The 57,671-nt window shown below is 53.6% G+C and carries 56 protein-coding genes, 1 tRNA gene and 1 pseudogene (1 of these 58 running past the window's edge); 27 read left to right on the top strand and 31 right to left on the bottom strand.

What is annotated here, in order from left to right; all coding sequences use genetic code 11:
* Positions 1-220, bottom strand: partial view of an MBL fold metallo-hydrolase gene (locus tag ACS603_RS18070; RefSeq protein WP_474944673.1) — the 5' portion only. Its footprint begins 884 nt before the window's first position; only the first 220 of its 1,104 coding nucleotides appear in the window; it begins with the start codon at positions 218-220; its stop codon lies beyond the left edge, outside the window.
* 189 nt (positions 221-409) lie between these two features.
* Here ACS603_RS18070 and ACS603_RS18065 point away from each other — a divergent pair, with 189 nt between their 5' ends.
* From ACS603_RS18065 to nfsB, 3 genes are all read left to right on the top strand, one after another.
* On the top strand, positions 410-1,000 hold the full coding sequence (locus tag ACS603_RS18065) for a TetR/AcrR family transcriptional regulator (protein ID WP_446492355.1): 591 nt from the start codon (positions 410-412) through the stop codon (positions 998-1,000).
* Entirely contained in the window at positions 990-1,358 is a 369-nt protein-coding gene (locus ACS603_RS18060) for an MmcQ/YjbR family DNA-binding protein (RefSeq protein WP_182059932.1), read from the top strand. Before ACS603_RS18065 ends, ACS603_RS18060 begins: the two co-directional genes overlap by 11 nt.
* A gap of 120 nt (positions 1,359-1,478) precedes the next feature.
* Positions 1,479-2,132, top strand: a complete 654-nt coding sequence (gene nfsB / locus ACS603_RS18055; protein WP_315688066.1) for an oxygen-insensitive NAD(P)H nitroreductase — start codon at positions 1,479-1,481, stop codon at positions 2,130-2,132.
* Positions 2,133-2,168: 36 nt separating this feature from the next.
* Here the strand turns inward: nfsB and ACS603_RS18050 are convergent, their stop codons facing one another.
* From ACS603_RS18050 to ACS603_RS18035, 4 genes are all read right to left on the bottom strand, one after another.
* A complete protein-coding gene (locus ACS603_RS18050; protein ID WP_041162197.1) occupies positions 2,169-2,444 on the bottom strand; it encodes a helix-turn-helix domain-containing protein in 276 nt (91 codons plus the stop codon).
* A complete protein-coding gene (locus tag ACS603_RS18045; protein ID WP_014069224.1) occupies positions 2,437-2,766 on the bottom strand; it encodes a type II toxin-antitoxin system RelE/ParE family toxin in 330 nt (109 codons plus the stop codon). The genes ACS603_RS18050 and ACS603_RS18045 overlap by 8 nt, the downstream gene beginning before the upstream one ends.
* Positions 2,767-2,903: 137 nt before the next feature.
* Complete coding sequence (locus ACS603_RS18040; protein WP_315688065.1) at positions 2,904-3,938, bottom strand: DUF2157 domain-containing protein; 1,035 nt, start codon at positions 3,936-3,938, stop codon at positions 2,904-2,906.
* A gap of 24 nt (positions 3,939-3,962) precedes the next feature.
* Positions 3,963-4,841: a helix-turn-helix transcriptional regulator gene (locus ACS603_RS18035; protein WP_315688064.1), complete on the bottom strand. Its 879-nt coding sequence runs from the start codon at positions 4,839-4,841 to the stop codon at positions 3,963-3,965.
* Between the two features lie 107 nt (positions 4,842-4,948).
* Here ACS603_RS18035 and ACS603_RS18030 point away from each other — a divergent pair, with 107 nt between their 5' ends.
* Positions 4,949-6,385 carry an MFS transporter gene (locus tag ACS603_RS18030; protein ID WP_315688063.1) on the top strand — a complete coding sequence of 479 codons (1,437 nt, stop codon included), beginning with the start codon at positions 4,949-4,951 and terminating at the stop codon, positions 6,383-6,385.
* Positions 6,386-6,451: 66 nt separating this feature from the next.
* Complete coding sequence (locus tag ACS603_RS18025; RefSeq protein WP_474944672.1) at positions 6,452-7,696, top strand: mechanosensitive ion channel family protein; 1,245 nt, start codon at positions 6,452-6,454, stop codon at positions 7,694-7,696.
* A 1-nt stretch (position 7,697) separates the two neighbouring features.
* Here ACS603_RS18025 and ACS603_RS18020 read toward each other — a convergent pair whose 3' ends face one another.
* From ACS603_RS18020 to ACS603_RS17980, 9 genes are all read right to left on the bottom strand, one after another.
* Positions 7,698-8,669 carry a LacI family DNA-binding transcriptional regulator gene (locus ACS603_RS18020; RefSeq protein ID WP_182059925.1) on the bottom strand — a complete coding sequence of 324 codons (972 nt, stop codon included), beginning with the start codon at positions 8,667-8,669 and terminating at the stop codon, positions 7,698-7,700.
* A gap of 75 nt (positions 8,670-8,744) precedes the next feature.
* On the bottom strand, positions 8,745-9,887 hold the full coding sequence (locus tag ACS603_RS18015; RefSeq protein ID WP_474944671.1) for a Gfo/Idh/MocA family protein: 1,143 nt from the start codon (positions 9,885-9,887) through the stop codon (positions 8,745-8,747).
* A complete protein-coding gene (locus tag ACS603_RS18010; protein ID WP_474944670.1) occupies positions 9,880-10,905 on the bottom strand; it encodes a sugar phosphate isomerase/epimerase family protein in 1,026 nt (341 codons plus the stop codon). Before ACS603_RS18010 ends, ACS603_RS18015 begins: the two co-directional genes overlap by 8 nt.
* Positions 10,906-10,920: 15 nt before the next feature.
* On the bottom strand, positions 10,921-12,159 hold the full coding sequence (locus ACS603_RS18005) for an MFS transporter (RefSeq protein WP_474944669.1): 1,239 nt from the start codon (positions 12,157-12,159) through the stop codon (positions 10,921-10,923).
* A 230-nt stretch (positions 12,160-12,389) separates the two neighbouring features.
* On the bottom strand, positions 12,390-13,778 hold the full coding sequence (pheP, locus tag ACS603_RS18000) for a phenylalanine transporter (RefSeq protein ID WP_182059920.1): 1,389 nt from the start codon (positions 13,776-13,778) through the stop codon (positions 12,390-12,392).
* A 102-nt stretch (positions 13,779-13,880) separates the two neighbouring features.
* Positions 13,881-16,067, bottom strand: a complete 2,187-nt coding sequence (locus tag ACS603_RS17995; protein ID WP_474944668.1) for a TonB-dependent receptor — start codon at positions 16,065-16,067, stop codon at positions 13,881-13,883.
* 53 nt (positions 16,068-16,120) lie between these two features.
* A complete protein-coding gene (locus tag ACS603_RS17990) occupies positions 16,121-17,200 on the bottom strand; it encodes a YncE family protein (RefSeq protein ID WP_474944667.1) in 1,080 nt (359 codons plus the stop codon).
* A 275-nt stretch (positions 17,201-17,475) separates the two neighbouring features.
* Complete coding sequence (locus ACS603_RS17985) at positions 17,476-17,940, bottom strand: hypothetical protein (protein ID WP_474944666.1); 465 nt, start codon at positions 17,938-17,940, stop codon at positions 17,476-17,478.
* On the bottom strand, positions 17,927-18,709 hold the full coding sequence (locus ACS603_RS17980; protein ID WP_474944665.1) for a winged helix-turn-helix domain-containing protein: 783 nt from the start codon (positions 18,707-18,709) through the stop codon (positions 17,927-17,929). The genes ACS603_RS17985 and ACS603_RS17980 overlap by 14 nt, the downstream gene beginning before the upstream one ends.
* A 574-nt stretch (positions 18,710-19,283) precedes the next feature.
* On the opposite strand from ACS603_RS17980, the gene ACS603_RS17975 reads away from it, so the two are divergent.
* From ACS603_RS17975 to ACS603_RS17965, 3 genes are all read left to right on the top strand, one after another.
* Positions 19,284-19,724: a winged helix-turn-helix domain-containing protein gene (locus tag ACS603_RS17975; protein WP_474944664.1), complete on the top strand. Its 441-nt coding sequence runs from the start codon at positions 19,284-19,286 to the stop codon at positions 19,722-19,724.
* Between the two features lie 127 nt (positions 19,725-19,851).
* Positions 19,852-21,789 carry a methyl-accepting chemotaxis protein gene (locus ACS603_RS17970; protein WP_474944663.1) on the top strand — a complete coding sequence of 646 codons (1,938 nt, stop codon included), beginning with the start codon at positions 19,852-19,854 and terminating at the stop codon, positions 21,787-21,789.
* 56 nt (positions 21,790-21,845) lie between these two features.
* Positions 21,846-22,694: an EAL domain-containing protein gene (locus ACS603_RS17965; protein ID WP_474944662.1), complete on the top strand. Its 849-nt coding sequence runs from the start codon at positions 21,846-21,848 to the stop codon at positions 22,692-22,694.
* A 47-nt stretch (positions 22,695-22,741) separates the two neighbouring features.
* Here ACS603_RS17965 and yahO read toward each other — a convergent pair whose 3' ends face one another.
* The 5 genes from yahO to ACS603_RS17940 all read right to left on the bottom strand — a co-directional run bounded on the left by yahO (position 22,742) and on the right by ACS603_RS17940 (position 27,271).
* A complete protein-coding gene (yahO, locus tag ACS603_RS17960) occupies positions 22,742-23,017 on the bottom strand; it encodes a DUF1471 family periplasmic protein YahO (protein ID WP_182059917.1) in 276 nt (91 codons plus the stop codon).
* Between the two features lie 163 nt (positions 23,018-23,180).
* Positions 23,181-24,218, bottom strand: coding sequence for an ABC transporter ATP-binding protein (locus tag ACS603_RS17955; protein ID WP_474944661.1), 1,038 nt, complete (start codon positions 24,216-24,218; stop codon positions 23,181-23,183).
* 1 nt (position 24,219) lies between these two features.
* Complete coding sequence (locus ACS603_RS17950) at positions 24,220-25,794, bottom strand: ABC transporter permease (protein ID WP_182059915.1); 1,575 nt, start codon at positions 25,792-25,794, stop codon at positions 24,220-24,222.
* Positions 25,795-25,818: 24 nt separating this feature from the next.
* Complete coding sequence (locus tag ACS603_RS17945) at positions 25,819-26,835, bottom strand: iron ABC transporter substrate-binding protein (RefSeq protein WP_315688054.1); 1,017 nt, start codon at positions 26,833-26,835, stop codon at positions 25,819-25,821.
* A 359-nt stretch (positions 26,836-27,194) separates the two neighbouring features.
* Positions 27,195-27,271: transfer RNA gene (locus ACS603_RS17940), tRNA-Arg, on the bottom strand.
* 238 nt (positions 27,272-27,509) lie between these two features.
* On the opposite strand from ACS603_RS17940, the gene ACS603_RS17935 reads away from it, so the two are divergent.
* From ACS603_RS17935 to fimZ, 3 genes are all read left to right on the top strand, one after another.
* Positions 27,510-28,226 (top strand): EAL domain-containing protein, encoded by a 717-nt coding sequence (locus ACS603_RS17935; RefSeq protein WP_182059911.1) that lies wholly within the window; start codon positions 27,510-27,512, stop codon positions 28,224-28,226.
* 24 nt (positions 28,227-28,250) lie between these two features.
* Positions 28,251-28,967: a helix-turn-helix transcriptional regulator gene (locus ACS603_RS17930; RefSeq protein WP_182059910.1), complete on the top strand. Its 717-nt coding sequence runs from the start codon at positions 28,251-28,253 to the stop codon at positions 28,965-28,967.
* 808 nt (positions 28,968-29,775) lie between these two features.
* Positions 29,776-30,408, top strand: coding sequence for a fimbria biosynthesis transcriptional regulator FimZ (fimZ, locus tag ACS603_RS17925; protein ID WP_182059909.1), 633 nt, complete (start codon positions 29,776-29,778; stop codon positions 30,406-30,408).
* A 51-nt stretch (positions 30,409-30,459) separates the two neighbouring features.
* Here fimZ and sfmF read toward each other — a convergent pair whose 3' ends face one another.
* From sfmF to fimA, 6 genes are all read right to left on the bottom strand, one after another.
* On the bottom strand, positions 30,460-30,978 hold the full coding sequence (gene sfmF, locus ACS603_RS17920; protein WP_182059908.1) for a fimbria assembly protein: 519 nt from the start codon (positions 30,976-30,978) through the stop codon (positions 30,460-30,462).
* A gap of 10 nt (positions 30,979-30,988) precedes the next feature.
* On the bottom strand, positions 30,989-31,996 hold the full coding sequence (gene fimH, locus ACS603_RS17915; RefSeq protein ID WP_182059907.1) for a type 1 fimbria D-mannose specific adhesin FimH: 1,008 nt from the start codon (positions 31,994-31,996) through the stop codon (positions 30,989-30,991).
* Between the two features lie 10 nt (positions 31,997-32,006).
* The gene (locus ACS603_RS17910) at positions 32,007-34,574 is read right to left on the bottom strand and encodes a fimbrial biogenesis usher protein (RefSeq protein WP_474944660.1); all 2,568 of its coding nucleotides are present in this window, start codon (positions 34,572-34,574) and stop codon (positions 32,007-32,009) included.
* Positions 34,575-34,588: 14 nt separating this feature from the next.
* Positions 34,589-35,281: a type 1 fimbria chaperone FimC gene (gene fimC / locus ACS603_RS17905; RefSeq protein WP_182059905.1), complete on the bottom strand. Its 693-nt coding sequence runs from the start codon at positions 35,279-35,281 to the stop codon at positions 34,589-34,591.
* 42 nt (positions 35,282-35,323) lie between these two features.
* A complete protein-coding gene (fimI, locus tag ACS603_RS17900; protein WP_182059904.1) occupies positions 35,324-35,869 on the bottom strand; it encodes a type 1 fimbrial protein subunit FimI in 546 nt (181 codons plus the stop codon).
* Positions 35,870-35,938: 69 nt separating this feature from the next.
* Complete coding sequence (gene fimA / locus ACS603_RS17895; protein WP_182059903.1) at positions 35,939-36,502, bottom strand: type 1 fimbrial major subunit FimA; 564 nt, start codon at positions 36,500-36,502, stop codon at positions 35,939-35,941.
* Positions 36,503-36,813: 311 nt separating this feature from the next.
* Here fimA and folD point away from each other — a divergent pair, with 311 nt between their 5' ends.
* From folD to ACS603_RS17870, 5 genes are all read left to right on the top strand, one after another.
* The gene (gene folD / locus ACS603_RS17890; RefSeq protein WP_182059902.1) at positions 36,814-37,680 is read left to right on the top strand and encodes a bifunctional methylenetetrahydrofolate dehydrogenase/methenyltetrahydrofolate cyclohydrolase FolD; all 867 of its coding nucleotides are present in this window, start codon (positions 36,814-36,816) and stop codon (positions 37,678-37,680) included.
* A gap of 1 nt (position 37,681) precedes the next feature.
* Positions 37,682-37,894, top strand: a complete 213-nt coding sequence (gene ybcJ, locus ACS603_RS17885) for a ribosome-associated protein YbcJ (RefSeq protein ID WP_182059901.1) — start codon at positions 37,682-37,684, stop codon at positions 37,892-37,894.
* 235 nt (positions 37,895-38,129) lie between these two features.
* Positions 38,130-39,629 carry a PTS transporter subunit EIIC gene (locus ACS603_RS17880; protein ID WP_474944659.1) on the top strand — a complete coding sequence of 500 codons (1,500 nt, stop codon included), beginning with the start codon at positions 38,130-38,132 and terminating at the stop codon, positions 39,627-39,629.
* A gap of 86 nt (positions 39,630-39,715) precedes the next feature.
* Entirely contained in the window at positions 39,716-40,732 is a 1,017-nt protein-coding gene (gene malI, locus ACS603_RS17875) for a Mal regulon transcriptional regulator MalI (protein ID WP_182059899.1), read from the top strand.
* Positions 40,733-40,805: 73 nt separating this feature from the next.
* Positions 40,806-41,327, top strand: a complete 522-nt coding sequence (locus ACS603_RS17870) for a metal-dependent hydrolase (protein WP_315688049.1) — start codon at positions 40,806-40,808, stop codon at positions 41,325-41,327.
* A 92-nt stretch (positions 41,328-41,419) separates the two neighbouring features.
* Here ACS603_RS17870 and cysS read toward each other — a convergent pair whose 3' ends face one another.
* A complete protein-coding gene (gene cysS, locus ACS603_RS17865) occupies positions 41,420-42,805 on the bottom strand; it encodes a cysteine--tRNA ligase (protein WP_474944658.1) in 1,386 nt (461 codons plus the stop codon).
* A 174-nt stretch (positions 42,806-42,979) separates the two neighbouring features.
* Between cysS and ppiB the strand changes: the two genes are divergently transcribed.
* The 7 genes from ppiB to mnmH all read left to right on the top strand — a co-directional run bounded on the left by ppiB (position 42,980) and on the right by mnmH (position 47,724).
* Positions 42,980-43,474 (top strand): peptidylprolyl isomerase B, encoded by a 495-nt coding sequence (ppiB, locus tag ACS603_RS17860; RefSeq protein ID WP_014069196.1) that lies wholly within the window; start codon positions 42,980-42,982, stop codon positions 43,472-43,474.
* Between the two features lie 3 nt (positions 43,475-43,477).
* Entirely contained in the window at positions 43,478-44,200 is a 723-nt protein-coding gene (lpxH, locus tag ACS603_RS17855) for a UDP-2,3-diacylglucosamine diphosphatase (protein ID WP_474944657.1), read from the top strand.
* Between the two features lie 151 nt (positions 44,201-44,351).
* Positions 44,352-44,561 (top strand): YdgH/BhsA/McbA-like domain containing protein, encoded by a 210-nt coding sequence (locus ACS603_RS17850; protein WP_014069194.1) that lies wholly within the window; start codon positions 44,352-44,354, stop codon positions 44,559-44,561.
* Between the two features lie 70 nt (positions 44,562-44,631).
* Complete coding sequence (locus ACS603_RS17845) at positions 44,632-44,817, top strand: hypothetical protein (protein WP_182059897.1); 186 nt, start codon at positions 44,632-44,634, stop codon at positions 44,815-44,817.
* 174 nt (positions 44,818-44,991) lie between these two features.
* Complete coding sequence (gene purE / locus ACS603_RS17840; protein WP_182059896.1) at positions 44,992-45,501, top strand: 5-(carboxyamino)imidazole ribonucleotide mutase; 510 nt, start codon at positions 44,992-44,994, stop codon at positions 45,499-45,501.
* A complete protein-coding gene (gene purK / locus ACS603_RS17835) occupies positions 45,498-46,565 on the top strand; it encodes a 5-(carboxyamino)imidazole ribonucleotide synthase (RefSeq protein ID WP_474944656.1) in 1,068 nt (355 codons plus the stop codon). Before purE ends, purK begins: the two co-directional genes overlap by 4 nt.
* A gap of 88 nt (positions 46,566-46,653) precedes the next feature.
* Entirely contained in the window at positions 46,654-47,724 is a 1,071-nt protein-coding gene (gene mnmH, locus ACS603_RS17830; RefSeq protein ID WP_474944655.1) for a tRNA 2-selenouridine(34) synthase MnmH, read from the top strand.
* 123 nt (positions 47,725-47,847) lie between these two features.
* Here mnmH and ACS603_RS17825 read toward each other — a convergent pair whose 3' ends face one another.
* From ACS603_RS17825 to ybbA, 3 genes are all read right to left on the bottom strand, one after another.
* Positions 47,848-48,993: a porin gene (locus ACS603_RS17825; protein WP_474944654.1), complete on the bottom strand. Its 1,146-nt coding sequence runs from the start codon at positions 48,991-48,993 to the stop codon at positions 47,848-47,850.
* A 181-nt stretch (positions 48,994-49,174) separates the two neighbouring features.
* Positions 49,175-51,589 (bottom strand): putative ABC transporter permease subunit YbbP, encoded by a 2,415-nt coding sequence (gene ybbP, locus ACS603_RS17820; RefSeq protein ID WP_474944653.1) that lies wholly within the window; start codon positions 51,587-51,589, stop codon positions 49,175-49,177.
* Positions 51,586-52,272, bottom strand: coding sequence for a putative ABC transporter ATP-binding protein YbbA (gene ybbA / locus ACS603_RS17815; RefSeq protein WP_182059891.1), 687 nt, complete (start codon positions 52,270-52,272; stop codon positions 51,586-51,588). The genes ybbP and ybbA overlap by 4 nt, the downstream gene beginning before the upstream one ends.
* Here ybbA and tesA point away from each other — a divergent pair.
* The 3 genes from tesA to ACS603_RS17800 are packed head-to-tail and all read left to right on the top strand — an operon-like array spanning position 52,243 to position 54,579.
* On the top strand, positions 52,243-52,875 hold the full coding sequence (gene tesA / locus ACS603_RS17810) for a multifunctional acyl-CoA thioesterase I/protease I/lysophospholipase L1 (RefSeq protein ID WP_182059890.1): 633 nt from the start codon (positions 52,243-52,245) through the stop codon (positions 52,873-52,875). The two genes, ybbA and tesA, sit on opposite strands and share 30 nt — an antisense overlap.
* Positions 52,856-53,665: an SDR family oxidoreductase gene (locus ACS603_RS17805; RefSeq protein ID WP_182059889.1), complete on the top strand. Its 810-nt coding sequence runs from the start codon at positions 52,856-52,858 to the stop codon at positions 53,663-53,665. Before tesA ends, ACS603_RS17805 begins: the two co-directional genes overlap by 20 nt.
* Positions 53,666-53,724: 59 nt before the next feature.
* Positions 53,725-54,579 carry a co-chaperone YbbN gene (locus ACS603_RS17800; RefSeq protein WP_182059888.1) on the top strand — a complete coding sequence of 285 codons (855 nt, stop codon included), beginning with the start codon at positions 53,725-53,727 and terminating at the stop codon, positions 54,577-54,579.
* Between the two features lie 50 nt (positions 54,580-54,629).
* Here ACS603_RS17800 and fetB read toward each other — a convergent pair whose 3' ends face one another.
* Positions 54,630-55,412 (bottom strand): iron efflux ABC transporter permease subunit FetB, encoded by a 783-nt coding sequence (fetB, locus tag ACS603_RS17795; RefSeq protein WP_474944652.1) that lies wholly within the window; start codon positions 55,410-55,412, stop codon positions 54,630-54,632.
* Complete coding sequence (fetA, locus tag ACS603_RS17790) at positions 55,405-56,076, bottom strand: iron efflux ABC transporter ATP-binding subunit FetA (protein WP_474944651.1); 672 nt, start codon at positions 56,074-56,076, stop codon at positions 55,405-55,407. The genes fetB and fetA overlap by 8 nt, the downstream gene beginning before the upstream one ends.
* A 424-nt stretch (positions 56,077-56,500) precedes the next feature.
* Here fetA and ACS603_RS17785 point away from each other — a divergent pair.
* Positions 56,501-57,671: pseudogene (locus ACS603_RS17785) on the top strand (hypothetical protein); the annotation flags it as partial.

Here is a 57,671-nt window from a genome sequence, read left to right as displayed (position 1 = left end):
ATTCCCACATCGCCACCAGCATATTTTTGTCGCCGTTATAGCCCGGCGTAGGTAGCGTATTGTGGAAACGCCCGTCGCGATACTGCGCAGACGCTTCAACTTCCGTTAGCTGCTCACCCTGCGGTGGCTGGCCGAATCCGGCATTCAGAACAAAAGGTAAACTTGCAGCTGAAGCAATAATCATGACAAACACCACGCAGATGAATTGAGGTTTTTTCATATCCTGACCCGGCTACGCGCCCCATCCGATGGATTGCGCGGGTAAACTTGATTATGAGTGAGTAAGCACTCATTATAGATATGGCGAGAAACTCGTCAAGACGTTTTCGATCTTTGACATTCCGCGTTGCAGCGTGGCAAAGCACGTGTTTCAATCATGGTTTTTACAATTGACAGGAGGGGAAATTTAGTGGCACGTCCTAAGAGTGAAGATAAAAAACAGGCCTTACTGGAAGCAGCAACCGCTGCATTTGCACAGTCAGGTATCGCCGCTTCAACGGCATTAATCGCCCGTAACGCGGGCGTCGCCGAAGGCACGCTGTTCCGCTACTTTGCTACCAAAGACGATCTACTGAATGCCCTCTATCTACACCTGAAACAGGATCTCTGCCAGACGATGCTGGCAAATCTTGATCGCAGCATTACCCTGCCCAAAGATCATACCCGCAACATCTGGAACAGCTACGTGGACTGGGGTATTCGTAATCCCGTCTCGCACGCAGCCATTCGCCAGCTTGGCGTCAGTGAAAAAATCAACGCTGAGACCGAACAGGCCGTAAAAGACATGTTCCCGGAACTGCATGAACTGTGTCGCCGCTCGGTGCGCCAGGTGTTTATGTCTGATGAATTCAAAACGTTCGGTGATGCGATTTTCTTATCACTGGCTGAAACCACAATGGAATTTGCCACCCGCGATCCTTCACGCGCCGTCGATTTTAAAGCACTCGGTTTTGAAGCCATGTGGCGCGGGCTGGCTCAGGAGGATAGTGATGGACGGTAGTGAATTACAGGAGCACGCCATAAGGGTTGCGCGGGAATTCCCCTTCGCAGAACACTGCTGGCCGTTTGGGCCAGAGTACGACGTGTTTAAAGTGGCCGGGAAGGTCTTCATGATTGTGGCGACTGTAAAAGGGCGTCCTCACGTCAGCCTGAAATCCGACCCGGAAAAATCGCTGTTAAATCAGCAGATTTACCGCGGCATTGAGCCGGGTTATCACCTGAATAAAAAGCTCTGGATTTCACTCTACGGCAGCGATGACATGACGCCGGAGCTGGTTGCCGACCTTATCGCTGATTCATGGAATCTGGTTGTCGACAAGCTACCCAAAAAAGATCAGAAGTGGATACGCCCGGTCTGATTGTTCGGCTGAGACGAACAGTATAAGCGCTCGTATCGCACTTATCTTTTCCCGAATTGCCTTGTAATCTGCTTCCCTTTCGCGCCCGCCGACGGGCGAATTTCATCACCAGGAGTTGTTATGGATATTATTTCTGTCGCCCTGAAACGCCACTCCACTAAGGCGTTCGACGCAAGCAAAAAACTGACCGCTGAAGAAGGCGAGAAAATTAAAACCCTGCTGCAATACAGCCCGTCCAGCACCAACTCACAGCCATGGCACTTCATTGTTGCCAGCACTGAAGAAGGTAAAGCACGCGTGGCGAAATCCGCTGCGGGCACCTATGTGTTCAACGAACGCAAAATGCTGGATGCTTCTCACGTAGTGGTGTTCTGCGCGAAAACCGCAATGGACGACGCATGGCTGGAACGTGTGGTGGACCAGGAAGATGCCGATGGTCGTTTTGCCACGCCAGAAGCAAAAGCCGCCAACAATAAAGGCCGCCACTACTTCGCCGACATGCACCGCGTGGATCTGAAAGATGACGACCAGTGGATGGCGAAACAGGTTTACCTGAACGTAGGCAACTTCCTGCTGGGCGTGGGCGCGATGGGCCTGGATGCAGTGCCAATTGAAGGCTTCGACGCCGCTATCCTCGACGAAGAGTTTGGCCTGAAAGAGAAAGGCTTCACCAGCCTGGTAGTGGTGCCGGTCGGGCATCACAGCGTAGAAGATTTCAACGCCTCTCTGCCAAAGTCTCGCCTGCCGCTGAGCACCGTTGTCACCGAGTGCTAATGGCTACTGGCACCCGGGGTTCCGGCGTGCCAGATTTTAGTACAGCGTAATCTGCGGATGCTTAACACCGCATACCAGCGCATAACGCGTTAAGGTATCCAGGCTTGCCCGGGTAATATTGGCTTCCATGCGGGAAACCGTTGGCGCGCTGACTCCCATTCGTTCCGCAACCTGCGCACGCGTAAGACCAGCATGATTACGCCACTGCGCCAGCATTTCACGCAGGCGTTCTTTGCGTTCCTCTGCATCAAATGCCGCCTGCACGTCTGAGTGACTTAGCAGTTCAGATCTTAACGCATCCCAGTCAATCATCTTCTTGCTCATCCAACATCTCCTGTTGTCGTTTTAATGCCAGACGGATCTCCGCAGAGGGCGTTTTCTGGGTCTTCTTGATAAACACTCGCAGCAGAAAAATCGTCTTCCCCTGCTGATACACATAAATCCCGCGGCTATGAAGCAGCCCAATAGTTCTGATTTCAAACAAACCATAGGGTAAGGGTTTGCTGTCGGGCTCTCGTAGCGCCGTCGGATTACTGCGCAGTTTATCAAGCTGGCGAATCAACTTCGCCTGTACCCCTGCTGGCAATGAGAGGATCTCTTCTCTAACTGCCTCATGGACAATGAGTCTGAACACAATATGTCATCCCTGGTGATATTAGCATATAAGGCAATTTGCATTAAAGGCTAATTTTGCCTTCCGTGAGATACCTTACACGCTTTATCAAGGCCCAGGAAAAACTGCATTCATTCCCTGAAAGCGCCTCGCAAAACCTACTTAACCGAACTCCCGGCGTGCCAGATTTTCTCGGCATAACGCCCTATCACTGCCAGCGATGCCGCCAGGATCAGGAAAAAGATCACTTTGTTCATCCCGTCCCAGAAGTATTCGAAATAGCGGGTGTAGAGGTTGATGGCGAGGAACGTCAGGCCGAAGCCACGCAGCATCCCGTCGTCAGTTTTCAGGCTGACGTAAATACAGAGACCCGCCGCGACGGCAAACAGCAGCGCCCACGGCAGCAGCGAAGCCTGAGTGACGCTGTACCAGTTATCCACATCGTAGTTGCCAAAAATCGACATGATCCACAGCGCAACAAACAGGTACGTCAGCCCCATCGCTTTACTGGTGGTGTACAGATGTCGCGCCTGCAACATCGCGCGCAATACCCAGCACAGCGCCAGTAGCGCGCCGCCAAAGAAGATAAATCGCACCGGATAATTCATCCCCAGCCAGTATGCGCCCCAGCCGGACATATAGCCCGTCTCCGCACCAAACCAGTTGCCAAGCGATAGCAGGAAGAACAGCCACACCAGTCCTGAGCGGCCAAAGAACCCCACCAGCCCGTAAACGGCGCAGCCTGCAAGGAACAGCGGCGCGATGTGACCGCTGCCGTTATCCAGCCTTTCGCCAAGCTGCCAAAGCGCGATGGCGGTAAAGAACACGCCAAGGAACAGGATAGATTCCGTGCTGTAGTGCCACTGGGTTTCCCGCCGCTGTCTGGCAAATCCCCACAGGTAAAACAGCACCGCCACCAGCGCAGGCAACCCGATACGAGCGATGGATGAGAAAGAGAAAAATTCGATGATGCGCGCCATCAGCTCGCTGTCGGCAAACAGGCTGCCGATGGCGATAATGACGCAAGCCAGCGCGGTCCAGAAGGCGTAGCGGCTCAGGCGCTGCCAGTCCATCGCAACGCGTTTCAGGCTACCCGCCAGACGCTGATGTTCCTCAGCCGTTAATGCGCCCTCTTGTTCCCACTCGGTGAGAGCGCGGCGAAGAACTTTTTCTTGCTTACGCGTAACGTTCATATTCGATCCCTGAAAGAGTTGGGTTTAGCTCAGTATAACAGCCTGCTGCGCCAGCCATGTTAGCGCCTGCTCCCCGGTCTCATCCACCGGCAGATAGACCAGCAACCGCGAGCCGTTTCGCGGCGCGGAATACCAGTACATCTGCTGTAAATTAAACTCTCCCAGTTCAGGGTGGCAGAAGACCTTGAGTTGGTTTTCGACGCCGCGCACGTCGTTGCGCTGGTGCCACAGGGTTTTAAACTCCTCCGACACCGCAAAGAAGCGCGCCAGCTTGGCTTCCCACAGCGGATCGCCCCGGTGCTCCGCCATTGCCGCGCGGAAGTAGGAGACGAATATCGCCAGCGCATCGTCGCGTTTGCCCAGACGAGCGCGCCACGCCGGATGGGTGAGGAACAGATAAATACAGTTGCGGTCTTCCGGCGGAATTTCATTGAAATCCACGCCCATCAGGTGCCCGAAGCTGTCATTCCACGCCACGATGTCAAAATTGGGTTTCTGAATGCTGGCAGGCTTCGGCATCAGGGTGTCGAGCAGGCGGCGCGTACCTTCGCTGATCCCCTCGCAGCAGACCGCCTGCGGCGCTTCGCCCGGCGGCAGACCCGCTAAAACAAACAGGTGCCGGGCTTCGGTCGGCGTGCACTGCAGCGCTTTTGCGACAGCGGCCATCACCACGCTGGACGGATTGACGTCCCTGCCCTGCTCCAGCCAGGTGTACCAGGTCACGCCCACATCCGCGAGCATCGCCACCTCTTCACGGCGCAGGCCCGGCGTGCGGCGGCGTCCGCTGCGTGGTAAACCCAGGCGCTGCGGATCGAGGCTTTCGCGACGCGCGCGCAAAAATGCCCCCAGTTGTTTTCGGGTGTCATCCTGCAGCGAAGTGACAGGTTCAGACATTAGCGCCATATTTCCCCCTGCATGGTAGTGCCAGTACCAGTATAAGTAAGAACTGGTACCCGTTTATCAGATAGTCGATGCTACGACCATCTGTTGAATGACGCAATGGAGTTACCATGAATACGTCAGTTGTTTCACTGGGTCGTGCAGGCCTGATTTTGCTGTTAACCGGCCAGATGTTGCCGTTGATTGATACCTCAATCACCAACGTCGCGCTGGACTCCATTACCCGCTCGTTACATGCCACCGCAACCGAACTGGAGCTGATTGTCGCGCTCTACGGTGTGGCGTTTGCCGTCTGTCTGGCGCTGGGCAGCAAGCTTGGCGATAACCTGGGTCGTCGCCGTCTGTTTATGGCGGGGGTAGCGATTTTTGGGCTGGCGTCGTTGCTGTGCGGTATGGCGGGGAGCATTGAACAGCTTCTGGCTGCGCGTATTGTTCAGGGTGCCGGGGCCGCACTTATCATGCCGCAGATCCTCGCCACGCTACATGTCACGCTAAAAGGAACGGCGCATGCCAAAGCCATCAGCCTGTTTGGCGGTATCGGTGGTATCGCATTTATCGTCGGGCAGATGGGCGGCGGCTGGCTGGTATCAGCCGATATCGCCGGGCTGGGCTGGCGAAATGCCTTTTTCATCAACGTGCCATTCTGCCTGATTGTGCTGGCGTTAAGCCGCCGCCATGTGCCGGAAACCCGCCGTGATACCCCGTCACGCATCGACTGGGCAGGCACTGCCCTGCTGGCGGCAATTCTTTGCTGTCTGCTTTTCCCAATGGCACTCGGCCCGCAGTGGCATTGGTCCTGGCCGCTTAAGGCTGCGCTGATTGCCATTATTCCGCTGGCCTGGTTAATGGCGATAAATGCGCGCAAAAAAGAGCGTGAGAACGACCACCCACTGATCCCGCCGCGTCTTTTGCAGCTCGGCAGCATCCGTTTTGGCGTGTTGATTGCGATGCTCTTTTTCAGCGTCTGGTCCGGGTTTATGTTCTGCATGGCGCTGACCATGCAAACGGGTTTGGGCATGGCACCGTGGCAGTCCGGGAACAGCTTTATTGCGCTTGGGGTGACGTACTTTATTTCCGCGTGGTTTGCCCCGCGTCTGATTGCTCGCTACAGCACCAGCACCATTCTGCTCACCGGTCTCGCCATCCAGATAATCGGCCTGCTGGCGCTGATCGCCACCTTCCGTTACTGGGGAATGAGTAACACCGCGCTGACGCTGGCCCCGGCAACCGGGCTGGTGGGCTACGGCCAGGCGCTGATCGTCAACAGTTTCTACCGTATCGGGATGCGCGATATCCAGCCTGACGATGCCGGTGCCGCCAGCGCCATTCTGAGCACCCTGCAACAGGCCGCATTAGGCCTTGGTCCGGCTATCTTCGGGGCCATTTTGCTGCATGCGCTGCACAACCACCACGGGGATTACACCCAGGCAATCAACGCTTTCCTGGTGGTGGAAACCGTCATGATGATTGTCCTGGCACTGGCAACGTTGCGTATGCGCCATCACCTGAGTATGCCCGTGGTGAAGGCTTGCCACGCGGTGAAATAAGCCCTCCGAATTTGCATAATAGATCCGCAGCCGCCATTATGGGGCTGCATCAATACAGGAGACGTTATGCAGGAATTAATTGCCCAGGTTGAAGAGTTAGGCATTGAAATTAATCACACCACATCCCTGGTGATAATCTTTGGTATTATTTTTCTTACTGCCATCGTAGTACATTTTATTCTGCACAAAGGGGTGCTGCGGGCATTTGAAAAACGTGCCCAGGCCAGTAGCCATTTGTGGTTGCAGATAATCACGCAAAATAAATTATTTCACCGACTGGCGTTTACCCTGCAGGGGATTATCGTCAACGTTCAGGCGGTATTATGGTTACAAAAAAGCAGCGACGCGGCTGAAATCCTGACCACCTGCGCAAAGCTATGGGTGATGGTATACGCCCTGCTCTCTTTCTTCTCGCTGCTGGACGTTATGCTTAAGCTGTCGCAAAAAATGGCGACTGCCTCTCAGCTACCACTGAAAGGGATATTCCAGGGGATAAAACTGGTCAGCGCAATCCTGGTGGGGATTTTGATTATCTCCCTGCTGATTGGTCAGTCGCCCGCCATTCTGATTAGCGGTCTGGGGGCGATGGCTGCGGTATTAATGCTGGTCTTTAAAGACCCAATCCTGGGGCTGGTGGCCGGTATTCAGCTTTCCGCCAACGATATGCTCCGGCTTGGCGACTGGCTGGAGATGCCGAAATACGGGGCAAACGGTACGGTAACGGATATCGGCCTGACCACGGTGAAAGTACGCAACTTCGATAATACGATAACCACCATCCCAACCTGGGCGCTGGTGTCTGATGCCTTTATTAACTGGAGCGGGATGTCGGCTTCCGGCGGGCGGCGGATTAAACGCAGCCTGAATATCGATACCACCAGCATCCATTTCCTCAGCGAGCAGGAACAACAGCACCTGATTCAGGCAAAACTGCTCAAACCTTATATGGCCGCACGTCATGAAGAAATCAGCGTGTGGAATGAGGAAAACGGCGAAGGCGAGTCAGTATTGAACCTGCGCAAGATGACCAATATCGGGACATTCCGTGCTTATCTGAATGAATATCTGCGTAACCACCCACGCATTCGTAAAGATATGACCTTAATGGTGCGCCAGTTAGCCCCCGACGCTAACGGTCTACCGGTTGAAATATATGCCTTTACCAATACCGTTATCTGGGCTGAATATGAAAATATTCAGGCCGATATTTTCGATCATATTTTCGCGGTAGTAGACGAATTTGGACTGCGCATTCACCAGTCGCCAACCGGGAACGATATTCGCTCGCTGGCCGGCGCACTGGCGAAATAAATCAGGAACTGGCGCGGGAAATAAAGCGCCAGTCCATCATCACCCTTTCCGTAGGCGCATCCGGGTTATCGATTTTATTCAGCAGCAAATCGACCGCCTTGCGCCCGATATCCCGCGAAGGTTGTTCGATTGTGGTCAGGGAGATCATGTCTGCAAGCTCCGTGCCGTCAAAACCCACCACGGCGATATCCTGTGGCACGCGCAGCCCCGCCTGCTCAATCGCCCGCAATGCACCAGCCGCCAGCGTGTCGGATACGGCAAAGACCGCATCCGGCGGGTTATCTACCAGCAGCTTTTGCATCGCGGACATCCCGGCTGCAGAGCTGAGATCGCGTGCGTATTCCACAACCTGATAATCCAGTTCGCGCAGATGCAGCACACTTTTATAGCCCCGCTCGCGCAGACGGGCATATTTGTAGCTTAAATCGTGGTTAATCAGGGCAATGCGTTTACGACCGCTGTCGGCAAGCTGGCTCACCACATGTTGCGAGGCATCGACATCATTGATCCCCACGCAGGATACCGATCCGGCATCTGCGTATTCGGCACACTGCACCCAGGGAGCGGCCCCGATCAGCGCTGAAAGTTCGGGAAGCTTAGAGAACGCATCCATGGTGATAATGCCATCAACAATTTTACCTGACAGCAGGCTTAAGCCTGAGCGGGAACGTTCGATATCAGAGCCGGAGTTGCACAGCAAAATGCGGTAACCGTTTTTTTCGGCCTCTTCTTCGATACCTTTTACCACTTCCGCGCAAAACGGGTTAGCGATGTTGGACACCATCACCAGGATCATGTTGCTGCGGGCGGTGCGCAGCTGGCGCGCCAGCAAATTAGGCTGGTAGTTGCTCTCTTTGATGGCTGACAGGACGCGCTCGCGGTTTTTTGCCTTTACGGTGTCGCTGTTATTGAGCACGCGCGACACGGTGGCCACAGACACGCCGGCAAGCTGAGCGATTTTCTGAATTGACATAACGACGACACATCCTGCGGTTAGCGTTTTATGCAGGCTATCATAAATTTGTTGCCCGGCGAACCGGGCAACACGTCATCGCTCAATACGCACCCATCGCTGTTGCTGATGGCTTTTTACTATTGCATCAATGATATACATCACATTCGCACCCTCATGGAAGGTGGCGAACAACGGTTGCTCCGGCATCCTCCCCGCCTGAACAGCGCGGTAGAACTGCGCCATCATATTTTTGAACGCGTCCGGCCAGCCTTCGATATGGCCCCCCGGGAAATGGGCGCTTTCCGCCGCATCCGGGCTCATTAAACCCGGATCGTCGCTCAGCAGCTGATTAGCCTGCGCGCGATGGCCAATCCACAGCCGTTGCGGCACTTCCTGATCCCACGCCACGGAGTGTTCACTGCCGTTGATCTCAAAGGTCAGGCGGTTTTTACGCCCGGCACTGACCTGCGAAACGTTAAAACTGCCTTTGCTGCCGTCATCAAAGCGAAACAGCACCGAGCCGAAGTCTTCGGTAGTGACCGGTTTATCCTCATACGCTGCCCGTTCGTCGTGGATGAAGGTTTGATTTCCCGCCACGCTGGCCTTACGCGTTGGCCAGACTATCGAGAGATCGGCCATCACTTCGGTTATCTGCCGCCCGGTAACAAACTGCACGGTATCGCACCAGTGGGAGCCGATATCGGCAACTGCGCGCGACGCCCCACCGAGAGCGGCATCAACCCGCCAGTTGTAGTCAGTTTCCAGCAGCATCCAGTCCTGCAAATAGCTGCCATGTGCAGCGAACAACCGCCCGATACGGCCTTCGCGCATCATGCTTGCCGCCTGGCGCACCATCGCAAACTGGCGGTAGACAAAGCTGACGCCATGGATCACCCCCGCCTGTTCTGCCAGTGCTACGAGCTCACGCGCCTCTTGCGGTGTCATGCACAGGGGTTTCTCGGAAAAGACATGCTTGCCCGCGCGTAAAATCTGGTGATTTACTTCTGCGTGCAGATGATTGGGCGTGCAGTTATGTACCACGTGCAAATCAGGGTGCGCCAGCAGCTCATCAACGCTGCCGTAGGCGTGGGGCACATTAAGCGCGCGCGCTTTTTCCTGCGCGAGGGCAAGCGAGCCATCGCACAGCGCCACAACCTGCACAAACCCCAGGCGGCGAAGCGCTTCAATATGGGCCGGGCCGATAAACCCGCTGCCGATAATACCGACATTAATCATTGCTGCCTCCTGCTGCAAAATCATCAAATGCACGCCCCGACACCGGAATAATGTGGCGGCGGATAAACTCGCTGCCCTCGCTCGCGCCGGTGTCGCCATCCTTCAGGCAACATTCCCACTCCAGCACCGCCCAGCCGTCGTAATCGTACTGCGTCAGCTTGCTGAAAATCCCCTTAAAATCAATCTGACCATCGCCCAGCGAACGAAAGCGCCCCGCCCGATTGATCCACGGCTGGTAGCCGCCGTACACGCCGCTGCGCGCGTTGGCCCTGAATTCGGCATCTTTAACGTGGAATGCCTTGATCCGCGAATGGTAGATATCAATAAAGGTCAGGTAGTCCATCTGTTGCAGCAGCATATGACTTGGGTCGTAGAGAATGTTGCAGCGCGGATGGTTGTCCACCAGCGCCAGAAAACGCTCAAAGGTCACGCCGTCGTGCAGATCTTCCCCCGGATGCAGCTCAAAACAGACATTCACCCCGTGTTCATCAAAGGTATCCAGAATCGGCCGCCAGCGACGTGCCAGCTCGTGGAACGCCTCCTGGAAACGCTGTTCATTATGCGGTGGCCACGGGTAGAAATACGGCCAGGCTAGCGAGCCGGAAAACGTTGCGTGCGCGCTCAACCCTAACCGGGACGACGCCATGGCCGCCTGTTTTACCTTCTCTGTTGCCCAGGCCTGGCGCGCCGCATCGTTGCCGCGTACTGCTTCTGGTGCAAAATGATCAAACGCCTCGCGATACACCGCGTTTACCGCCACCAGTTGCCCTTCCAGATGGGTCGAGAGTTCACTGATAACCAGCCCATGCTCGGCCAGCTTTCCGCTTATCTCGTCGCAATAAGTCTGGCTTTCAGCCGCCTTTTCCACATCAAAGATATGCGGATGGTTGCACGGGATTTGCAGCGCTTTATAACCCTTGCCTGCCGCCCAGCCCGCCAGCCCGTCCAGCGAGTTAAACGGCGGCTGCCCGCCGATAAACTGCGACAGAAAAATGCCCGGTCCCTTAATGGTTCTCATACCACCTCCTGAATGTTAAGCCTTGTCATCGTCATACCTGAACGTGAGAAGGAAAATCAGTGCAATCACCGCGGCCGCGACCGCCGGGATCCACCAGAACGCCACCCACGCCTGTGGCAGGGTTTGCCCGGCCACCAGTCGGCTGTAGAGTGCGCCCGAAATTTGCGAGCCCAGCAGCATCCCGATACCGTAAGTGAACATCACAATCATGCTCTGCGCCTGACCTTTCACTTTCTCCCCCGCTACACGGTCGGTATAGATAAAGCCGACCACGAAGAAGAAGTCGTAGCACACGCCGTGCAGCAAAATGCCCAGATAAAGCAGGAAGCGCCCTTCCTCACTCACCCCCAGCGCGAAGAAGGCGTAACGCACAAACCACGCCAACATGCCGACCAACAGCATGTATTTCACGCCCAGACGGCGGAACAGCAGAGGGATTATCAGCATGAAGACAATTTCCGACATCTGCCCGAACGACATGGCAGTACTGACGTCCGCAATTCCTGCATCGGCCAGATAAGACGCGGTATAGGCGTAGTACGTCCCGAGCGGCACGGAAATCAGCATTGCGCAGAGCGAGAAGATAAAGAAATGACGCGTTTTGAGCAGCGCAAAGGCGTCTGCGCAGAAGAGATCGCGCAGCTGTACCGGCAGCCCTTTCGCTGGCGCCGGGGTGTGCGGTAACGTCAGGCTATAGAGCGCCAGCAGCACCGAGCAGGTGGCCGCAATATGGAAAATGGTAACGCTGGACGCCACGCCGGTGACGCCGATAAAGATCCCGGCGACAATCCAGCCAATCGTGCCGAACACGCGCACCACCGGGAAGGTTTTATCGACATTCGCCAGGCTGTGAAAGGCGATGTTGTTGGTGAGCGCAAGTGTGGGCATATAGCAGAGCGTGTAGCCAAACAGCAGGCCAATCAGCAATGCGCCGTTTTCTGCAATCAGCACCCCTGGCACGAACCACAGGATAGCGGCCCCCGCCAGATGCATTACCGCCATCACCTTTTGCGAGGCAAAGAAGCGATCCACCAACATCCCGAGCACAAACGGCGAGAGAATAGAAGCAATTGGCCCTGCGGAGAACGCATCGCCAATCAGCAAAGACATGTTGTGCTGAGTCATCACCAGACCGAGCGTGACCGACCAGCTACCCCAGATAAAAAACTGCATAAACATCATTAACGACAGCCGTGGCACAAGAAGCCGGTGCTGTACTATCGCCTTTTCACTACTTTCAGTTGTTGACACCATGATGAGCCTCACCCAGAAAAAGTAATCGATTACAAAACAGTTCAAATGGAAAGTAATCGATTACAAAATAAAGATCCTGTGGATCGAAACAGAAATGGGAGGGGGGTCACGATAAAGGCGGGAGTGGTGAGTTGTAGGCCCGGTAAGCGAAGCGCCACCGGGCTTTAAGGCAAGTACGGTCAGGTGCCCTCACCCCGGCCCTCTCCCACAGGGAGAGGGAGAAAAGCAGATCACTTCTTACGTGACAGCTTAAACGCCACAAACAGGAACAACACCCACACTGGCAGCAGCATCGCGGAAAGACGCATGTCGTCGATGGTGCACATCAGCACGAGGATCAGCCCCAGGAAGGCGATACAGATGTAGTTCCCCGCCGGGTAGAACAGCGCCTTGAACTGGGTGTCGCGCCCCTTGCGACGCATTGCCGCGCGAAAACGCAGGTGCGCCAGGCAGATCATTATCCAGTTCAGCAGCAGCGTGGCGACAACCAGAGCCATCAGCAGGCCAAAGGCCTCTTTTGGCAGCAGATAGTTGATCAACACCACCAGCGACGTGATTGCGCCAGAGAGCAGCAGCGAATTCACTGGCACACCACGATGGCTGACGCGGGTTAAGAATTTCGGCGCATTGCCCTGTACAGACAGGCCAAACAGCATTCGACTGTTGGAATACACACCGCTGTTATAGACCGAAAGGGATGCCACAAGAATGACGAAGTTCAGCGCTGAAGCCACCACGTTGCTGTTCAGATCGTGGAAAATCATCACAAACGGACTGCTGTCGGATTTGACTTCTACCCACGGATAGAGCGCCAGCAGCACCACCAGGGAACCGATGTAAAACAGCAGGATACGGTACACCACCTGGTTCACGGCTTTGGGGATGCTTTTATGCGGATCCTGCGCTTCAGCCGCGGTAATCCCAATCAACTCCAGCCCGCCGAAGGAGAACATAATCACCGCAAGCGACAGGATAAGCCCCTTCCAGCCCGTTGCCAGGAAACCGCCGTGCTGCCACAGGTTATCGATGGTTGCACGCTCGCCACCGTGGCCAGAGAACAGCAGCCACAGGCCAAAACCAATCATGCCGATAATCGCCAGCACTTTGATCAGTGCAAACCAGAACTCGGTTTCGCCGTACAGGCGCACGTTCACCAGGTTAACGGCGTTGATAATGATGAAGAAGGCCGCAGCCCAGATCCACGTCGGCACGTCCGGCAACCAGTACTGCATATAGATGCCTGCGGCGGTCAGCTCAGCCATACCCACCAGCACGAACATCACCCAGTAGTTCCAGCCGGACAGGAAGCCTGCAAACGGCCCCCAGTATTTATAGGCAAAGTGCGCAAATGAGCCTGATACTGGCTCCTCGACGACCATCTCGCCAAGCTGGCGCATGATCAAAAAGGCGATAACCCCGGCGACACCGTAACCCAGCAGCACTGCCGGGCCAGCCATCTGAATAGCAGGGCCGATGCCGAGAAACAACCCGGTACCGATTGCACCGCCGAGGGCAATTAACTGGATATGTCGATTTTGCAAACCACGTTGCAGCGTCGGATTATGTTCCGACGAGGCTTCGGCGCTCTCACTGCCCGAAGCGGATGACGCGTCTTTCACGTCCTACCCCTGTCTCTTTTTTAGAAGGGGCACGTTTTAACACTTCATGCTGGTGGTAGCAAGGGATTGGGGCATCCTTGCCCCTGATAACGAGGGTGGAACTCAGAACTCGTAGCCAACCGAGACTTTAAAGGTCCGGGGTTCGCCTTGAGTGATATACGTACCGGAATCATCAACAGACGCCCAGTAGTTTTCGTTGGTGACGTTGTCGATGCCCGCACGAAGGGTCATCTGGTTTTGATTCTGGTTAACCGCAAAACGGTAGCGCATCCCCAGATCCAGGGTGGTGTAGCTGTCCAGCTTTTTGGTGTTGGCCAGGTCTGCATACTGCGTGCCCGAGTGGTTCACGCGCGCGGTTGCCGTCAGCCCGTCAATGGGTTTGATGTCGTACTCAGCACCCAGCACCGCATAGAAATTCGGTACGCCGATGGCATCGTTGCCCTGATTCAGACCGTTGTTGGTCTTGGTCAGCTCCGCCTGTAGCCAGGTGGCGCTGGCGTTGAGACGCATCCCCAGCATTGGCTCGCCAAAGACATTCAGCTCAACCCCGCGGTTACGCTGCTCGGCATCCAGACCATAGTGTTTGGTCACGCTGTCGAGAATGGCCGATGGCATTTTGATTTCAAACAGCGCCAGAGAGCCTCCCACGCGACCGAAGTCGGCTTTAACCCCCACTTCGTTCTGCTTTGAATGGACGATCCCGGTGCTCTGGCCGTAGTTGGTTGCCGTATCTGGCGCGGTTTTACCCGGCTGCAATGCCTCGGTGTGATTAGCGTAAAGCGAGATCTCATTCCACGGCTTATACACTACGCCGTAGGTTGGCATCCAGCGGCTGCCGTCGAAGCCATCCGCGTCGTTTTCTGCCCCGGTGATTTTGTTATAGCCACGGATCACCACCTTCTGATGACGGGCACCTGCGGTGAACAGCAGCTTGTCATCCAGCACGCCGAGTGTGTCACTGAACAGCCAGCCCTGAGAGCGGGTGCGACCGCTGGTCAGTGGGTCACTGTAATCGCCGCCAGATCCGTTGAAGTTGGTGCTGTCTGGCGCGTCCACGCCGGTGTTGTGATAGATGTTGGTGTACGGGTTATCCGCCGCCTTCGACATCTTCCACGCAATTTTTTCGTTTTTGGTCTGCGCGGAATATCCCACGTTTACCTTATGCGAGACGAAGCCGGTACTGAAGTTGCCGCGAATGCCCGCCATACCGCTGACCGAGTCGCTGATGCGGTTTGTGTCCAGTCGGCTCACAATCGCCCGGCCGCTTTTGTCGAGGATCTTCGGTGCGCTGTATAAACCTTCTTCGTGCGCGTGTTGCGCGCCGAGGCCGGTGTATGCCGTCCAGTTATCGGTGATGTCGTATTCGCTACGCCACATCCCGAATTCGTTTTCGATATTGCTGTAAGCCCATTTCTGCGAAATGTTGCTGTCATTTTTCGGTGGCTCAGGAATGAAGTCTACTGCCGAAATGTTGACGCTGGTCGGGCTGCCGTGGAAGGTCTTCTTCTGATAACCCACATCCAGCGAGGTGCGGAAGTTATCGCCTTTGTAATCCAGGCCAGTCGACAGCAAGGTGGTACGGCGACGATCGTTCGCCACGCCGGTTTCCCCTTCGCGATGGACCAGGTTCACCCGCGCGCCAAACTGATCGCTGTCACCGAAACGACGACCGGCATCCAGAGTGGTACCAAACTGCGAATCAGAGGTGTAATCCACGCCAACTTTCGCCTGTGGGGTTTCGCCTGCGTGTTTTGGTTCAAGGTTGATCATCCCGCCCACGCCAGAGCTTGCCGCACCGTTCATCAGGGAGTTTGCCCCTTTGAAGATCTCGATACGATCCACCATCTGCGCATCAACCACCTGGCGCGGCAGCACGCCGGACAGGCCGCCAAAGGTCATGTCATCACCATCAAACTTCAGGCCGCGAATACGGAAGCTTTCTGCACTGTTACCGTATCCCTGAACGTACTGCACACCCGCGTCGTTGGCGACCACATCGGCAATGGTTTTCGCCTGCTGATCTTCAACCAGCTTCGCGGTGTAGCTGACCAGGTTAAACGGTACGTCCATGGCATTCTGCTGGCCGAGCATCCCCATGCGTCCACCGTTTGCCACCTGCCCGTCAAGGAAGGCAGGCACCAGCTGATCGCCGCCCGGTTTGAACGTGTCTGCCGAAGCCGACTGAACGACAATGGTGTCTTCATTTTTGTTATCCGCCGCAAAGGCGGAGTGTGTAACCGCGCCAATGGCAAGCGCCAGCAGCGTTTTGTGCATTGTGGTGTTGGTCATAATTAACTCATTAAAAGTACGCGCAAAATTGGCCCGTGAACGGGCCTTAGAATTTAGTTAAGCGAAATACGAACGACGCTGTCCGGCCCGTTTGTTGAGTGGTCTTTGTTGAAAGCCTGTTTAACGGTGACGTACAGCGTCTGGCCATCTGCGGCCAGCAGCAGGCTGTTTGGGTTCGGCGGCAGATCCCATGATTGCTTCACGGCGTAGGTGGTGGCGTCCAGGCTCAGCAGTTTTCCGCTCTCACGCTGGGTGATGTACAGCTCATTGCGTCTGGCGTTGAACTTCACCGCCAGCGAGTCGCCGATATCCAGCTGTTTGATAACATCACCGGTGCGGATATTGAGCACCAGCGTGGTTTTGGCTTTGGAATTATCCGTGACGAACAGGCGCCCGGTGGCCTTGTCTTCGGCCAGATTCAACAGCAGGGCTGGCTTGCTGCCCAGCGGCTTCCAGCGTTTTTCGATTTTATTGGTGTGCGGATTGATGACGAGGATCTCGCCGCCGCCGTTGGCTGCATACAGACGGTCTGTCTGTTCAGACCACAGTAACCCGGTGACCCACTGGCCGGCATTTTTGATGGTTTTTTTCAGCTTCAGGGTTTCGGCGTCTATCACCCAAATCACACCCGGATCGCCCACGCCCCCCACGAACAGCGTGCCGTCGTGCAGCAGAATTTCACGTGCACCAAACGGGAAGCCCTCTTTGTTGCGCTCGGTGAACATCAGGCGTTTTTTGACTTTGCCGTCCGCGGTGCTGATGGCGCTGATACCGCCGTCCAGCGAGTTCGTGACGTAGACCGTTTGCCCGTCAGGTGCGATGGTCATCGCGAAGTTTTTCAGATCCGTATGGCTGCGGCCAAGGGTTTTCAGCGTGGCGGGATCAAGTTTATAGACCACACCGCCCTGCACATCCTTAAAACCTTCAGAACTGGCAACAAACAGCGCATCGCCCTTCTTATTGAGCACCATTTCGTACAGACCATCGGCCAGTTCACGTTTGAGCACGCCGGTTTTATCAGGCGTGGTTACGGTCTTCTGGACAGCAGGTGCCGGTATGGCCGCCTGTTGTGCGGCACAACCGGAAAGAGAGACAGCAACAACCAATGCCAGCGCAGACACTTTTGGGGTCATCAGGAACATCCTTTACCGTTCAAGAGAAAGTCAGGCGGGAAATTGCGTCGTATGTCGCTAAGCGATCTGATTGTGTTGACAGGCTGTAAGGCCAGTGCAAAGTCCACCGTAATTACTCAGTGTTCCTTGTGAGTCAGGCACTCACTGCTGATGCGGGGGCGTCCGTCGTTGCCGCAAACACTAAAGAGAATGAGAACTATACTCATTATCTTTGTGTGATCAAGTGTAAATATGCGTAACGCCTTAAATTAAAAGAGCAGGATGATGAGGGTTATTCACCCTTTGGTGCAGTAAAACGCGGGGGAATTTCCGAAACTAAAGAGGTAGCTGGAGGCATTTACCGGGACAATCTCCACGCTGATACCGTGGTCGCGGTGATGGAAAAAGTCAGGAATATAACGGCGGAAAGGTTCGTCTTTTTTTGGCAGCTCATTGGTATCGCTGGAGACCATAATGACCTTGCCCTCTTCATACCAATAGTTAAACGCAATTTTATTACTAATGGTTAACGGCGACTGGCCCGGCTGGCGATATTCTCCCGTTGAATCATAAACGCCTGTTCCGTTATGAAAAGCAAACGTCATGATGGAATCAACCTGCGAATCACCATCGACAATGGTTAAATGGCTCTCACAGGTAAAATTATTCCGCTGATAATGAACATACCAGGCATAAGTTAACGGCGTAATAATCGCCAGAATAATAACAATCCAGCGCGTTACCCGGTTATTCATTCTCATGGTATTCCTCCCGGTACATGATGGAATCACATTGTGCACCTGCAATGTCTGGCTGTTTATCGCAAACAATCACCGAAGTCCCATTCTGATAACGGTTGAGCGTCATATAGGCCACCCCGCCCTCACTACATTGAATGGGGTAACGCTTAATCAAGGTGGTAAAGAACCGCTGGCTTTGTGTTTTATCATGCCAGGACGAGTAAACGTCGCACCCTTGCGTTTTACCGATCGGCTGATAATTTTCAAATCCGCCGCGCGGTTCTTGTAGCTGAAAATACAGCACGATGCAGGAGACGATAAATACCAGCCCGGCTATGCCATACGCGATATTCTCCGGGAGAAAACGACGACGTTTTTTTATATCCGCAGTTGGTAAAGCAATACCGTTATCGACAGTCTCCACAGCGGCCGGCGCGATAAAGGCGTCGAGCGTTCCGGTCTGGATCTGCGCTATTGATTTAAAACCCTCCTTTGGCACCGTCTGAACAATATTATCTTCCAGCCCCACCGTTTTCAGCGCTTTGCGGATGGAGGCGATAGTCTGATACAGCGCATTGGTGGTGACGATCGCCCCCTGCTTTTCCCAGACTGCGGCGAACAGATAGCGCTGGGTCAGGACTTCGCCGTTGTGCTGCAGCAGCTGTAGCAGGCACTCACTCACCGGGCCATGCAGAACCACGGCACGCTCAGGGTAACCGGTAAGCGGGCATAGCCGACGCTTGTCCGGCTCAAAAAGCACTGAGCCATTTAACAGGAAGACAGGCTTCATGACGCGCCTGCCGGTAGGGAACACGGGTGGAATACATTCATCATTGTTATGTTGTCGCGTCCGTTTACGATTTCTGATTCAGAATTATGTTTTTCATTATCAGCAAGTTATTTCACATAAAATGCCACATCCTGCCTGTTTGTACCCTTTATGTGCCCCTGCTTAATCAGTATAAATCATTTAACTTCACTCCTCTTTGTTAGCGGGAAAACCTACTGTCAGCGGCAACACAACAGGTCTGTCGGCGCAGCGTATCACTTGCCAACGAGACAGAGAGATGTGCTAACGCTTTTGAAAAATACGCATTTTAATGTTGAGTCATCACCCAGGTATAAAAAATCAGAGCAAACAAGAAACGAATCACAAAAAATCAGTTTTTAGCACTAAAAATATAACTTAAATCGACAAATACTCCATGAATGGGTGATGCACAACCGGTTTCTCATAGCGCACAGGGTTGTGTATTGGAAAGCATTGATAGCAGCCATATAATCCACCACATAAACGGTGTGGATTATCTCAATGCTTATATGTAGGGGTGCATGTCAGTTTTAATTTAATGTGGGTAGAAGATATGGGCTATCGTCTATATGGATTTATGATCGGTGATGAAATTCATTTCGATATTTCTAATCGCAGGCTATACAGACTCACAGGTAGCCATACCGATAAAAGCATCGCATTTGCGTCTATTTATTTTAATGAAACGATGCTACGGCTCTTTCTTTTTCTGCTGGAGAACGGCAGAACGAAACCGGTCACTAAAGAAGAGTTATTTGAAAAAATATGGGAGGCGCACAACCTTAGCCCCTCGACACAACGATTATGGCAGGTCCTGCACAATCTTAATAACAAGCTCAGTCTGCTTGGCATCCCCGACGATTTTATTCGCAATATTAAAGGGCGTGGTTACATCATCAATTATCCCGATGTAATCCCCGTTTATTACAGAATGAGCGAACTCCCGGCTCATTCCGTTAAAAAAGAGGAGAAGACAGATACCCTGAGTGAGTGATGTCAACCCAGGTGTTTGCCCTGACCACGAGAGTGCGAAGGGCTTTTTTTTCGCCTGACGCCTTAATGATGATAGATAAGCATAAACCCGTTGATCGCTATGCATATTACGGGAACGGAATAAAAAAATGAATATTGTCCATTTATTTTCAAATCTCAAAATCAAGAAAAAACTCTTTTTGGGTTTTGCAACCGTATTACTTTTTGCCATTGCGATCCTTTCATCAGGCTTGCTCGGGCTCGTCGATATCCGGGATAAAGTGGATAAAAATGGCCTGGTCGAGGATCTCTCTAATTCGCTTGCCGAAATGCGGACCGGTCGGCTGAACTATCAGTTTACGTTTGACAAAAAGTATCTCGATCAGGTTCAGAGCGCCACATCCCATATGCAGGCCGCCATTGCGACGCTTGAGCAATTTACCTGGTTTGAGAAAAACAAAGCGGCACTCGAGCGCACGGCAACGGCGATCGGTGACTATGTTGCCATCCAGAGCCCTTATCTGAATGCACTTGAACAAAAGCACGCCGTCGAGGCGAAGCTCAATACCGATGAACTGTGCGATAACTCTGTGGTGGCAGATAAGCTCAGCCGCAGCGGAACGCTGTCACCTCTGCAGTCCCTGGTTGCGGCGCAGATCGCGTTTTTGATGAGCGATATCGACTCGCAGATGAGCATTTTTAAAACGCAGCCCAATGACAAAATCGAACAGTACCTGCGTAGCCGCTTAGCCGCGGGCTTAGCGGACTCTGAACGCCTGTTTCAGGATGTGCCGGAAGAGCAAAAGCCGTGGATCCAGAAAGGGATCCAGGACATTAACGCGATTACGGCTGAAATTGATAATTACCAACGCGTGTGGGGTGAAGAGAATGCGCTTTCATCGAAAATGGCCACTCAGGCGCTGGAAGTGACGCATTCAATCCAGACCTTGTTCCTCTTACAGCAGGAAAAAGTGACGGAAACCGTAGGCAACGTGAAAATCCAGATGGGTACCGTCGCCACTATCGGGATTATTGCCGGCATCCTGCTGGCGCTGGGTATCACCTTCTCCATCACCCGGCCGCTGAACGAAACCCTGAACGTGGCAGAACAGATTGCCAAAGGCGATCTCACCAGTTCGCTGTCCAGCACTCGCCGTGACGAGCCGGGGTTGCTGATGCAGGCCGTTTCCACAATGAACAGCAACCTGAAAAACATCATCAACGATGTGCGTGATGGGGTAGAAAGCGTTGCCCGTTCGTCATCAGAAATTGCAGCGGGGAATATGGATTTGTCCTCGCGCACCGAGCAACAGTCTGCCGCCGTGGTTGAAACCGCCGCCAGTATGGAAGAGCTGACCTCAACCGTGGCACTCAACGCAGAGCACGCCAACCATGCAAGACTGCTCGCGGAAGAGGCCTCGCAGAATGCCAGCCAGGGGAGCCAGATCTCGCAGAAAGTGATCGACACCATGAAAAACGTGCGCAGCAGTTCGCACCGTATTTCTGAAATCACCACGGTGATTAACAGTATCGCCTTCCAGACCAACATTCTGGCGCTGAATGCCGCCGTTGAAGCCGCGCGTGCCGGGGACCAGGGGAAAGGTTTTGCCGTCGTCGCTGCCGAAGTGCGCACCCTCGCCCAGCGCAGTGCGCAGTCTGCCAAAGAGATTGAGAACCTGATTAACGAATCCGTAGTTCACGTTGATACTGGTTTTAACCTGGTTGAAAGCGCAGGCAATGCGATGACCAAAATCGAAACCTCCGTCGCCCAGGTGCGCGACATCATGGGCGAGATTGCCGCAGCAACCGACGAACAAAGCCGGGGGATTTCGCAAATTGCGCAGGCCATGGCTGAAATGGACACCACCACGCAGCAAAACGCCGCCCTGGTGGAAGAGTCTTCTGCTGCCGCCAGTTCGCTGGAAGATCAGGCCGTGCAGCTTGAGAAAGTGGTATCGATTTTCCGGGTATCCAGAGACGCCAGTACCCGCGCTGAGCCGCGTCGGGTAAGTGCAAGAAACCAGACTGGCCCGCTGGCCAGCACCAGACCAACAGCAAACGACCAGGATGCCTGGGTCAAATTCTGACCATTTCCCTCCGTCGCCAGGCTATGTCCTGGCGACTTCACATCAACAGGCGAGCTATGATTCTTTCACCTAAGCACTCTCCGTCACTGTTCTCTGGCATCGGCACGCTCTTGTCCCGCGTGTTTACCCATACCCCGGCAAAAACTTTGCTGGAGGCCATCAACCAGCGCCAGATCGTGCCGTTTTACCAGCCATTTTTCGACAGCCAGACGGGGAAGATAGCCGGGATAGAGGTGCTTGCCCGTTGGAAGCATCCGCTTTATGGCCATATCTCTCCTGATACCTTTATCCCCCTGGCGGAGCAGTACAACCTGATTGCGTTATTAACGCATCAACTGATTCAGCAGGTCATCGCCGACCTCCAGCACCGGATCAAGTTTTTCCCTGACGGGCTGTATATTTGCCTTAACCTCAGCGCCCATAACTGCCTCGATCCCCGCTTTGAATCCGATACCGTTGAGCTGCTGCACAAGCTCGATGCTGGCCAGGTCCAGGTAGTTATCGAAATCACTGAACGACACCCCCTGCATTTCACGCCCCAGCTAAGCGAGTGGTTTGCCACGCTGCGAAAATCCAATATCGCCGTGGCGCTGGATGATTTCGGGACGGGGTATTCAAATCTTTCTTATATTCACGCCCTGGCACCTGAATTCATCAAGATAGACAAACTGTTTGTCAGCCAGATTGGTGAAAACGGCGACACACGGCTTGTCGACAGTCTTATCGAGCTGGCGAATAAAATGCAGTTAAGGATCATCGCAGAAGGGGTGGAAACGCAGTGCCAGGCTGACTACCTGCGGGGGAAAAAAATCGACTTTATGCAGGGGTATCATTTCTCCCGGGCCGTTCATATTGAGGAGCTGGTCAGGATGGCGATGCTGCAAAAGGGACATATCACGCAATAAGAAAGGACGGAACGCCACCCCGTCATTCCGGGGTGGCATTCACTGTATTACTTTTTCTTGTAGATATTGGCCGTGCCATGAATTTTGTTGTTCGTATTGCCGGAAGTCAGCACCAGAACATCAGCACCTTTCTTATCCGCTTTCTCAATCAGCTCTTTTTTCGCATCATCGACCGATACTTCATTCGAAGTGGAGACAGTGCCGATTTTTTTATACTGGGACGCGACTTTATTAAAGTCTGCACGAGTCATCAGTTCAGCAGCAAAGACATTAGTCGTAAACAGAAACGCCGTTCCCATCAAAATAGCAATTGTTTTTTTCATAACCTTTTTTCCTTGAGATTAATAAACAACCACGTAAAACCTCACTTTTCTTGGTGAGGTTTTATCAGCATGGTAGAGAAACTCAGGAAATGCCACATGCCTGGAAAAAATCTTTTATAACAACCCGTTGCCGGAAAATACTAACGAGTATTAAGAATTTCTTTCAGGCCTGCGAAACGCAAAAAACACGGGCCTTACCGGCAATATCGATACGTACAGACGTGCCCGAGTTCCAACCCGGCTGGCTCACTGTTTTCAGGATAAGCGGTGCTTGCTGCCCGGCAAGTGCCAGTGTGAGCGTGGATAAGTGGCCGGTGAAATCGACGTCAAGAATGGAGATTTGGCTTTCATGCGGCGCGCACGCTGTCACGCGGAGCTGTTCCGGGCGCAGCATCATACGTCCCTGCCCCGTTGCCTTATCATCATCAGTCAGGACTTCACCCAGCGCGCAAATCGCGCGCCCGGCATTGAGCTGTGCAGGCAGGACCAGCGCATCGCCCAGGAACAGCGCGGTTTCTTCGTCCACCGGTTGGGTATAAACCTCAAAAGGCGTCCCCACCTGGGTGAAACGCCCTGAGCGCATCACGGCAACCTGGGTCGCGAATGACAGGGCTTCGTTCTGATCGTGGGTCACAAGAATAGACGCCACGCCCGCGTCAGCGAGCAGATCCGCCGTTGCTTTGCGCGTCATAGCGCGAAGTCCGGTATCAAGCGCGGAGAAAGGTTCATCCAGCAGCATCAGCGACGGACGCTGTGCCAGGGCACGCGCAAGTGCGACGCGCTGCTGCTGACCGCCGGAAATCTCATGAGGCCAGTGCGTTGCCAGTTGCCTGTCGAGCGACACCATCTCCATAAGCGCCTCAACATGCTGGCGTTTTTCCTGCCGGGTGCCTTCCAGCCCCCAGGCAATGTTGTCTGCCACATTGAGGTGCGGGAACAGCGCCCCTTCCTGCGGAACAAAACCGATCCCACGCTGATGAGCAGGAACAAAATTCTCCTCATCAAACAGCGTTTTCCCCTGCATCACAATGCGCCCGGCATCCGGCGTTTCAAAACCGGCAAGAATACGCAGCAGCGTTGTCTTTCCTGAACCCGACGGCCCGACAATCGCCGTTCTGCTTCCTGGCGCGACGGTCAGGTTCAGGTTATCGAGCACCAGCGCATCGGCAAATGATTTAGAAATCGACGTTAGTTCAAGCATGTCAAAGCCCTGCGATTTTTTTAGACTGCATGTAAAGGATACCGGTCAGCGGCAGTGAGATAAGGATCATCAGCATGGCGTAAGGCGCCGCAGCAACGTAATCAATCTCACTGGTCAGCGCCCAGAAGCCGGTTGAAAGCGTGCGTGTCCCCAGCGGCGAGAGCAGCAGCGTCGCGGTGAGTTCGTTACTGACGCCAAGGAACACCAGCGCAGCACCTGCCGCCGCACCGGGGGCGGCAAGCCGCATGGTGACGCTCCAGAGTGCTTTTGCCGGAGAGCTACCCAGGCTGCGGGCAACGTTTTCCAGCTCTACCGGCGCCTGTGCGATGCCGGCCCGCAGGTTGATCAGCGCACGGGGCATAAACATCAGCAGATAGGCGAGGAACAGCGTGACTTCGGTTTGATAAATCGGCCGCGCGTAATGGATTGTTACCGTCACCAACGCCAGCGCCGTCACGATCCCCGGTAGTGAACTGGTGATGTAAATGCACCCTTCCAGCATCCTGAACACGTGATGCGGATAGCGAATACCGAGCCAGGCAATGGGAATCACGCAGACGGTGGTCAGCAGCGCGCCACCCACGCCGAGTACCAGCGTCTGGCGAAGCGAGAGCCAGAGATCGGCGCTCATCCAGTTTTGTACGCCCCCAAGCCAGATCCAGCGACACAGCACAACGAGCGGTACACCCAGGGCCAGAATAACCAGCGCCACAAACAGCACCTGCCCCATCGCAGCCGCAGCCGGTTTCAGCGGCCAGCGTTTTTGCTCGCGCGCTGCGCCGGATCCGATACGGGCATAGCGGGCTTTACCGCGCGTTGCGCCTTCAAGCAGCAAAATCGCCAGGCAGCACAACGCCAGCACACCCGCCAGCATATTGGCCGCCGGGCCGCTAAACGTTGACTGGAACTGGTCGTAAATCGCGGTCGTAAAGGTATCGAAGCGGATCATGACGTACAGGCCATATTCCGCCAGCAAATGCAGCGCAACCAGAAGCGCCCCGCCACAAATCGCCAGTTTTAACTGCGGCAACACCACGCGGAAAAACACCCGCCACGGCGGCGTACCGAGCGAAGAGGCCACATCCTCAAGCGTTGGGTCAAGGCGGCGCAGAACCGCAGCAACAGGCATATAGATAAACGGGTAGTAGGCAAGTACGGAGAGAAATACACCCGCAGAGAGACCGTGCATAGAAGGCACGACACTTATCCAGGCATAGCTTTGGACAAATGCAGGGATCGCCAGCGGCGCAACGGCAAGCGCTGACCAGACCCGACGGCCCGCAAGCGTAGTACGCTCAGTCAACCAGGCGATGGAGACACCCAGGACAATACACAAAGGCACCGTTAACGCCGTCAGCCACAACGTATTGCTGAGCAGCTCAGCAACACGCGGGCGAAACACGAGAGCCTTAATGGTTTCCCAGCCGGTCTCAAAGCCAATGGCAATGATAAAACCTAAAGGCAGAAGCGCCATCAATGAAAACAGTACAGCTAACACAACCATCGGCAACGCCGGCCGCTTGCGGGGCGGCTGGCGAGATGTACTTTTACCGAGGTCGAGACTCAAACCAGACATAAGGCTTTCACTTAACTCTTAGGATCACAGCAGGCCCGCTTGTGTCATCAGCTCAATGACTTTCTTACTGTTGAGTGTAGAAGGCTCAACCTTTGGTGCATCAAGATCTTTCAGCGGAACCAGTTTCGGGTTAGACGCGGCGTTAACGCCTACGGCATATTCGAATGCATTGTTAGTGCGCAGCTGCTCCTGACCTTCTTTACCGGTGATCCACTTAATGAACGCCTGCGCCTGCTCTTTATGCTTACTGGACGCCAGAACACCGCCGCCAGAGAGGCTCACGAACGCGCCCGGATCCTGATGTTTGAAGTAATAGAGTTGGGTATTTTTGCTGTTTTCACCGGTTTTGGACTGATCAACAAAACGGTAGTAATGATAAATCACGCCGCCATCAATCTGACCAGCGTTGACCGCTTTCATCACGGTACTGTTGCCTTTATAGGCAACAAAGTTGGCTTTCATCGCTTTCAGCCAGTCCAGGGTAGCCTGTTCGCCTTTCAGCGCCAGCATCGCACTGACAATTGCCTGGAAATCAGCACCAGACGGGGAAGCAGCCCAGCGGCCTTTCCACTCAGGTTTTGCCAGATCCATCAGCGATTTAGGCAGTTGCTGTTCGCTCAGCTTAGCCGGGTTATAAACAAAGACGGTGCTACGTGCAGCAATACCGATCCAGCGGCCGTGCGCAGGACGATATTCCGCAGGGACTTGTTTTAAAGTGGCCGCATCTAATGGCGCAAACAGTTTTGCATTATCAACCAGTACCATTGATGGGGAGTTTTCGGTCAGGAAGACATCCGCAGGTGATGCATCTCCTTCCTGAACCAGCTGGTTACCCAGCTCGCTGTCATCGCCATTACGCAGTGTGACTTTAATCCCTGTTTCTTTAGTAAAACCATCAACCCACGACTTCACCAGATTTTCATGCTGGGCGTTATAAACAACGATACCTTCGTTGTTTTCAGCCGCAACAGACTGAGTTGAAAGGAAAAGTGATGAAGACAATAATGCAAGCGAGAAGCATGACAATACGCGAGAATTCATGAACATATCCTTAATAGACCAAAGTAAATCACAACGAATGGCTTTGCGGATACGGATTAAAGCATACAAAAACGCTAATGATAATTACTATCAGTCATGTTTTTACGTAAAAGTCTAAAATAGGCTTTTACGCGAATTTAAAATGATAAAAATCTAAGAAAAAAATATGGATATATTAAAGATTAGGAAAACCTTAAGATTCAAAATACATTATTTAATTAGCGTTCTATTTATTTCAGGCAATTGAATTTACACGTTACTGAGGTGAAATACACAGCATTATTCAAAAAATGACGTGCAGGAGCATAAGAGAGTTTTACGGCGGTGAAATGGGTGTTTTGATAAAACGATGACCTGAATGGTACGCCCTGTAGGATTCGAACCTACGACCTACGGCTTAGAAGGCCGTTGCTCTATCCAACTGAGCTAAGGGCGCACGGAGAAGCGTAAACTTCGCAGTGGTGAAACGCGTGGAATTATACGGTCAATGGCAGGTGAGTCAATGCCTTTTGGTATGATTGTCGGTCTTCTGTGCCGATATGCGCTACCCGATTGTAAATACGTCTGTTTTTTCAACATTTACCCTCATTCTGCCCTCGCGCTTCCCGCTGCGAAAAGGCTTAGCTGCATTTAAGTAACGCCCGCTGTTTTCTGGCGCCAGGCTCCTTCACTCTATGGCGAAGACTGGCAGACAACAGGAAGACGGCGTGGCAGTGCAATTCCCCCGCTTACAGCACATCTCTCGCAATATCACCGGGATCAAACTTGAACCGATAGTTGCCCTCTCTACTTCGCATACCGTGGGTGCGGAAGTGCTCAGCGTGTTATCTCCCCACCAGCAAAGCGAACGTTTTTTTCAGCGCCAGTCGGCGGTTCAGTCGCTTATGTTGCTTGAAGCACAGCTCTGCACGTTAAAAAACGCCCTCAACTGCAATAACCTTTTTATCAATCTGCCGATAACCGTATTAACGGTAGGCAAAGCGTTTCACCAGCTGATGCAGCTGAAAAGCTCACCACTCAATATTGAGATTGTCGAGCCGGCGTCTTTCTTCAGCCTCTCTTCCGGGCAGCGTGAGTCTGTTACCCACCGCTTGCAGCTGTTAAGCAGGCAGGGTCACCGCATCTGGCTGGACGATGTTGATGAAACCGTTATCCAGCCGTTTTTATCCTGTCGGTTACCATTATGCGGCATCAAAATAGATAAAGTCGCGTTCTGGCGATTACGTGCCACACCTGCGTTATCCAGGCTGGTTAGCCTTTGTTCGCAAATTGCCGGACACGTGCTTATCGAAGGTATCGAAAACGACCAGGATCGTGCGTATGCATTACAGGCAGGAGCAGGATTAGGCCAGGGTTATCACTGGCCTTGCTGGTATTGGCCGGAGGACTAGCCCGTCATCGCCAGGAGGGAAGCTATGCGAATGACAGTACGCCGCTACAGACGGCGTCGGACAGGAAGTGATTCACCGGGATTTACACACTCGCCCTATCCTCCCCCCTTTTTCGACCGTCTTGAGTTTTTGAGCCAGTCAATTAACCGGAATCAAAAGACACACGCGCCTTTTATCATTCTGGTCACCCAGGATAACTTCCTTCGTACCGGTATTCTGAACGGAAACACCCCGCTCAGTAACTGCTGTGATTGCGAAACGCTGGAAGAGGCGTTCAGCGCGCTCGGCCACTGGCCATCCGCCAGGTTGCTTGTGGATATCGAAAGCCGGGCCATTACCCTTATCGACATGCTGGACAGGCTAAGAAGGCAGAGCCTCTACTCCCCTTTTCTGATACCTCATTTACTGATCAGGGCGGATGATTACGACACCCGGCTTTTTTGTCGGGCCGCCGGGCCGTTTCACGTCCTGGAGCGGCAGCTCACCGCGAAGGCCATGCAACAATCTCTGCTGGATGCCACAGTGCCGGTGAGCATGAAAAAAGAGTGGTTCTGCCGCAATGAATGGCCCGTACTTCAGTATTTGTCCCAGGGTCTATCACTGCGGGAAATAGCCGACTTACAACATCGGCCTTACAGCCGGATCATTTATCGTCTGAACTGCATCCTGAAGAAACTCGGTTTAAATCATCGTCAGGAACTCCTGCACCTGCTCAATAACCTGTCTGAGTTCACGTTTTAACTTATCCACTAACCCATTAATTCCTAAAGACCTTTAGGAAATCACTTAAGTTAATTGTCAATATAGCGTGTTTTTTTAACATAACTGTCGAAATTACAACTATTCCTAATTTATCCACTTCAACAACGCGAAACACCACAAAAACCTGAACCGGCAGTTCTTTCAACCAAGCGTTAAAATAATAGTGATTCCGTTAATAAGATGATAATGATGTAAAAACAAGCAGATTAGAGAGGAAGGCATCAATCTGGCAGCCGAAAGGACAGCATATCCTGCTGTTCAGTCACAATATTTTCCTGAAGAGAGTCGGTGCTTGTTGTTGACGACACTACGGCTTGCATAGGGGATCGCTTCACTGACACCAGAAAAAATGGCGCTGTGTGTTGGATTTATTTTTTAACAACCGATCAACATATAGAGAAATATGTCATTTTTTGTTATTACATAAAGATGTTGCATTGCTGTACAGGAAATATAAGGTGATTTCACCTAAATTTAAATTAATAGCCATTAGCTTCCAGAAGATAATACATCACAACACGGAAAATATAATTTACAGGCTTTTCGGAGAAAGCTTAAACGGTATAATAAGACGTGTTTCAAATATGAATAAGAAAACACCTTTTGCCACCATCAGCCAATTTAACAATCCGCGCTGAGGCAATGAATTTGTCACTACGTTAACAAGGATGCTTTCGCTCTTCCAGGGAATTACCACCGTATAAGGATCTGTATAATTATCCTTCCGGCTTTCCGAGAGTTTTAGCAAAACTCGGCACAACGCTTTTAACAATCTGAGGCATAAAAAATGAAACCGGCATCCGTTATCATTATGGACGAACACCCTATTGTCAGAATGTCGATAGAAGTCCTGCTACAGAAAAATAAAAATATCGTGGTTAAGCTCAAGTCAGGTGACAGCCATGAAGTTCTTGATTGTATACGCAACCATGCGATTGATCTGGTGATCCTGGACATCGAACTACCCGGGACTGACGGATTCGCATTACTCAAAAGAATCAAAAACTTAAACAAGGACATAAAAGTTCTTTTCCTCTCCTCAAAATCAGAGGCGTTTTACGCCGGGCGCGCCATTCGCGCCGGAGCAAATGGTTTTGTCAGTAAGCGGAAAGATTTAGGTGAGATCTATAATGCGGTTGAAATGTTACTGACGGGATATTCATTTTTCCCATCCGAAACATTAAACTTTATAAATCATCTGGGAGCACACAAAGGAATGGATATAGACATGCCGTTATCAAACCGGGAAGTGACGGTACTGAGGTATCTGGCAAATGGGTTATCGAATAAAGAAATCGCCGAGCAACTCTTGCTCAGCAACAAAACAATAAGCGCTCACAAATCCAATATTTATTCTAAGCTAGGCGTGCAAAGTATTGTTGAATTAATTGATTACGCGAAGGCCCACGAATTGCTTTAACCTGAATTCACTCCCTGCAACTTATGCGAGTTTCAGGGAGTGCGGTCAGTCTCAATTATAATTAATCATGAAGGTCGCATCGGCATCTGCCCTGCCTGGCTGGGGGTTATCGGCCGTGGCAATATAATTGGCATAAAACGACAGCTGTGCATTTCCCTGGGCATCTACCGCCACCGTCTGACTGGCCTGCTGCAATGCCAGACGTGTTTTATCCCGATCGCGGATTTCCACCGCAACATTGCTGGCCTGGCTTGAATCATTCAGAGCCAGTAAACCGCTATCACTCCCGTCCTCTTTTCCTGAAAAGGTAATCGATGCCGCGCCGGGCGGGCATCCGGTCAGTTTCAGCGTAAAGGGTACCGGCTGCGTCCGGCTGCCGGTGGTGCTGAGTTGTTTTGTCGGCCAGGTGCCCAGCGTAACGATTTTGTCGCTATCGCTGCCTTCCGCGACACAGGTGAAATCCACAATATTGCCATACAGCTCAATGTTGATTTCCCCCAGTGCCGTGGCTGCATGGGCGTTTGCGTGAACCAGCGTTACCAGCAGCAGTGCTTTACTCCAGCGTCGCATTGCGCCTCCTTTATTCATAATCCACGCGCAAATACCCGCGAGAGGTAAAACGCCCTTCGGCAGGTTTATTGCCCGTAATACTGACCGGCCAGGCTCTGATCCCCACCTGCGCCTGAGCGCTGTCATCCAGACGGAACGGAATTTTGCTGGTCAGGTTGTTGGGCGTCAGCGGGGTGCCACTTTCTGTAGCAACCACAAACCCCAAATCGGGGTTATCGGAAACCAGCGCGTTGCCAGAGGTTTGCTCAGCTTCGATACGCATGGACAGATAAGCATTGGCTTCCACATTGGTGCATTTGATGGCAATTGTTTTTGTCTGTGGCGAAACCTTGTCCGGGCGATTTCCGGCTCCTGCCTGGCTAAACAGCGATGCACCGATTTCGCCAAAATCAAATTCCACCACTTTTCCGGCATTAATTTCGCAGCTTTGCGGCACCTGGATCGTGCCACTGTAGCTGATGGTGTAAACCGGCGTGCTGAGCGGGTCGGCCGACGTGGTGGTGACATAGACCCTGAACATGGTCTGCTGCGGGATCACCACCATATTGATAAACCGACGCGTCACCCTGAGGCGAAAGACCAGCTTAGAATCCGTCACCGGAAACGCTTTGTTGTTCGGCACGTTAGGGTGCTGACCCATCTGAATATATTTCGCTGGTGGATAAAACGTCCCGGCGTAATCATCGTGGATCTGCATTGCGCCATCCAGATAGTCGTTCAGCTTCACATACTTGTAGCTGTCTATCTCGGTGGTGATGGGCAAGTCCGTGACGTAGCTACGCATGGTCGATTTACCGGAAGTCCCCTTCGGGCAGATAGCGCTCACCCCGACCAGCCCGGATTTTTGCGCCAGGGTGACAATCTGCCCTGGCTTGTTGTTGGAGCTGTCAAAGACGTTTGAGAGATCGTAGGAGATGTCCTTCGCGACGCCGTCCGCATTCTGACACACCGTTGCCCACGCAGGCAGCGCGCCGCACAGCAGTACCGCGCCCAATAGCGTGTGGGGAAATTTCATCATTGAGTTCCTGTTATCGATCACAGCTCGCCCCCGCCATCGTAATGGCCTGGTTCTGGCTATCTGCGGGTAAGCGGTAGTGCGCGCGGCACCGGGATTGCATTCCGTCGCCCCACTGGATCAACAGCTCCCCTTCCAGCGGTAATCCGCTGAGGTAAATCTGTCCGTCATCCCCCACCATGCTGGTGACTCCGCTTTGGGTTTCGCGAACTACGGCACCAAACGGCACAGGTTGATCGCCGCGTCTGACGGTCAGTAACGCGCGAACGCCGATCCGGGCATCAAAGCTGGCACGCACCAGCGCGCCTCTTGTAGGGACCACGCTGCTCACGTTGTTTTCGATATCGGTATTGTTGCTCATGGTGTTGGTATCCAGCGCCACACGGTTGTAACGATAGACCGTGGCATACGGCATTACCGCGTAGCCTCGCCAGTCGGTTTTCACCCCGGTCTGGTTTTCTACGCTCACTCCGGATGCTCCCGGGGCTTTGATCAGGACGTTGGTATCCCCCAGTGGCTGGCTGAAGGTCACGCCATTTTCGTGGCCCACGATGCCGCCAGAAACCTGCCAGTTGAGATCGTGCTGATCGCGCGCGTAGTTATAGCCCACCCCCAGCGTGCCGTAGGTTGCTTGCCAGTTGGCGCTGGCACTTCCGCTGGCACCATTATTGCTGGTATGCCCCTGGGTCACGCTGTAGTTCAGGTTACGGTCTTCAAGTAACGTGCCGCTGATCCCGGTTTGCCAGCTGCTTTCACCGTCATTGTTACGGCTGGCTGATGCTGTGGCATAAGCCCGGTCAATGGCGTTATCGCGTCGATAACCGTGGCGAGTGAACAGGCTGAAAGGAACGGAGACGTTAAACGAGGCGATCCGGTCTGTACCGTCGATCCCCACCGCTTTATTCCACGACCAGGAGACGGAATAGCTGATGCCCTGAATGCCACCCGCGTAGCCAAGCTGATACCAGACGTTTGATTCGCTGGTTCCCCAGTAACTTTGCTGGCTGCCGGAGACATACAGCGACCCGTAATCCCCCAGCGACTGAGAGATATTGAGCTGGAAGCGCCCTTTTTTATTCCACGTCAGATTGTGATAGCTCTGCACATCCGGTACGCCGTCGTCATCCTGGCTGTCGCCGTATTGATAGCCTTCCATCGAGCGCCAGGCCACATCATCCAGGGTGTAAAACCCTTTTGTGGAGTAGCGATAGCCGAGCAACTGAAAGTTGGTGCCAAATCCGTTCAGGGATTTTGCATAGAGGAAGCGCAGCGACTGCCCTTCGTGACGGCTGTCATCGGCAAGCTGGCTGCGGGCGTGTGTCAGATCGAGCGATATCGCCCCCCAGTCACCAAGGTTTTTCCCGGCACCGATGGCCAGCGCCGTGTAACGTGATGCCAGCTGCGTGCCGCCGTAGAGCGTGTAGCCGTCGGCAAGACCGGTAATTAACGTCCCCTGGGTAAAGAACGGCGTATCCTGTTCACTGTTTCCGCTGCGGTAGTCTCCCGCCACCAGGTCATACTTCCAGCGACCTTCACGCTGAAGCTGCGGTACGGTGGAATACGGCACCGTGTAGCGCTGCTGGCTACCGTCTTTTTCTTCTACCGTGACCTCCAGGTCACCGCTGGATGAAGTGGGGTTCAGATCGCTTATCGCAAAAGCGCCGGGCTGGACATAACTCTGGTAAATCACATACCCGTTCTGGCGAATGACCACTTTCGCAGGTGTACGGGCAATACCGCGCACGGTTGGCGCGTAGCCCTGAAGGCTGTCCGGGTACATGCTGTCAGAAGAGTAAAGCCGCCCACCGCGAAAACCGATGCTATCAAACACATCGTTACCGGTATTGCTGTCACCCAGTACCAGCTCGCTTTTGAGGGGAATAATGCTGCGCTGCGCCCAGGTACCAATATTTTCCCAGTTGCTGTGTCGTTCACCGTTGTTTTGCGAATAACGCCACGCGCCGTTGTTGCGAAGACGCCAGGCACCGTAGTTCAGCCCGCTTTGCAGATTCAGATAATAGCTGTCGTCGTCGCTGCCCCGGTTACCGGTAAAACTGTAATTGAGCAGCGCGGCGGGGATCCCGTCATCCCACTGTTCAGGGGGAATGTAGCCGCGCACGCTGTTCTGCATCGCCACCTGCGGCAGGCTGACGTTAAGACGCAAAGAGGCAAAGTTAAAAACGACTTCGCTGCCGGGAAGCGCGGTGGCGAGCGGCGCGCAGGCATCACCCTGCACATCAGCCAGTTCCGGGAAGGCGGCAATATTGACGCCAAACCGGTCAAGCATGGCGCGCGTGACACAAGCCGAAAGCCCGCCCGCCACCGGCGGTGTACTCCCGGTTGCTTTCTCAAAGCGCACATCCTGAGTGCCGATAAATTCGTCGTTGCGCCAGATATCCACACGATAGACGCCAGGAGCCTGCTGATGCCCTTTCTCAAAACGCGACAAATCCGCCACGCTCGCGCTGTCATCAGACAAAAACGCCGGATTAAAGTAACTTTCGCTAAAGCCGGTTTGCGGCCAGAGTACGGTCATCAGCGCCAGAGCCACCGGACAGACACGCCATTGATAAGTCTTCATCGCCCTGACTCTGCTCACAGCTTAACGCTACGCGCCGGCGTAATGGCGCCGTAATCATTTACGCTCTGCCAGGAAAGGACACCCCCAGCCGCCGCAGGAAGTGCTTGCTGTGCCGCGTTTTTCGGGGCAATCATCAGATTTTCCAGGCTCTGCCCGCCGAGGGTTAAATTGACCAGCGTGATGTAATACGGCGAAGCATTACTTACCCTGAGCTGATTGCCGATACGCTCAAAGCGGAGTTGCGAAAGCGCCTCTTCCGGCGGCATCGCCAGATTTTTAGGCCGCACAAACAACTTGATGCGCGATAAGATGGCCAATTGCAGGACGTTATTGCCCTCCAGATGGGATTTATTCACCGACGGGATAGCCTTCACGTTCATATAAAACAGCGATTCGCGGTCAGCGGGCAACGCCGGGCCGGCGTAAATAATCCGCAGCGTGTTTTCGCTGTCTGGCTCGCTGACAAACAGCGGCGGCGTAACGGCGAACGTTTTCTCTTTTTGTCCGCTGGCATTTTCAATCCACGCGTTAATTAAATACCGCTCTTGTTTATTACTGTTGGTTATTGCAAGCGACGTTTGTTTCGCCTCTGCCGGATAAATAACGCGCGTGGCCCCCAGAGCGATACCACCGGAGGCATTTGCAGATGTCGACACCAGCAGCAAAATAAGTGAAATAATCAGTCCTGGTTTAAATAGGGTGTTCATCACAACAATACCTTTCGTTATTTGTTCGCAGGTGCAGGTGCGTCAGGGATAAATCAACGTGAACCAGACATCCGACTGAATACGGCCTGGTACAAGGTGTTCGGAAATTGCCCGATAACGGGCGCTGAAATGAAAAGCCAGCTCGCGAGCATCTATCGCTAAGCGACTGACGGTCGTTTCATTAGGGATAATCTGGCGCTGTTGTTCGTCAAAAAGTGCCAACCCTACACCACTGCTGACGGGCGTCTCTCCAGGCCGGGAGGTTGCCAGAAATACCTGCGGATCTTCAGCGGGCGTTACCCCCTGAAACTGAATGGCCACCACGCGCGAGACATCCACGCGACAGTCCAGCAGCCGCACGGTGAAAGGGATATTCACCGTTGAAAAACTCCCCACACCGGAAAACGCATTAGTACGGTATTGCCCCATGTCGATGCGCATATTCTGGCTGTCGGGCGCAACGGCGCAGCCACCATTTACCAGCTCACCGTTGAGGTGAACGCGTCCGCCATCCACTACCACGGTATGTGCCATCACTGATGGCGCAACAGAACAGGCCAGCAGCAACAGTATCCCAGTCCAAGTCATCCTTCGTTCCCGGCTTTAGCGTATGACGGGCCTCATCCGTGAGGCCGTGAACCTCCCTGTTAAACAGACTTATTCGTATTTCATCACGAACGTTGCATCCGCATTTGCCTGACCCGGCTCGGTGACGGCAGCGGTTGCTTTGTAGCGTGCGGTGAAGCTCAGGGTGTTAGTCCCTTCAATCAGGCTCTGCGCTGCAGAGAAGGTCGCCCCATCTGGGGTCAGTGTGGTGGATTTGCTGTCGAGGATCTCGATACCAACGCCTTTGGCAGAGTTGTCGTTGTTACCGGAGGTCACCGCCAGCAGGGTTTTGTCTGTGGCATCCAGTGGTCCAGTGAACGCAACGGCTGCGGTTTTCGCCACCAGCGGATCGCAATCATTCAGAACGATGTTGAAAGGAATATTTGAGGTGGTGTCACCAATTTTAGTGAATTTCGCCGTGCGATATTGGCCAAGATTAACTGTCTGTTCGGAAGAGTCAGTATTCACTGAACAGGCCGCATTCACTAATTCACCTTTAAAATGAACTGTACCACCATTAACGGAAACAGGTGTCGTGGTATCTTCTGCATGAGCGGCACCGGCAACCAGCGCCAGTGTAGCAATAACGGTAGAAGCAATATTGCTGAGTTTCATAGCTATTCCTTTAAATATGTAAAATACCCTTCCCGAGGATATCGGGAATAAAAAAAACACAATCAATTGGTTAAATTGAATGATTATTTCAGAGGAAACAAAGTAGCTCATGAATGTATTTTAAAATATGTCAAAACGCTGCGATTTAACCAGGTCACATCCTAATCCGCCCTAAGAAATTGACCATGCGTTGATCAGGGCTTTGAGGCCAGTGAAGGAAATCTCGCAAAGGGTGACTGACAGCGGCGCTCGCTTCTGACAAAATATAGGCAATCCCCCTTTCAAACGTTACAGACGGAATCTTCTCTCTGATGGCAGCAAAGATTATTGACGGTAAAACGATTGCGCAGCAGGTGCGCTCTGAGGTTGCGGAAAAAGTGAAGGCGCGTAAAGCGGCCGGACTTCGCGCCCCTGGGCTGGCTGTTGTGCTGGTTGGCAGCAACCCGGCATCGCAGATTTATGTCGGCAGCAAACGCAAAGCGTGTGAAGAAGTAGGCTTCCTCTCCCGCTCTTACGATCTGCCGGAAACCACCAGCGAAGCGGAACTGCTTGAGCTAATTGACACCCTGAACGCCGATAAAGAAATTGACGGTATTCTGGTTCAGCTGCCGCTGCCTGCCGGCATCGACAACGTGAAAGTACTGGAGCGTATCGCACCAGACAAAGACGTCGACGGTTTCCATCCGTATAACGTCGGCCGCCTGTGCCAGCGTGCGCCGCGTCTGCGTCCGTGTACGCCTCGCGGTATCGTTACGCTGCTTGAGCGTTACAACATCGACACTTACGGCCTGAATGCCGTGGTGATTGGCGCATCAAACATCGTTGGCCGCCCGATGAGCATGGAATTGCTGCTGGCGGGTTGCACCACCACGGTTACTCACCGCTTCACCAAAAACCTGCGTCATCACGTTGAGAACGCTGACCTGCTGATCGTGGCAGTCGGTAAGCCAGGCTTTATTCCAGGCGAGTGGATCAAAGAAGGCGCAATTGTCGTGGACGTGGGTATTAACCGTCTTGAAAGCGGCAAAGTGGTGGGCGATGTGGTTTACGAAGATGCCGCCGCACGCGCGTCTTACATTACTCCGGTGCCGGGCGGCGTCGGCCCGATGACTGTTGCCACATTGATTCAGAATACATTGCAGGCGTGCGTTGAGTATCACGACGTAGAGGAAGCGTAAAATGGCCACATTTTCATTAGGTAAACACCCGCACGTTGAGCTATGCGATCTGCTGAAGCTGGAAGGCTGGAGCGAAAGTGGCGCACAGGCAAAAATCTCTATTGCCGACGGGCAAGTAAAAGTGGACGGCGCAGTGGAAACCCGCAAGCGCTGTAAGATTGTCGCGGGTCAGACCGTGAGCTTTGAAGGTCAGAGCGTTACCGTTACGGCCTGAGCCGTCTGATGCCCCCACCCTACCCCTCTCCCGTCGGGAGAGGGGATAAAAAATCCCCCAAACACATCACGGTTAATTATCGATCAACTTCAAAGAATCACTATTTCATCTGTCGAAATGTGAAATTTAAGTTGCACGATTTTCATCCTTTCCTCACGATAAGTAGAACGTTCTACTAAAACGTTCTACTTACAATAACAGCGCCAAAATAGGCGCTACTCGGGGGAAGATCAGCATGAGTCTGATATCAGGGTTTGTTAAATCGCTGTCAAAGTTATCGATGATTGGTCGCGCATTAATGCTGCCAATTTCACTGCTTCCTGCCGCAGGTCTGTTGCTGGCCTTCGGGGATAAATTCCACCTGCCGCTGATGATGAACGCAGGCGGCGTTATTTTTGATAACCTGCCGATGCTGTTTGCCATTGGCTCCGCCGTCGGTCTGGCGTCGGAATCTGGTATTGCGGCGCTGTCTGCGGCGGTATCGGTGTTTGTCACCAACATCACCATCAGCACGGTACTGAGTATCACGCCGGAAATGGCCTCCCAGGGCGGAAAATACGCCATGGTCGTGGGCATTCCGACGCTGCAAATGGGCGTATTCGGTGGGCTTATCTGCGGTATTCTCGCCGCGTGGTGCTACAACCGTTTCCATACCATGCAGTTGCCGGAGTTCCTCGGTTTCTTCTCCGGTAAACGCTTTGTGGCGATTGCGACGGCATTCCTGTCGTTTTTACTCGGCCTGCTGCTGCCGTATGTCTGGCAACATATTCAGTCCGGTATTGATGCGCTTTCTGTGGTTGTTAACGGCGATAATCAGGCGGCCTCGACCTTTATCTTCGGCCTGGTTGAACGCGCGCTGATCCCACTTGGCCTGCACCACATCTGGTATCCGTCTTTCTGGTACTCGTTCGGAGATTACACCAACCAGGCGGGCCAGGTTATCCACGGCGACCAGACCATCTGGTTCAAGATGCTGGAAGAAGGGGTAAAATCCTTCAGCAGCGATACCTACCAGAACGCCGGTAAGTTCATGCAGGGTGAGTTCCCGCTGATGCTGTTCGCACTGCCTGCGGCATGTCTGGCGATGTATCACGAAGCTCACACCAAAAATAAAAAGATTGCTGCCGGTATTCTGTTCTCTGCGGCGCTCACCTGCTTCCTGACAGGGATCACCGAGCCGGTTGAATTCACCTTTATTTTCGTCGCCCCGATTCTGTACGTCTTTAACGCCATCATGGCGGGTCTGGCCTATATGACGATGTACCTGTTACATGCACATATCGCCAAATCTTTCTCTGCCGGCTTTATCGATTACCTGTCGTTCGGGATCCTGCCATCGTTTAACGGCTATAAGACCAACTTCCTGAACGCCATCATCATTGGCATTCCAATGGCGCTGATTTACTACTTCACGTTCCGCTTTGTTATCCGTCGTTTCGACGTGAAAACACCGGGCCGTACCGAAGTGACCGCCAACGCCGATGATAAATCTGATTCCGAACTGGCAACCGAGATCATCAGCCTGCTGGGCGGGGCGCATAACATCGACTCCGTCGGTTCCTGCATTACCCGCCTGCGTCTGGAAGTGTCAAAAAGTGATGACGTGGATAAAGACGGTCTTAACGGACTGGGGGCTCGCGGTGTCGTCTTCGTGGGCGACAACGGTATTCAGGTGATTTTCGGTGCCAGAGCACAGTTTATCGCCCAGACCATGTCCACGATGATCGGCAAATAATAAGATGCCTGCACGACGCGTCTCCTGTAGTCTGGGAGACGCATTGTTGTATCTGGCTGATAATTGGTAAATTTCAGGGAGCGGTTTTGAAGAAAGTCAGCATCATTGATGTCGCAAAACAGGCGGGTGTCTCGGTTTCGACCGTCTCACTGGTATTGCGCCAGAAAGGGAAAATCTCAGAAGCCACCATTGAGAAAGTCCATGCTGCCATCAATACGCTTGGCTATGTGCACAACACGGCCGCGGCCAATCTTCGCGCTAACACCTCCAACCTTATTGGCCTGATCCTGCGCGATTTTAGCGACAGTTTTTCCATCAAAGTGATGGCGAGCATTGTTCAGGAGCTGGAAAAACAAGGATACATGGTTTTTCTTGGCCAGCCGCTCAACGATCATGAACATCTGGAGCGCAGCCTGCTTTCGTTTAAACAACAGGGCGTTGCAGGTGTTATTTATCTGGCGTCGGATACCCGCACGTCGACATTACCCCCTCAGATCCGTGATTGCGCGTTACCGCTGGTTGTGGTGTCACAGTCGCTGTTGAATGAGCCCTGCAATCTGGTGATGCGCGATAACCGCCAGGCGGCGAACCTCGCCACACGCTATCTTATCGAGCGTGGGCATCGCAATATTGCCTATATTGGCGGACGTGAAGGTTGCCTTATCCGGGAACAGCGTTTGCTGGGATTTCGCAGCGCAATGGCCCAGTACGGCCTGGTGAATCGTGAGGAGTCCACTCCCGCCTGTAGCGACGACACCCAGGCGGCGAGTTTTGTCACCCGCCAGCTTCTTGAGAAGAACAACACTATTACCGCCCTGCTCTGCCACTCGCCAGACGCCATGATCGGCTCGATTTCAGGCATTCATCATGTTGGCCGCACCGTCGGGAAAGATGTGTTTTTAACCCAGCAGGTCGCACTGGTGGGTTTTGAAGATATGCTGCACGTCAATCTCACCTCGCCGTCGTTCACCTACGTGTCGTCAGCCAGCGAGGAAACCGGGCGTCAGGCCGCCGGGTTGATTATCCGCAAGCTCAAAGAGCCGGAACTGCAAACCCAGCGGATCACCCTTTCCGGACAGCTCATTGCGAGGGAATCGGCGTAAAATCAGAATTCAGGGCAGGTCTCTTTCCGTTAATTCGCTGCTATATTTCCATGATTTGCCATGGATAATTGCAATGCCTACCGTTATCACGCACGCAGCTGTACCCCTTTGCCTGGGCTTAGGCCTGGGAAGCAAAGTCATCCCTCCTCGCCTTCTGTTTGCCGGTATTGTTCTCGCCATGCTGCCCGACGCCGACGTTCTTGCGTTCAAGTTCGGCGTCGCCTATGGCAATATTTTCGGCCACCGCGGCTTTACCCATTCACTGCTGTTTGCTTTTGTGGTGCCGATATTCAGCGTGCTGATCGGGAAAAGGTGGTTCACAGCCAGCCTGACGCGCTGCTGGCTGTTTTTAACCGTGTCGCTGCTGTCGCACACTCTGCTGGATTCGATTACCACCGGAGGTAAAGGTGTCGGCTGGTTGTGGCCGTGGTCGGATGAACGTTTCTTTGCACCGTGGCAGGTAATTAGGGTCGCGCCGTTTGCATTGTCGCGCTACACCACACCTTATGGGCACCAGGTGATTATCTCAGAACTGCTGTGGGTATGGCTGCCGGGGGCGGTGCTGACGGGGTTGTTGTGGTGGAAACGAAGGTAAAAGCAAAACGGCAACCAGAGTTGCCGTTTTTAGTTTTTACGCCCTCTCCCTGTGGGAGAGGGTTGGGGTGAGGGCATCAGCGCGCACCAAAACTACTTACGACGCCAGGTCGTGCCCTGCGCGCCATCTTCCAGAATGATACCCATCTCGGTCAGACGGTTACGCGCCGCATCTGCCGCTGCCCAGTCTTTTGCCTGACGCGCTTCCAGACGTGCTTTGATCAAGGCTTCAATCTCTGCCACTTCGCCGTCGTCCGCCTGTGCACCGCTTTGCAGGAACACGTCAGGCTCCTGCTCCAGCAGGCCAAGCACCGAAGAGAGCTTACGCAGATGGGACGCCAGCGCATTGGCCGCGGCCATATCTTCTGATTTCAGGCGGTTCACTTCACGCGCCATATCGAACAGCACGGAGTAAGCTTCCGGGGTGTTGAAGTCGTCGTTCATCACCTCAACGAAGCGCGCTTCGAAGGCTTCACCACCGGCTGCTGCCACCGATTTGTCGGTACCGCGCAGTGCTGTATACAGGCGCTCCAGCGCAGAGCGGGCTTGTTTCAGGTTCTCTTCGCTGTAGTTCAGCTGGCTACGATAGTGACCGGACATCAGGAAGTAGCGCACGGTTTCGGCATCGTAATATTTCATCACGTCACGCACGGTGAAGAAGTTGCCGAGCGATTTCGACATCTTCTCGCGGTCAACCATCACCATCCCGGAGTGCATCCAGTAGTTAACGTACTCGCCGCCGTGCGCACAGGTAGACTGCGCAATTTCGTTTTCGTGGTGCGGGAACATCAGGTCAGAACCACCGCCGTGGATATCGAAATGGTTGCCCAGCTGTTTGCAGTTCATCGCAGAACACTCGATGTGCCAGCCCGGACGGCCTTCACCCCACGGGGATGGCCAGCTTGGTTCACCCTCTTTGGACATCTTCCACAGAACGAAGTCCATCGGGTTACGCTTCACGTCAACGACGTCAACGCGCGCCCCGGCCTGCAACTGATCCAGATCCTGACGGGACAATTTTCCGTAAGCCGGATCGGTCGGCACAGAGAACATCACGTCGCCGTTATCCGCCACATAGGCGTGACCACGTTCGATCAGCTTCTCAGTGATGTCGATAATTTCATGAATATGGTGGGTCGCACGCGGCTCGCTGTCCGGGCGCTGAATATTTAATGCATCAAAGTCTTTATGCATTTCAACGATCATGCGATCCACCAGCGCGACAAAGCTCTCGCCATTTTCATTAGCGCGTTTAATGATTTTGTCGTCGATGTCGGTGATGTTACGCACATACTTCAGGTTGTAGCCCAGGAAACGCAGGTAACGAGAAACCACGTCAAAAGCAACAAAGGTGCGGCCATGGCCGATGTGACAGAGATCGTAAACCGTAATACCACACACGTACATGCCGACTTCCCCGGCATGGATAGGTTTAAATTCCTCTTTTTGGCGCGTCATTGTATTAAAGATTTTTAACATCGAAGATTCCATGTAAACACGTGTGTGGACGAAAACCGGGTATTCTACCCGTAATTCAAACCCGAAGCAGCACACAATGCAAGGTGATCGCATCCTGTGGTTATGCTATAACAAGCCCCTATATGTGACCCGAATATGGGTTGACGCACCACAATAACGGAACAGGATGCAAAAATGGTTACTTTCCACACTAATCATGGCGATATCGTAATCAAGACTTTTGATGACAAAGCGCCTGAAACAGTTAAAAACTTCCTGGACTACTGCCGCGAAGGTTTCTACAACAACACCATCTTTCACCGTGTGATCAACGGTTTTATGATCCAGGGCGGCGGTTTCGAACCTGGTATGAACCAGAAAGAAACTAAAGAAGCTATTAAAAACGAAGCAAACAACGGTCTGAAAAACACTCGTGGTACGCTGGCAATGGCCCGTACTCAGGCTCCACACTCAGCAACCGCGCAGTTCTTCATCAACGTGGCTGACAACGACTTCCTGAACTTCTCTGGCGAAAGCCTGCAAGGTTGGGGCTACTGCGTATTCGCAGAAGTGGTTGAAGGTATGGACGTTGTTGACAAGATCAAAGGCGTTTCTACTGGCCGCAGCGGTATGCACCAGGACGTTCCTAAAGAAGACGTTGTGATTACAAGCGTGACCGTCAGCGAGTAATTCGTGGCGACACTCTTTATTGCAGATTTACATCTGCAAACAGAAGAACCGGCGATCACCGCCGGTTTTCTGCGTTTTTTACGCGGTGAAGCCAAAAACGCCGATGCGCTTTACATTCTGGGCGACCTGTTTGAAGCCTGGATTGGCGACGACGATCCCAACCCGCTCCACCACGATATCGCCGCCGCCATTAAGGCGCTGGTTGATTCCGGGGTCCCCTGCTACTTCATCCACGGCAATCGTGATTTCCTGCTCGGCAAACGTTACGCCCGTGAAAGCGGCATGATCTTACTGCCGGAAGAACAAGTACTCGACCTGTATGGCCGCAAGGTGTTAATCATGCACGGCGATACGCTCTGCACCGACGATACCGGCTACCAGGCGTTTCGCGCCAAAGTCCACACCCCGTGGATCCAAACGCTGTTCCTGGCTCTGCCGCTGTTTATCCGCAATCGCATCGCCGCGAAAATGCGTGCAGGCAGTAAAGCCGCCAACAGCAGCAAATCAATGACCATCATGGACGTTAACCCACGGGCGGTTATCGATGTGATGGAAAAACACCGCGTGCAATGGCTGATCCACGGTCATACCCATCGCCCGGACGTCCATTCGCTTACCACCAACAGCGAACCTGCTCATCGCGTCGTGTTGGGTGCCTGGCACAGCGAAGGCTCAATGGTAAAAGTCACGCCCGAAGGCGTAGAACTGATCGCATTTCCTTTCTGATACCCCACCGCACTAAATGATCAAACGCATTCAATTTTTTTGAATGATATCGGCAAATTGTTTCGATTTTAATCAATCCATGGTCGGTCTATTATTTATCACATCAGGGCAATACGCCCTACCACAGACAAAACACTTAAGGAATACGACCATGAAATCCATCAAAACTTTCGTTGCAGTTGCCGCTCTTTCTCTGATCTCTTTCGGTTCTTTCGCTCAGAGCGTCAGTGCTACCGCCTCTACCATTGACCGTGCAGAAGCCAAAATTGCCGCACAGGCTGCTGAACAGGGTGCGTCATACAAAATCACCAGCGCACAGTTCAACAACCGCGTTCACATGACTGCAGAACTGACTAAATAAGACCCCTGATTGCCGTGCCGCCAGTAAACAGATAAGCGACAGCGACAATACGATGAGCAAGGAACAGAGAATGAAAACAATCAGCATCGTGAGCACCCTGCTGCTGGCCGCTGTCCTGTCCACTGGCGCGATGGCGGCGGAGCATCGCTTCTCCACCCCAGAAGCAGGTTCGAATATCGACACCAGCATGGAAAATCATATTGATGTCAGCCATGCATTCGATAAAGAAAACCTGACAGCAGGAAATCTCCTGTAAAAATCGCCAGAGATTTTCGCTAAACAGACCGCAAAATGCGGTCTGTTTTGTTATGTGTGAGTGTCCACAACGGCTCAAGTTTTAGCCGCGCAACCGTTTTCCTTGCCCGTATTACATGCTATTCTCTGTGCCCTCGAAAGCAGTGTGTTTCGCACCACAGGAGTTTTAAGACGCATGTCTTCCCGCAATAATCCGGCGCGTGTCGCCATCGTGATGGGGTCCAAAAGCGACTGGGCTACCATGCAGTTCACCGCCGAAATCTTCGAAATCCTGAATGTTCCGCACCATGTTGAAGTGGTTTCCGCACACCGTACCCCCGATAAACTGTTCAGCTTTGCCGAAAGCGCTGAAGAGAACGGTTACGAGGTGATCATTGCCGGTGCGGGCGGCGCAGCACATCTGCCAGGCATGATTGCCGCAAAAACGCTGGTTCCTGTATTAGGTGTTCCGGTACAAAGCGCTGCATTAAGCGGCGTTGACAGCCTTTACTCAATTGTTCAGATGCCACGCGGTATTCCGGTGGGTACGCTGGCGATTGGCAAAGCCGGTGCGGCAAATGCCGCGCTGCTGGCCGCACAGATTCTGGCGACTCACGATAAAGCCCTGCATCAGCGTCTGGCTGACTGGCGTAAAGCCCAGACTGACGAGGTGCTGGATAACCCGGACCCGCGGGGTGCGGCATGAAGCAGGTTTGCGTTCTCGGTAACGGCCAGTTAGGCCGCATGCTGCGCCAGGCCGGTGAACCGCTGGGGATTTCCGTCTGGCCCGTTGGGCTGGATGCCGAACCGGAAGCCGTGCCTTTTCATCAGAGCGTAATCACAGCTGAGATCGAACGCTGGCCGGAAACAGCCCTGACCCGTGAGCTGGCGCGTCATAACGCTTTTGTTAACCGTGACGTGTTCCCGATCATTGCCGACCGTCTGACCCAAAAACAGCTGTTCGACAAACTTGGTCTGCTGACCGCGCCGTGGCAATTGCTGTCCGATAAAAGCGAATGGAACGACGTGTTTGCCATGCTCGGCGAACTGGCGATTGTGAAGCGTCGCGTGGGCGGTTACGACGGTCGCGGGCAGTGGCGCTTACGTGCCAGTGAAACCGCCGAACTGCCGGACGATTGCTACGGTGAGTGCATTGTTGAGCAGGGTATCAACTTTAGCGGCGAAGTCTCGCTGGTCGGCGCCCGTGCGCACGATGGCAGCACCGTGTTTTATCCGCTGACGCACAACCTGCATCAGGATGGCATTCTGCGCACCAGCGTCGCCTTCCCGCAGGCAAATGCCGCACAGCAGGCGCAGGCAGAAGATATGCTCTCGGCCATCATGCATGAGCTGGGTTATGTTGGCGTGATGGCGATGGAGTGCTTTGTCACCCCAGCCGGGCTGCTGATTAACGAACTGGCTCCGCGCGTGCACAATAGCGGACACTGGACGCAAAACGGTGCATCCATCAGCCAGTTTGAGCTGCACCTGCGCGCCATTACTGACCTGCCACTGCCGCAACCGGTGGTGAACAGCCCGTCAGTGATGATCAACCTGATCGGTACCGATCTGAACTACGACTGGCTTAAGCTGCCGCTGGTGCATCTGCACTGGTACGACAAAGAAGTGCGTCCTGGACGTAAGGTGGGTCACCTTAATCTGAACGACACTGATGAAGGCCGTCTGAGCGCGACGCTTGAGGCCATTATTCCGCTGCTGCCGCCTGAGTACGCCAGCGGTATTGTCTGGGCACAGTCGAAGCTTAAATAGTTCTCCCTCCGCCGGGGAGTTGACCTCCTCTTTCCCCGGCGTACAATTCCCGCCCATCATTACTGCTTAGTTCTCTTCTGGAATCACCATGAACGATGGAACGGACTATCGCGCGATCCTCGCGTCTGATACCCCTTTAATCGACGTTCGCGCGCCGATCGAATTCGCACAGGGCGCGATGCCCGCCGCAATCAACCTGCCCTTAATGAACGACGACGAACGCGCTGCCGTCGGCACCTGCTATAAACGCCTGGGGCCTGAAGCCGCGCTGGCACTCGGCCATAGTCTGGTGATGGGCGACACGCGCGAGGCGCGCATTCATGCCTGGCGCGAAGCAAGTCTGGCAAACCCCAATGGCTATTTCTGCTGCGCGCGTGGCGGGCAGCGTTCGCATATCGCCCAGGCCTGGCTGAAAGAGGCCGGCGTTGATTATCCGCTGGTCAAGGGCGGCTATAAAATGCTGCGTCAGACAGCCATTCAGGCCACCGTCGAGCAGGTGCAAAAACCGATGGTGCTGATTGGCGGCTGTACCGGCAGCGGTAAAACCCTGCTGGTGAAGCAGCACGCGCAGGGGGTTGATCTGGAAGGGCTGGCGCATCATCGTGGTTCGTCGTTTGGCCGCACGCTCCAGCCGCAGCTTTCGCAGGCGAGTTTCGAAAACCAGCTGGCGGTTGAGCTGTTAAAAAAAGATGCCACACGCTGGGTGCTGGAAGACGAAGGCCGCATGATTGGCTCCAACCACCTGCCGGAGTGCCTGCGCGATCGCATGGTGCAGTCTTCAATTGTGGTAGTGGACGACCCGTTCGACATTCGCCTTGAACGCCTGCGCGAAGAGTATTTCGACCATATGTGGGCCGATTTTTCTGCCGCATATGGGGAAGAGGCTGGCTGGAAGGAGTACAGCGAGTATCTGCACCACGGTCTGTTCGCCATTCGCCGGCGCCTGGGGCTGCAGCGCTTTGCTGAATTTACCGCGTTATTAGATAGCGCACTTCTGGAACAGCAGCGTTCCGGCAGCACCGAAGCGCACTTTAGCTGGCTTGCGCCGCTGCTGAATGATTATTACGACCCGATGTACGGCTATCAGCTGGAGAAAAAAGCAGAGAAGATTGTGTATCGCGGGACGTTCGCTGAGGTAGCAGACTGGCTTGATCGCTGAAAAAAGCCGGGTGGCAAGGTGAAAGCAAAACGGCAACCCAGGTTGCCGTTTTTGGTTTTTATTCCCTCTCCCTGTGGGAGAGGGCCAGGGTGAGGGCATCAGACCGCACCCCATGACTCAAACTTAGAAGTCGTAACGCAGACGCACCAGGTTCATATCGCCCAGATCGTCGGTGCTGGAGGTGAACACGTGTTCGTAGTCAACACGGAAACCGTAATCCAGCTGGAAGCTGATACCCACGCCGTTGTCGATGCGCTGGTAGTTACGACCATTCACGTACTCAATACGGTCACCCATGAAGTAAGGCTGGATAGTTTTAACCGCATACTGATTGATTGGGAATGTGTAACCTGCGAAGTACTCGATACCCCATGCATCACCAGCAAAGTAGTTATCAGTAGACACTTTTTTAGTGGTCAGGAAGTTCTGGTACCAGCCGCCACCAGCGGAGAAGGTCCAGTTGTCAGGTTTCCAGCTCAGCGCCGTACCCAGGATGTTCTGATTGTACGTTTCGCTGTCGCCATTTTCCGGATTACGCATATCCGCGCGGGTGTAGTTCCACGCCGTACCCCAGGTCAGCTCTTTGGTCAGGTGATAATCCAGACCCAGTGAACCGCCGCCTTTACGTTTGTAACGCAGGCCGTTGCCTGGCAGGTATTCATTATCTTCGAACAGATAGGATGCATAGATATCAGCATCACCTACGGTTTTCTTATATTTCAGCATTTTGCGCGAACGATAAGAACCGTCATAGTCACCGTTGATACCGTTTCCTGGTGCCTGGCCGATCATGTCGTAGTCCCAGATATCGGTTTTCGCGCCAACCACATCATAGTAAACGCTGTTCTGTTGACCGAAGGTCAGCGTACCCCAGGTGTTGCTCTTCAGGCCAGTGTACAGCATCCGGCGAGAGGTGTTGTTGGAACCTTCTTTGTAGTGGTTGTCCCAGTCGAACAGCGCAGGAATGTTCACACCCAGCTCGTAGTAGCTTACCCAGCTGATGTCATCAAACAGATAGTAATCTGCTGCGAAACGGAAACGGGTGCCGCCGTCGAAGCCATTACGTTTGTAGGAACCTTTGTCGCCGTCGCCAGTCATCATGTTGAACTGAGGACGGATACTGCCGCCAACGGTGAAATTAAGACGGCTCAGCGGATCGCCCGCCTGTGGATCTTGTTTAAGAACAGTGAGTTCCGCCTGAGTTGCGAAAGACGTCAATGCCACTGCCGCGCCGATCGTTGCCGCCAGCGCTGTTTTTTTTATAGTCATTATTTTTCCTTGATAGACACGCTGCTAAATATTTAGCAGGTGAATATTAACTGGAAAATATATGGCTGTGTGGGCGGGTTTTTAATGATTTGTGCTACTAAAATTATGGATATTATCGATTTGTGCTACTAAGTGATTACGTACCGATATATAAACCGGTACGTAATCATCAAACACTGAACTAACTAACGAACTGGCGGAATAGCGCTTTGCCTTTTAACAACCGCGTACCGAGCCAGCCGCCGCACAGTGACAACAGCACCGCACCGCAAACAGGCAGCGTGAACCACAACCGCCAGTCCGGCTCCCACGGGAAGTCAAAGACCCTGGTCTGGAGTACCGCCAGCGCCGTTTCAGCACCAATGGCCGCCACCAGACCAGCCACCAGCCCCAGCAGGGCAAACTCACACCACAGGGTAGTGCGCAGCAGACGTTTCCCGGCACCCAGTGTACGGTACACCACCAGCTCCTGATGGCGCTGACGCATCCCGACCTGCACCTGAGCCAGCAACAGCAGCACACCGCAGATAGTCACCAGCACCACCATAACTTCAAGGGCGCGGCTCACCTGCTCCAGCACTTGTCCCACTTGTTTCAGGATCGCGCCAATATCCAGCAGGCTCACGGTCGGGAACTCGCGGTTCAGTTGGGTCAACATACCGTTGCCGCTCTCCCAGCGGAAACTGGTAAGCCAGCTCTGTGGTTGCCCGTCCAGTGCGCCCGCAGGGAAGATAAAGAAGAAATTCGGTCGCAGGCTTTCCCAGTCGACCTTGCGCAGGCTGGTCACCGTAGCGCTGAAATCCTGCGTGTCACCGGTAAAGGTGACCTTATCTCCCAACCCGATGTTCAGGCGTTTCGCCAGCCCTTCTTCCATCGACACTTCCCCGGTTTTCGGTGGCCAAGTTCCGGCGGTGATCGGGTTATGATCCGGGCGTTTATCCTGCCACGTCAGGTTCAGTTCACGGTTAAGCGCCTCATCCTGATTACCCTCCGTCACTTCTCCATTGATTTGCGTCAGGCGTGCGCGAACAATCGGGTAGAAGGATTCAGGAACGATCTTGTGCTCTGAGAGGAACGCCTTCAGCGGTGTGACCTGTTCAGGTGCGATGTTGATCAGGAAATAGTTCGGGCTCTCAGGTGGAAGCTGCCGTTGCCACCTGTCCAGCAGATCACCGCGCAGTACCAGCAACAATGCCAGCAGCATAAACGACAGCGAAAATGCTGAGAGCTGGCTCAGCGTTGACCACGGCTGACGCAGCAGACGGTTTACCGCCAGGCGAACGGGTAGCGATTTTATCGTCAACCCTTTCAGTACGTTAAGCAGCATCCAGCCCAGCACGCCGCACAGCAACGCCAGTACCACGGCCCCCGCCAGCACGGCCCAGAGCAAGGTACTGCCCCCCATTAGCCAGGCAAGCAACCCCACCACTACCACCACAATCGCAGGCAGGTAATATTTCAGCGGCCAGACGTTAGCCACCACATCACGCCGCAGCACGCGCAGTGGCTGTGTAGCCAGCAACAGGCGGTACGGGCGCAGCCCCACCAGCAAGGAAATCACCACCATCGTACCCACGGCCCAGAGCCACGGCCAGAAGCTTGCGGGTGGAAGGGCAGCAGGCAGCACCGGTTTTAGCAGCACCATCAGCACGTTTTCGAACAGTACCCCCATCACGCCACCAGTGACCGCCGACAGCGCCAGCACCATCAACCACTGGCCGACAATCAGCTTACGCAGTTGCGCCCTGCCCGCCCCAAGGGTTTTGAGAATGGCGACCAGGTCATAGCGACTGCGACAGTAGTGCCCCATCGCCACCGCCACTGCCGCCACGGCCAGCAGCAGCGTTAACAGTGCAGAAAGCAACAGAAACTGCTGCGAGCGCTCAAGCGATTTCCCAAGCGCCCCTTCGTCCTGCTCAAGCCCGTACCAGCGGTGTTCCGGTTTTAACTGCGGCAAGAGCCATTTTTCGTATGCATCCAGTTGGGCAGGTGTGCCGCCAAACTTGTAGCGCCAGGTGACGCGGCTCCCCGGCTGTACTGCATTCGTTTTTGCCACATCGGCGGTGTTCATTAATAACCGTGGCGCAAGCTGGAACGGGTTAAACCCCGAATCAGGCTCCTGCACCACTTCCCCGGCAATTTTCAGGGTGGCATCGCCGACATCGATGCTGTCGCCTGTTTTCAGGTTCAGCAACGCCATCAGCCGCGGGGCTAACAACACCGTGCCGGGCGCAGGTTTTAACCCTGCCGGATTGGTTTGCAGCTCACCGTACATCGGATAAATATCATCAACGGCTTTGACGCTCGCCAGCTGCGGCGTGTCACCCGCAAACGTCATGGTCTGGAAGCTGAGCTGCTCGCTCACTTTCAGCCCCAGCTTGCGGGCTTCTTCAATCCAGGCAGGCGGCACGTCTCGCGAGCTTTGCAATGCCCGATCGCCGGCCATAAATTCGCGGCTTTGCTGGCTTAAGCCTTTTTCCATGCGATCGCTGACGCTGCCAAGCGCCAGTACGCAGGCCACCGCCAGGCTTAAGGCCAGCCAGACAATCAGCAGCGATGGCGAGCGCCATTCGCGCCAGAACCAGCGGGATATCATGCTTCCTCCTGAAGTTCACCGTTGACCAGCCGCAACCGGCGGTCGCAACGGGCGGCAAGCTGCGGATCGTGGGTGACCAGAATCAGCGTTGTGCCGTGTTCGCGATTGAGCGAAAACAGCAGATCGGCAATTTTATCCCCGGTCTGGCGGTCGAGATTACCGGTAGGTTCGTCGGCAAAGAGCACTTCCGGGCGGCCATTAAATGCCCGTGCCAGCGCCACGCGCTGCTGCTCGCCGCCGGATAACTGTGCCGGGAGATGATCAAGACGTTTGCCAAGCCCCAGTTGTTCCAGCAGCGCTCTGGCATGGTCGCGGCTCTCGCGGGTATTTTCACCGCGTAACAGACCAGGAAGCTCCACGTTTTCCAGCGCATTCAGGGTTGGAATGAGCATAAAGGACTGAAAGACAAAACCGACATGTCTGGCACGCAGTGCGGCACGGGCCTCTTCATCAAGCGCGTGCAGCGGCTGGCCAACCAGGTTAACCTCGCCACTGCTGCCGTCATCCAGCCCGGCTAAAATGGCCAGTAGCGTCGATTTCCCGGAGCCAGACTCACCGATCAGCGCCAGGGTTTCGGCGCGTTTGACAACAAGTTCAACTCCGGTGAGGATGGACAGCTCGTGTTCACCCTGACCGACGGACTTCTTAAGACGATGAACTTCAACAATGTTTTCCGCTGGCATTTGCCCTTCCTGTTTTTGATTCTGATGACCTTCCGCGCGGCAGCGGCAGATACGTTACTGGTACTGGGTGACAGCCTGAGCGCCGGCTATCGCATGGCCGCTAACGCAGCGTGGCCTGCACTGCTTAATGACAAATGGCAGGCAAAAACGCAGGTCATTAATGGCAGCATCAGCGGCGATACTTCACAACAGGGGCTAGCGCGTCTGCCTGCCCTTCTCAAACAACATCAGCCACGTTGGGTGCTGGTGGAGCTTGGCGGTAATGACGGATTGCGCGGCTTCCAGCCACAGCAAACGGAACAAACGCTGCGCACCATTTTGCAGGACATTAAGGCCGCGAATGCAAAACCATTGCTCATGCAAATTCGTCTGCCCGCCAACTACGGTCGTCGGTATAATGAAGCCTTTAGCGCGATCTACCCGAAGCTTGCCAAAGAGTTTGATATTCCGCTGCTGCCATTTTTCATGGAAGAGGTCTATCTAAAACCCCAATGGATGCAAGACGATGGTATCCACCCCAATCGCGATGCTCAGCCGTTTATTGCCGACTGGATGGCAACACGGCTGGCTCCTTTAGTTAAACATGACTCGTCACACAGCTGAGATCCTGACAGGTAAAGTTATGCAAAAATCGGTCTTAATAACAGGATGTTCCAGCGGAATTGGTCTTGAAAGTGCTCTCGAATTAAAACGTCAGGGATTTTGGGTTCTGGCCGCCTGCCGTAAACCCGAAGATGTCGAGCGCATGAACGGGATGGGTTTTACCGGCATATTGCTGGATCTGGATTCACCGGAAAGCGTTGAACGCGCGGCCGATGAAGTCATTACCCTTACCAACAACCGCCTGTTCGGCCTTTTCAACAATGCGGGATACGGTGTTTACGGCCCGCTGCACACCATCTCACGCGAACAGCTGGAGCAGCAGTTTTCCGCTAACTTCTTCGGGGTGCATCAGCTCACTATGCGCCTGCTGCCCGCCATGTTGCCACACGGCGAAGGGCGTATCGTGATGACATCCTCCGTGATGGGGCTGATTTCGACCCCCGGGCGCGGCGCGTACGCCGCCAGTAAATATGCGCTGGAAGCCTGGTCTGATGCCTTGCGCATGGAGTTGCGTCACAGCGGGATTAAGGTGAGCCTGATTGAACCCGGCCCGATTCGTACCCGCTTTACCGACAACGTGAACCAGACGCAGTCAGATAAACCGGTCGAAAATCCCGGTATTGCCGCACGTTTTACGCTGGGCCCGGAAGCGGTTGTCGCCAAAGTGCGCCATGCTTTCGAAAGCGATCGTCCCAAAATGCGCTATCCGGTGACGCTTGTCACCCATGCCGTTGGCTGGTTAAAACGCCTGCTTCCTGGCCGGATGATGGACAAAATTTTACACGGTTGAGTTGAAGCAACGCGGCTTGCCCCCCATGTAAGAACAAACTGATAAACAGAGAATGACGTATGTCCGCACAGAATATCGTAAACATTACTGAAGCTAACCTGCATCAGACACTCGAACAGTCGATGACCAAACCGGTGCTGTTCTACTTCTGGTCTGAACGCAGCCAACACTGTCTGCAACTGACGCCGGTACTGGAAAGCCTGACCGCGCAATACAATGGTCAGTTTATTCTGGCGAAGCTGGATTGCGACGCCGAGCCGATGGTGGCTTCTCAGTTTGGCCTGCGCTCAATCCCTACGGTCTATCTGTTCCAGAACGGCCAGCCTGTCGATGGTTTCCAGGGGCCGCAGCCTGAAGAAGTTATTCGTGCGCTGCTGGATAAAGTGCTGCCGCGTGAAGAAGAGCTGAAAGCTCAGGAAGCCGTCGCACTGATGCAGGAAGGTAAATACGACGAAGCCCTGCCACTGTTGAAAGACGCGTGGCAGTTGTCGAATCAGAATAGCCAGATTGGCCTGCTGCTGGCAGAAACACAGATTGCCCTGCACCGCTCAGAAGATGCGGAAGCGGTGCTGAAAACGGTCCCGCTTCAGGATCAGGATACGCGCTATCAGGGTCTGGTCGCGCAGATTGAACTGCTGAAACAGGCGGCGGACACCCCTGAAATTCAGCAGCTCCAGCAGCAGGTTGCCAGCAACCCGGCCGATGCTGCGCTGGCAAGCCAACTGGCGTTGCAACTGCATCAGGTGGGGCGTAACGAAGAGGCGCTGGAACTTCTGTTCAGCCATCTGCAAAAAGATCTGGCCGCCGCGGATGGTCAGGCGCGCAAAATGTTCCAGGAGATCCTTGCCGCGCTGGGTACGGGTGATGCGCTGGCATCGAAGTATCGCCGCCAGCTGTACGCGCTGTTGTACTGATGCAGAGTGCCCGGTGGCGGCTTCGCCTTACCGGGCCTACAAAAGACGGTTTACTCCGTCTTTTTCAACTGCGTTATTACCAGCTGATGGCGTGAATTGTAGAATTTACGATACGTCAGATAGCAGGCGATAATGGTCGACAGGCTCGCGGTAGACAGCAGCATGAACGTCACCATAATCTGATATTTAATCGCTTTTACCGGGTCGATCCCGGCAAAAATCAGCCCTGACATCATGCCGGGCAAGCTCACCAGTCCGACCGTTTTCGCAGAATCAACCGTTGGGATCAGCGATGAACGAATACTCTCGCGGATTAGCCGAGCCGAGGCCACTTTTGGTGTCGCACCCAGGCTTAGCTTTTCCTGTAACTGCTGCTGTTCGCTGCTAAAGCGCTGCCCAAGGTTGTTGTAGCACAGCCCCACGGCCACCATCGCATTACCGGCGATCATCCCGGAAATGGGGATAACCTGCATCGGTGAAAACGCGATAGATCCTGAAAACACCAGAACCGCGAGCGTTAACGCCGTCCCGGTAGTAATGGCGATAAACGACGAAACAAATGCCTTATCGATGTATTTACTACGCTTCTGCGCATTCCACGCCGCGTTGAAGCAGATAAAGAGCACCATCAGCAGCGTCAGCACCGCGTTGTTGACGTTGAAAATGTACTTCAGCACAAATCCAACAGCGATAAGTTGCGAAACGGCGCGACAGATACCAATCAGAATGTCTTTTTCCAGCCCCAGTTTTTCACGGTAACTGACGACAATCGCCACCAGCACCAGTACCAGAGAGAGCGCCAGCGATCCGTTGGTTATATTATGCTCACCCACGGTTTGCCTCCTGCATTTTCCGGCCCTGCGGCTGCAGCCTGATGACATCATCCGCATGGGTAATTTCGTTTGCATCGTGCGTTACCCACAGCACAGCGATGTTCTGCTCGCGGGTATACCGATGGATGATGTCGTTAACATTGCGCTTATTGCTCTCGTCGAGAGCGCTGGTTATCTCATCCAGCAGCAGTACCCTCGGTAAAAACTGCAAATTACGGATCAGGGATACGCGCTGCCTTTCCCCACCAGAAAGCGACGTTATCGATTTTGTCAGTGTCTCTTGCGGCAATCCGAAGCGGGCGAGGTCGGCAATCAGTTTTTCGGGTTCAGGTGATTTCCCACGGATCTGCCACGGAAAGATCAGGTTGTCGTAAACCGTATCGCCAAACAGAGTAGGTGTTTGCACGCTGTATGACACCTGCTGCCGATAGCTTTCGGGCGACAGTGAAGCAATATCCTTCCCTTCAAACAGAATCGTCCCCTCGGTAGGGCTGAGTAAAGACGCAATAATCTTCAGCAGTGTACTTTTTCCACAGCCTGACGGGCCGGTTATCAGTTTGAATTCACCAGGAGAAAGGCAAAAATCAACATGCTGAAGAATGGTGTTCTCTCCGGCACGATACCCAACATCCTTGATATGCAAAATCACGTTTTTGTCGTTCATATTGTTTCCAGTGATTGTATACATTAAGACTTACAAAAGACTTAATGTATACATTCGTTTTATCTGCTCACACAAAACAATCCTTCCGAGAAATGCCCTTGTGTTCCTTTCCTCGCTGTAAATCCCCTAAAAAAGCAGGTTCAAACAATTTCCGATCAAAAAAAACACATATTTCATCTGAAAGCCACAGACTACATACAGATTTAAAAATGATTAAATACTGACTTATTAAACACTGATTAATGATTTAAATCAAAAATACACACTTTTACACACTCTAAAATCAGTCAAACAAAAGACAACACAAAGACACAGCGACAACAACACAAAGACTAATTTAAGACAAAGAAAATCATTTTAATAAGTCATAAAAGACTTTGCTGATTTGAATTAACCCCCCAGTATTACCGTCAGGAAATTAAAGATGAAAACCACCGTTAAATTGTTGGCCTCTGTTGTTGCTCTGTGCATTGTGCCTGCAACATATGCAATAACCCCTGAACAAGCAGCTGCAAACCTTAAGGGTGCGCAACAATTCTCCCATCTTGCGGATAAATCGTATAGCACGGCAATGTATAAAGAGCACATTGCCAATATTGCGATGGGCAATACGATTCTTACGTACGGTCAGAATTCGTTCGAAGCCAAAAAAGCGATACAAGCTCATGATGCAGCGCTCAAGCAGGTCGATCAGACACGTCAGGATGCCCGATTAGGCAGGCTTCAGGTGGATGCAGCGAACCGCGCGCTTCGCACACTGGCACCACAAAAGATCCCCACCCAGCCAACACCTAAGCCAATGAACGTGCCAACCCCGATCGCGCAGTCCGTACCGCAGAAAACACCGGTGCTGCCAACTCAGCTGACCCCGCAGCCAATGAAAGTGCCAACGCCGATCGCACAGTCCGTGCCGCAGAAAACACCGGTGCTGCCAACTCAGCTGACCCCGCAGCCAATGAAAGTTCCAACGCCGATTGCGCAGTCTGTGCCGCAAAAAAACCCGGTGCTGCCGACCCAGCTGACCCCGCAGCCGATGAAGGTGCCGACGCCGATCGCGCAGTCCGTACCGCAGAAAACCCCGGTGCTGCCAACTCAGCTGACCCCGCAGCCAATGAAAGTGCCAACGCCGATCGCACAGTCCGTGCCGCAGAAAATCCCGGTGTTGCCGACCCAGCTGACCCCGCAGCCAATGAAGGTGCCGACGCCGATCGCGCAGTCCGTACCGCAGAAAACCCCGGTGCTGCCAACTCAGCTGACCCCGCAGCCAATGAAGGTGCCAACGCCGATTGCACAGTCCGTACCGCAGAAAATCCCGGTGTTGCCGACCCAGCTGACCCCGCAGCCAATGAAGGTACCAACTCCGATCGCACAGTCTGTGCCAAGTGTTAACCCGACACTTTATCGTCAGATTATCGCCAACAAGCAGGCTGCCCTGATCGCGCCGCCGGTTGTGAACCCGACGACAACCACAACGACGACGCAAACTGTGCCGAGTGTTAACCCGACGCTTTACCGCCAGAATATCGCCAAAAAGCAGGCTGCCCTGATTGCGCCACCAGTGGTAAACCCGACCACGACGACACAGACTGTGCCGA

This window comes from Enterobacter sp. Li2LvB3, from assembly GCF_056156645.1.
Note: the sequence above shows the minus strand (reverse complement) of the source record. Positions and strands in the feature narration are given on the sequence as shown.

Coding starts and splice junctions, on each gene's coding strand:
- ACS603_RS18030 (WP_315688063.1), top strand. CDS start 4,949: ATGAATACGTCAGTTGTTTCACTGGGTCGTGCAGGCCTGATTTTGCTG.
- mnmH (WP_474944655.1), top strand. CDS start 46,654: ATGAACGATGGAACGGACTATCGCGCGATCCTCGCGTCTGATACCCCT.
- ACS603_RS17845 (WP_182059897.1), top strand. CDS start 44,632: ATGAAAACAATCAGCATCGTGAGCACCCTGCTGCTGGCCGCTGTCCTG.
- cysS (WP_474944658.1), bottom strand. CDS start 42,805: ATGTTAAAAATCTTTAATACAATGACGCGCCAAAAAGAGGAATTTAAA.
- ACS603_RS18060 (WP_182059932.1), top strand. CDS start 990: ATGGACGGTAGTGAATTACAGGAGCACGCCATAAGGGTTGCGCGGGAA.
- ACS603_RS18010 (WP_474944670.1), bottom strand. CDS start 10,905: ATGAGAACCATTAAGGGACCGGGCATTTTTCTGTCGCAGTTTATCGGC.
- ACS603_RS17950 (WP_182059915.1), bottom strand. CDS start 25,794: ATGTCTGGTTTGAGTCTCGACCTCGGTAAAAGTACATCTCGCCAGCCG.
- ACS603_RS17800 (WP_182059888.1), top strand. CDS start 53,725: ATGTCCGCACAGAATATCGTAAACATTACTGAAGCTAACCTGCATCAG.
- tesA (WP_182059890.1), top strand. CDS start 52,243: ATGAACTTCAACAATGTTTTCCGCTGGCATTTGCCCTTCCTGTTTTTG.
- ACS603_RS17980 (WP_474944665.1), bottom strand. CDS start 18,709: ATGAAGCCTGTCTTCCTGTTAAATGGCTCAGTGCTTTTTGAGCCGGAC.
- ACS603_RS17910 (WP_474944660.1), bottom strand. CDS start 34,574: ATGAAGACTTATCAATGGCGTGTCTGTCCGGTGGCTCTGGCGCTGATG.
- ACS603_RS17955 (WP_474944661.1), bottom strand. CDS start 24,218: ATGCTTGAACTAACGTCGATTTCTAAATCATTTGCCGATGCGCTGGTG.
- ACS603_RS18035 (WP_315688064.1), bottom strand. CDS start 4,841: ATGGCGCTAATGTCTGAACCTGTCACTTCGCTGCAGGATGACACCCGA.
- ybbA (WP_182059891.1), bottom strand. CDS start 52,272: ATGCCAGCGGAAAACATTGTTGAAGTTCATCGTCTTAAGAAGTCCGTC.
- ybbP (WP_474944653.1), bottom strand. CDS start 51,589: ATGATATCCCGCTGGTTCTGGCGCGAATGGCGCTCGCCATCGCTGCTG.
- ACS603_RS18005 (WP_474944669.1), bottom strand. CDS start 12,159: ATGGTGTCAACAACTGAAAGTAGTGAAAAGGCGATAGTACAGCACCGG.
- fimZ (WP_182059909.1), top strand. CDS start 29,776: ATGAAACCGGCATCCGTTATCATTATGGACGAACACCCTATTGTCAGA.
- ACS603_RS17870 (WP_315688049.1), top strand. CDS start 40,806: ATGCCTACCGTTATCACGCACGCAGCTGTACCCCTTTGCCTGGGCTTA.
- ACS603_RS17970 (WP_474944663.1), top strand. CDS start 19,852: ATGAATATTGTCCATTTATTTTCAAATCTCAAAATCAAGAAAAAACTC.
- ACS603_RS17990 (WP_474944667.1), bottom strand. CDS start 17,200: ATGACCCCAAAAGTGTCTGCGCTGGCATTGGTTGTTGCTGTCTCTCTT.
- ACS603_RS18040 (WP_315688065.1), bottom strand. CDS start 3,938: ATGAACGTTACGCGTAAGCAAGAAAAAGTTCTTCGCCGCGCTCTCACC.
- purK (WP_474944656.1), top strand. CDS start 45,498: ATGAAGCAGGTTTGCGTTCTCGGTAACGGCCAGTTAGGCCGCATGCTG.
- fetA (WP_474944651.1), bottom strand. CDS start 56,076: ATGAACGACAAAAACGTGATTTTGCATATCAAGGATGTTGGGTATCGT.
- ACS603_RS18025 (WP_474944672.1), top strand. CDS start 6,452: ATGCAGGAATTAATTGCCCAGGTTGAAGAGTTAGGCATTGAAATTAAT.
- ACS603_RS17805 (WP_182059889.1), top strand. CDS start 52,856: ATGACTCGTCACACAGCTGAGATCCTGACAGGTAAAGTTATGCAAAAA.
- ppiB (WP_014069196.1), top strand. CDS start 42,980: ATGGTTACTTTCCACACTAATCATGGCGATATCGTAATCAAGACTTTT.
- ACS603_RS17965 (WP_474944662.1), top strand. CDS start 21,846: ATGATTCTTTCACCTAAGCACTCTCCGTCACTGTTCTCTGGCATCGGC.
- fimC (WP_182059905.1), bottom strand. CDS start 35,281: ATGAACACCCTATTTAAACCAGGACTGATTATTTCACTTATTTTGCTG.
- ACS603_RS17935 (WP_182059911.1), top strand. CDS start 27,510: ATGGCGAAGACTGGCAGACAACAGGAAGACGGCGTGGCAGTGCAATTC.
- nfsB (WP_315688066.1), top strand. CDS start 1,479: ATGGATATTATTTCTGTCGCCCTGAAACGCCACTCCACTAAGGCGTTC.
- sfmF (WP_182059908.1), bottom strand. CDS start 30,978: ATGCGACGCTGGAGTAAAGCACTGCTGCTGGTAACGCTGGTTCACGCA.
- fimA (WP_182059903.1), bottom strand. CDS start 36,502: ATGAAACTCAGCAATATTGCTTCTACCGTTATTGCTACACTGGCGCTG.
- ACS603_RS17995 (WP_474944668.1), bottom strand. CDS start 16,067: ATGACCAACACCACAATGCACAAAACGCTGCTGGCGCTTGCCATTGGC.
- purE (WP_182059896.1), top strand. CDS start 44,992: ATGTCTTCCCGCAATAATCCGGCGCGTGTCGCCATCGTGATGGGGTCC.
- ybcJ (WP_182059901.1), top strand. CDS start 37,682: ATGGCCACATTTTCATTAGGTAAACACCCGCACGTTGAGCTATGCGAT.
- ACS603_RS18020 (WP_182059925.1), bottom strand. CDS start 8,669: ATGTCAATTCAGAAAATCGCTCAGCTTGCCGGCGTGTCTGTGGCCACC.
- ACS603_RS17850 (WP_014069194.1), top strand. CDS start 44,352: ATGAAATCCATCAAAACTTTCGTTGCAGTTGCCGCTCTTTCTCTGATC.
- ACS603_RS17930 (WP_182059910.1), top strand. CDS start 28,251: ATGCGAATGACAGTACGCCGCTACAGACGGCGTCGGACAGGAAGTGAT.
- ACS603_RS17880 (WP_474944659.1), top strand. CDS start 38,130: ATGAGTCTGATATCAGGGTTTGTTAAATCGCTGTCAAAGTTATCGATG.
- ACS603_RS17985 (WP_474944666.1), bottom strand. CDS start 17,940: ATGAGAATGAATAACCGGGTAACGCGCTGGATTGTTATTATTCTGGCG.
- yahO (WP_182059917.1), bottom strand. CDS start 23,017: ATGAAAAAAACAATTGCTATTTTGATGGGAACGGCGTTTCTGTTTACG.
- ACS603_RS18050 (WP_041162197.1), bottom strand. CDS start 2,444: ATGATTGACTGGGATGCGTTAAGATCTGAACTGCTAAGTCACTCAGAC.
- fimH (WP_182059907.1), bottom strand. CDS start 31,996: ATGATGAAATTTCCCCACACGCTATTGGGCGCGGTACTGCTGTGCGGC.
- ACS603_RS18015 (WP_474944671.1), bottom strand. CDS start 9,887: ATGATTAATGTCGGTATTATCGGCAGCGGGTTTATCGGCCCGGCCCAT.
- folD (WP_182059902.1), top strand. CDS start 36,814: ATGGCAGCAAAGATTATTGACGGTAAAACGATTGCGCAGCAGGTGCGC.
- ACS603_RS17975 (WP_474944664.1), top strand. CDS start 19,284: ATGGGCTATCGTCTATATGGATTTATGATCGGTGATGAAATTCATTTC.
- ACS603_RS17945 (WP_315688054.1), bottom strand. CDS start 26,835: ATGAATTCTCGCGTATTGTCATGCTTCTCGCTTGCATTATTGTCTTCA.
- ACS603_RS17825 (WP_474944654.1), bottom strand. CDS start 48,993: ATGACTATAAAAAAAACAGCGCTGGCGGCAACGATCGGCGCGGCAGTG.
- fimI (WP_182059904.1), bottom strand. CDS start 35,869: ATGACTTGGACTGGGATACTGTTGCTGCTGGCCTGTTCTGTTGCGCCA.